This is a genomic window from Bradyrhizobium sp. i1.15.2 (assembly GCF_040548425.1).
GTDB lineage: Bacteria > Pseudomonadota > Alphaproteobacteria > Rhizobiales > Xanthobacteraceae > Bradyrhizobium > Bradyrhizobium canariense.
In genome coordinates, this window is the sequence record NZ_JBEPRQ010000017.1 from 57,672 (window position 1) to 114,363 (window position 56,692).

General features: G+C 64.1%; 51 protein-coding genes and 2 pseudogenes (2 of these 53 only partly in view). 16 read left to right on the forward strand and 37 right to left on the reverse strand.

The features are described 5' to 3' along the window. From ABIB80_RS26045 to ABIB80_RS26085, 9 genes are all read right to left on the reverse strand, one after another. On the reverse strand, positions 1-149 hold the 5' portion of the coding sequence (locus ABIB80_RS26045) for an isoprenyl transferase (protein WP_219682197.1). 610 nt of this gene lie to the left of the window's left edge; 149 of the gene's 759 nt are visible here — the first part of the coding sequence; the start codon lies at positions 147-149; the stop codon falls past the left edge of the window. Between the two features lie 92 nt (positions 150-241). Then, entirely contained in the window at positions 242-805 is a 564-nt protein-coding gene (gene frr / locus ABIB80_RS26050; protein WP_007603628.1) for a ribosome recycling factor, read from the reverse strand. Positions 806-872: 67 nt separating this feature from the next. Further along, a complete protein-coding gene (pyrH, locus tag ABIB80_RS26055) occupies positions 873-1,589 on the reverse strand; it encodes a UMP kinase (protein ID WP_007603627.1) in 717 nt (238 codons plus the stop codon). Positions 1,590-1,649: 60 nt separating this feature from the next. Continuing rightward, positions 1,650-2,573, reverse strand: a complete 924-nt coding sequence (tsf, locus tag ABIB80_RS26060; protein ID WP_007603626.1) for a translation elongation factor Ts — start codon at positions 2,571-2,573, stop codon at positions 1,650-1,652. 131 nt (positions 2,574-2,704) lie between these two features. Continuing rightward, positions 2,705-3,694, reverse strand: a complete 990-nt coding sequence (locus ABIB80_RS26065) for a 30S ribosomal protein S2 (RefSeq protein WP_007603625.1) — start codon at positions 3,692-3,694, stop codon at positions 2,705-2,707. A gap of 221 nt (positions 3,695-3,915) precedes the next feature. After that, positions 3,916-6,459 (reverse strand): caspase family protein, encoded by a 2,544-nt coding sequence (locus tag ABIB80_RS26070; RefSeq protein ID WP_354128695.1) that lies wholly within the window; start codon positions 6,457-6,459, stop codon positions 3,916-3,918. 189 nt (positions 6,460-6,648) lie between these two features. Next, positions 6,649-7,389 carry a carbonic anhydrase gene (locus tag ABIB80_RS26075; RefSeq protein WP_219682199.1) on the reverse strand — a complete coding sequence of 247 codons (741 nt, stop codon included), beginning with the start codon at positions 7,387-7,389 and terminating at the stop codon, positions 6,649-6,651. A 117-nt stretch (positions 7,390-7,506) separates the two neighbouring features. Then, on the reverse strand, positions 7,507-11,010 hold the full coding sequence (gene dnaE, locus ABIB80_RS26080; protein WP_354128696.1) for a DNA polymerase III subunit alpha: 3,504 nt from the start codon (positions 11,008-11,010) through the stop codon (positions 7,507-7,509). A gap of 454 nt (positions 11,011-11,464) precedes the next feature. Beyond that, positions 11,465-12,184 carry an outer membrane protein gene (locus ABIB80_RS26085; RefSeq protein ID WP_007603620.1) on the reverse strand — a complete coding sequence of 240 codons (720 nt, stop codon included), beginning with the start codon at positions 12,182-12,184 and terminating at the stop codon, positions 11,465-11,467. Between the two features lie 252 nt (positions 12,185-12,436). Here ABIB80_RS26085 and ABIB80_RS26090 point away from each other — a divergent pair, with 252 nt between their 5' ends. Both ABIB80_RS26090 and ABIB80_RS26095 read left to right on the forward strand, forming a co-directional pair. Next, complete coding sequence (locus tag ABIB80_RS26090) at positions 12,437-12,757, forward strand: DUF3551 domain-containing protein (protein ID WP_219682201.1); 321 nt, start codon at positions 12,437-12,439, stop codon at positions 12,755-12,757. A 1-nt stretch (position 12,758) separates the two neighbouring features. Further along, positions 12,759-13,007 (forward strand): DUF3551 domain-containing protein, encoded by a 249-nt coding sequence (locus ABIB80_RS26095; protein WP_219682202.1) that lies wholly within the window; start codon positions 12,759-12,761, stop codon positions 13,005-13,007. A 68-nt stretch (positions 13,008-13,075) separates the two neighbouring features. On the opposite strand, the gene map is transcribed toward ABIB80_RS26095, so the two are convergent. Continuing rightward, on the reverse strand, positions 13,076-13,825 hold the full coding sequence (map, locus tag ABIB80_RS26100; RefSeq protein ID WP_219682256.1) for a type I methionyl aminopeptidase: 750 nt from the start codon (positions 13,823-13,825) through the stop codon (positions 13,076-13,078). Positions 13,826-13,903: 78 nt separating this feature from the next. Then, positions 13,904-17,053, reverse strand: coding sequence for a GAF domain-containing protein (locus ABIB80_RS26105; protein WP_219682203.1), 3,150 nt, complete (start codon positions 17,051-17,053; stop codon positions 13,904-13,906). A 365-nt stretch (positions 17,054-17,418) separates the two neighbouring features. Between ABIB80_RS26105 and ABIB80_RS26110 the strand changes: the two genes are divergently transcribed. Further along, a complete protein-coding gene (locus tag ABIB80_RS26110; protein ID WP_246648830.1) occupies positions 17,419-17,802 on the forward strand; it encodes a hypothetical protein in 384 nt (127 codons plus the stop codon). A gap of 35 nt (positions 17,803-17,837) precedes the next feature. On the opposite strand, the gene ABIB80_RS26115 is transcribed toward ABIB80_RS26110, so the two are convergent. Both ABIB80_RS26115 and ABIB80_RS26120 read right to left on the reverse strand, forming a co-directional pair. Further along, complete coding sequence (locus ABIB80_RS26115) at positions 17,838-18,476, reverse strand: HD domain-containing protein (RefSeq protein WP_219682204.1); 639 nt, start codon at positions 18,474-18,476, stop codon at positions 17,838-17,840. Positions 18,477-18,566: 90 nt separating this feature from the next. Further along, on the reverse strand, positions 18,567-19,031 hold the full coding sequence (locus ABIB80_RS26120; RefSeq protein WP_007603613.1) for a carboxymuconolactone decarboxylase family protein: 465 nt from the start codon (positions 19,029-19,031) through the stop codon (positions 18,567-18,569). 125 nt (positions 19,032-19,156) lie between these two features. On the opposite strand from ABIB80_RS26120, the gene pdxR reads away from it, so the two are divergent. Beyond that, on the forward strand, positions 19,157-20,575 hold the full coding sequence (gene pdxR, locus ABIB80_RS26125; protein WP_219682257.1) for a MocR-like pyridoxine biosynthesis transcription factor PdxR: 1,419 nt from the start codon (positions 19,157-19,159) through the stop codon (positions 20,573-20,575). Between the two features lie 27 nt (positions 20,576-20,602). Here pdxR and ABIB80_RS26130 read toward each other — a convergent pair whose 3' ends face one another. Further along, entirely contained in the window at positions 20,603-21,376 is a 774-nt protein-coding gene (locus tag ABIB80_RS26130; RefSeq protein ID WP_219682205.1) for a helix-turn-helix transcriptional regulator, read from the reverse strand. Between the two features lie 107 nt (positions 21,377-21,483). Here ABIB80_RS26130 and ABIB80_RS26135 point away from each other — a divergent pair, with 107 nt between their 5' ends. Further along, positions 21,484-22,563, forward strand: a complete 1,080-nt coding sequence (locus ABIB80_RS26135; RefSeq protein WP_219682206.1) for a zinc-binding dehydrogenase — start codon at positions 21,484-21,486, stop codon at positions 22,561-22,563. Positions 22,564-22,641: 78 nt separating this feature from the next. Here the strand turns inward: ABIB80_RS26135 and ABIB80_RS26140 are convergent, their stop codons facing one another. From ABIB80_RS26140 to ABIB80_RS26175, 8 genes are all read right to left on the reverse strand, one after another. Then, positions 22,642-23,343, reverse strand: a complete 702-nt coding sequence (locus tag ABIB80_RS26140; RefSeq protein ID WP_007603608.1) for an ABC transporter ATP-binding protein — start codon at positions 23,341-23,343, stop codon at positions 22,642-22,644. Between the two features lie 7 nt (positions 23,344-23,350). Continuing rightward, entirely contained in the window at positions 23,351-24,631 is a 1,281-nt protein-coding gene (locus tag ABIB80_RS26145; protein ID WP_007603606.1) for a lipoprotein-releasing ABC transporter permease subunit, read from the reverse strand. 90 nt (positions 24,632-24,721) lie between these two features. Further along, positions 24,722-26,041: a proline--tRNA ligase gene (gene proS / locus ABIB80_RS26150; protein WP_007603605.1), complete on the reverse strand. Its 1,320-nt coding sequence runs from the start codon at positions 26,039-26,041 to the stop codon at positions 24,722-24,724. Positions 26,042-26,194: 153 nt separating this feature from the next. After that, complete coding sequence (locus tag ABIB80_RS26155) at positions 26,195-27,757, reverse strand: copper resistance CopC/CopD family protein (RefSeq protein ID WP_007603604.1); 1,563 nt, start codon at positions 27,755-27,757, stop codon at positions 26,195-26,197. Continuing rightward, positions 27,757-28,275, reverse strand: coding sequence for a YcnI family copper-binding membrane protein (locus ABIB80_RS26160; protein ID WP_007603602.1), 519 nt, complete (start codon positions 28,273-28,275; stop codon positions 27,757-27,759). Before ABIB80_RS26160 ends, ABIB80_RS26155 begins: the two co-directional genes overlap by 1 nt. A 32-nt stretch (positions 28,276-28,307) precedes the next feature. Then, positions 28,308-28,826, reverse strand: coding sequence for a copper chaperone PCu(A)C (locus ABIB80_RS26165; protein ID WP_035995788.1), 519 nt, complete (start codon positions 28,824-28,826; stop codon positions 28,308-28,310). A 140-nt stretch (positions 28,827-28,966) separates the two neighbouring features. Further along, positions 28,967-31,174, reverse strand: coding sequence for a TonB-dependent receptor family protein (locus ABIB80_RS26170; protein ID WP_007603599.1), 2,208 nt, complete (start codon positions 31,172-31,174; stop codon positions 28,967-28,969). An 84-nt stretch (positions 31,175-31,258) separates the two neighbouring features. Then, positions 31,259-31,633, reverse strand: a complete 375-nt coding sequence (locus ABIB80_RS26175; protein ID WP_245286061.1) for a DUF2946 family protein — start codon at positions 31,631-31,633, stop codon at positions 31,259-31,261. A 477-nt stretch (positions 31,634-32,110) separates the two neighbouring features. Here ABIB80_RS26175 and ABIB80_RS26180 point away from each other — a divergent pair, with 477 nt between their 5' ends. The 4 genes from ABIB80_RS26180 (at position 32,111) to ABIB80_RS26195 (ending at position 36,229) form a co-directional block, all read left to right on the forward strand. Further along, entirely contained in the window at positions 32,111-32,515 is a 405-nt protein-coding gene (locus ABIB80_RS26180) for a globin (RefSeq protein ID WP_007603597.1), read from the forward strand. Between the two features lie 141 nt (positions 32,516-32,656). Continuing rightward, the gene (locus ABIB80_RS26185; protein ID WP_007603596.1) at positions 32,657-33,679 is read left to right on the forward strand and encodes a sugar ABC transporter substrate-binding protein; all 1,023 of its coding nucleotides are present in this window, start codon (positions 32,657-32,659) and stop codon (positions 33,677-33,679) included. Positions 33,680-33,685: 6 nt separating this feature from the next. Then, entirely contained in the window at positions 33,686-35,188 is a 1,503-nt protein-coding gene (locus tag ABIB80_RS26190; protein ID WP_007603595.1) for a sugar ABC transporter ATP-binding protein, read from the forward strand. A gap of 12 nt (positions 35,189-35,200) precedes the next feature. Continuing rightward, a complete protein-coding gene (locus ABIB80_RS26195; RefSeq protein ID WP_007603594.1) occupies positions 35,201-36,229 on the forward strand; it encodes an ABC transporter permease in 1,029 nt (342 codons plus the stop codon). 339 nt (positions 36,230-36,568) lie between these two features. On the opposite strand, the gene ABIB80_RS26200 is transcribed toward ABIB80_RS26195, so the two are convergent. Next, positions 36,569-37,261, reverse strand: a complete 693-nt coding sequence (locus ABIB80_RS26200; RefSeq protein WP_007603592.1) for an L-2-amino-thiazoline-4-carboxylic acid hydrolase — start codon at positions 37,259-37,261, stop codon at positions 36,569-36,571. Between the two features lie 42 nt (positions 37,262-37,303). Next, on the reverse strand, positions 37,304-37,696 hold the full coding sequence (locus tag ABIB80_RS26205; protein WP_219682210.1) for a RidA family protein: 393 nt from the start codon (positions 37,694-37,696) through the stop codon (positions 37,304-37,306). A 128-nt stretch (positions 37,697-37,824) separates the two neighbouring features. Here ABIB80_RS26205 and ABIB80_RS26210 point away from each other — a divergent pair, with 128 nt between their 5' ends. From ABIB80_RS26210 to ABIB80_RS26225, 4 genes and pseudogenes are all read left to right on the forward strand, one after another. Continuing rightward, positions 37,825-38,451, forward strand: coding sequence for a LysR family transcriptional regulator (locus ABIB80_RS26210; protein ID WP_354128697.1), 627 nt, complete (start codon positions 37,825-37,827; stop codon positions 38,449-38,451). 69 nt (positions 38,452-38,520) lie between these two features. Beyond that, positions 38,521-39,510 carry an alpha/beta hydrolase family protein gene (locus ABIB80_RS26215; protein ID WP_354128698.1) on the forward strand — a complete coding sequence of 330 codons (990 nt, stop codon included), beginning with the start codon at positions 38,521-38,523 and terminating at the stop codon, positions 39,508-39,510. 342 nt (positions 39,511-39,852) lie between these two features. Then, entirely contained in the window at positions 39,853-41,112 is a 1,260-nt protein-coding gene (locus tag ABIB80_RS26220) for a lipoprotein-releasing ABC transporter permease subunit (protein ID WP_219682211.1), read from the forward strand. A gap of 95 nt (positions 41,113-41,207) precedes the next feature. Then, a pseudogene (locus tag ABIB80_RS26225) lies at positions 41,208-41,351 on the forward strand (LysR family transcriptional regulator); the annotation flags it as partial. A 118-nt stretch (positions 41,352-41,469) separates the two neighbouring features. On the opposite strand, the gene ABIB80_RS26230 reads toward ABIB80_RS26225, so the two are convergent. Then, positions 41,470-42,429, reverse strand: coding sequence for a LysR family transcriptional regulator (locus tag ABIB80_RS26230; protein ID WP_219682212.1), 960 nt, complete (start codon positions 42,427-42,429; stop codon positions 41,470-41,472). A 105-nt stretch (positions 42,430-42,534) separates the two neighbouring features. Between ABIB80_RS26230 and ABIB80_RS26235 the strand changes: the two are divergent. The 3 genes and pseudogenes from ABIB80_RS26235 to ABIB80_RS26245 all read left to right on the forward strand — a co-directional run. Beyond that, positions 42,535-43,473 (forward strand): annotated as a pseudogene (locus tag ABIB80_RS26235) (alpha/beta fold hydrolase); the annotation flags it as partial. A gap of 472 nt (positions 43,474-43,945) precedes the next feature. Then, positions 43,946-44,557, forward strand: a complete 612-nt coding sequence (locus tag ABIB80_RS26240) for a hydrolase (RefSeq protein ID WP_354128700.1) — start codon at positions 43,946-43,948, stop codon at positions 44,555-44,557. Positions 44,558-44,559: 2 nt separating this feature from the next. Next, on the forward strand, positions 44,560-45,183 hold the full coding sequence (locus ABIB80_RS26245; protein ID WP_007603583.1) for an alpha/beta hydrolase: 624 nt from the start codon (positions 44,560-44,562) through the stop codon (positions 45,181-45,183). A 97-nt stretch (positions 45,184-45,280) separates the two neighbouring features. Here the strand turns inward: ABIB80_RS26245 and ABIB80_RS26250 are convergent, their stop codons facing one another. The 12 genes from ABIB80_RS26250 to nuoN form a co-directional block, all read right to left on the reverse strand. Beyond that, positions 45,281-46,333 carry an ABC transporter ATP-binding protein gene (locus tag ABIB80_RS26250; protein ID WP_007603582.1) on the reverse strand — a complete coding sequence of 351 codons (1,053 nt, stop codon included), beginning with the start codon at positions 46,331-46,333 and terminating at the stop codon, positions 45,281-45,283. Beyond that, positions 46,326-47,306 carry an ABC transporter ATP-binding protein gene (locus tag ABIB80_RS26255; RefSeq protein WP_007603581.1) on the reverse strand — a complete coding sequence of 327 codons (981 nt, stop codon included), beginning with the start codon at positions 47,304-47,306 and terminating at the stop codon, positions 46,326-46,328. Before ABIB80_RS26255 ends, ABIB80_RS26250 begins: the two co-directional genes overlap by 8 nt. Further along, complete coding sequence (locus tag ABIB80_RS26260) at positions 47,303-48,124, reverse strand: ABC transporter permease (protein WP_354128701.1); 822 nt, start codon at positions 48,122-48,124, stop codon at positions 47,303-47,305. Before ABIB80_RS26260 ends, ABIB80_RS26255 begins: the two co-directional genes overlap by 4 nt. After that, a complete protein-coding gene (locus ABIB80_RS26265; RefSeq protein WP_354128702.1) occupies positions 48,121-49,044 on the reverse strand; it encodes an ABC transporter permease in 924 nt (307 codons plus the stop codon). Before ABIB80_RS26265 ends, ABIB80_RS26260 begins: the two co-directional genes overlap by 4 nt. 60 nt (positions 49,045-49,104) lie before the next feature. After that, positions 49,105-50,694: an ABC transporter substrate-binding protein gene (locus ABIB80_RS26270; protein WP_088941256.1), complete on the reverse strand. Its 1,590-nt coding sequence runs from the start codon at positions 50,692-50,694 to the stop codon at positions 49,105-49,107. 122 nt (positions 50,695-50,816) lie between these two features. Continuing rightward, positions 50,817-52,100 carry an S-methyl-5-thioribose kinase gene (gene mtnK, locus ABIB80_RS26275; RefSeq protein WP_007603577.1) on the reverse strand — a complete coding sequence of 428 codons (1,284 nt, stop codon included), beginning with the start codon at positions 52,098-52,100 and terminating at the stop codon, positions 50,817-50,819. Between the two features lie 31 nt (positions 52,101-52,131). Then, positions 52,132-52,479, reverse strand: a complete 348-nt coding sequence (locus ABIB80_RS26280) for a hypothetical protein (protein WP_007603574.1) — start codon at positions 52,477-52,479, stop codon at positions 52,132-52,134. 30 nt (positions 52,480-52,509) lie between these two features. Further along, positions 52,510-52,785 carry a DUF1467 family protein gene (locus ABIB80_RS26285; protein ID WP_007603573.1) on the reverse strand — a complete coding sequence of 92 codons (276 nt, stop codon included), beginning with the start codon at positions 52,783-52,785 and terminating at the stop codon, positions 52,510-52,512. A 9-nt stretch (positions 52,786-52,794) separates the two neighbouring features. Then, positions 52,795-53,199: a methylmalonyl-CoA epimerase gene (mce, locus tag ABIB80_RS26290; RefSeq protein WP_007603572.1), complete on the reverse strand. Its 405-nt coding sequence runs from the start codon at positions 53,197-53,199 to the stop codon at positions 52,795-52,797. A gap of 12 nt (positions 53,200-53,211) precedes the next feature. Beyond that, positions 53,212-54,882 carry a ribonuclease J gene (locus ABIB80_RS26295; protein ID WP_007603564.1) on the reverse strand — a complete coding sequence of 557 codons (1,671 nt, stop codon included), beginning with the start codon at positions 54,880-54,882 and terminating at the stop codon, positions 53,212-53,214. Further along, complete coding sequence (locus ABIB80_RS26300) at positions 54,882-55,688, reverse strand: biotin--[acetyl-CoA-carboxylase] ligase (RefSeq protein WP_007603563.1); 807 nt, start codon at positions 55,686-55,688, stop codon at positions 54,882-54,884. The genes ABIB80_RS26295 and ABIB80_RS26300 overlap by 1 nt, the downstream gene beginning before the upstream one ends. Before the next feature lies 1 nt (position 55,689). Then, positions 55,690-56,692: the 3' portion of an NADH-quinone oxidoreductase subunit NuoN gene (gene nuoN, locus ABIB80_RS26305; RefSeq protein ID WP_007603562.1), read on the reverse strand. Its footprint extends 434 nt past the window's final position; only the last 1,003 of its 1,437 coding nucleotides appear in the window; its start codon lies off the right edge, out of view; it ends in the stop codon at positions 55,690-55,692.

Below are 56,692 nucleotides of genomic sequence, written 5' to 3' on the forward strand. Positions count from 1 at the left end.
AGGGCCTCCACGCCGCGGCGATGGCCTTCCGCCCGTGGCAAGCCGCGCGCGGCCGCCCAACGTCCGTTGCCATCCATGATGATGGCGACATGCGCAGGCGCATCGGACCGATCGGGTCCTTCCGTTGCGGGCGCGGCGGCGTTGGACATGAGGCTGCCTTAAAGCATGATCCGGAAGAGTGCGACGCGGTTTTCCGAAAAGATCATGCGCGAACAATAACCTAAAGCGCGATCCATCGCGTTTAGACGGTGAGGATTTCTTTTTCCTTGGCGGCCAGCAACTGGTCGATCTCGGAGATCGTGCCGTCGGTCGCCTTCTGCACCTCGTCGGCGTGACGCTTCTGATCGTCCTCGGACATCTCGTGATTCTTCTCGAGCTTCTTGAGAACGTCGAGACCGTCGCGGCGGACATGGCGCGCGGCGACTTTGGCGGCTTCCGCATATTTGTGCGCGACCTTGACGAGCTCCTTGCGACGCTCCTCGTTGAGCTCGGGGATGCGCAGGCGCAGCACCTGGCCTTCGGTCGCCGGCGACAGGCCGAGATTGGAATCGACGATCGCCTTTTCCACCGCCTTGACCATCGACTTGTCCCAGACCTGCACCGAGATCAGGCGCGGCTCCGGCACGCTGACGGTGGCGAGCTGGTTCAGCGGCATGTGGCTGCCATAGGCGTCGACCTGCACCGGATCGAGCATCGAGGCGGAGGCGCGACCGGTGCGCAGGCCGCCAAGTTCGTGCTTGAGCGACTGGATCGCCCCCTGCATGCGGCGCTTCACTTCGTTGAGATCGAAATTATCCGTGGCCATCACGTTTCTCCTTCAAAATCCCGGCGACCTCTCCGCACCCCTTCTCTTAGGGTGCAACGACAAGCCGTCAGCCGGCGACAATGGTTCCGTGGCCGCCGCCACGCAGTACAGCGCCGATCGAACCCGGCTCCGCAATCGAGAACACGATGATAGGCAGCGACGTCTCGCGGGCAAGTGCGAAGGCGGTCGCATCCATCACCTTGTAGCCACCCTCGATCGCCTGCGAATGCGTCAGACGGTCGAATCGCGTCGCCGTCGGGTCCTTCTTCGGGTCGGCCGAGTAGACGCCGTCGACATTGGTCGCCTTCAGCACCGCCTGGGCGCCGATCTCGGCCGCACGCAGCACCGCGGTCGTGTCGGTGGTGAAGAACGGATTACCGGTTCCGCCACCCAGCAACACGATCCGGCCCTCGGCGAGGTATTTGTGTGCCGCGGTGCGGGTGAACAGTTCGGAAATCTCGGGCATGACAAAGGCCGACAGCGTGCGCGCAGGCGTGCCCTTGCGCTCGATCGTGGCCTCCAGCGCGAGGCAGTTCATCATCGTCGCGAGCATGCCCATGGTGTCGCCGGTCGGGCGCGACACGCCGCGCGAGGAGACCTCGACGCCGCGAAAGAGATTGCCGCCGCCGATCACGACGGCGACTTCGGTACCGAGATGGCGGGCTGCGATCAGATCGTCGGCGACCCGGTCAATGGTCGGCTGATCGATGCCAAAACCCTGCGATCCGGCGAGATATTCGCCGGACAGCTTGATCACGACGCGACGATAGACCGGATCAGTCATGAGCACTTTCCTTGTCCGGCCGCCGCTTCCGGCGGCACGCCGGGAGGAACGTTCCGGCGCTTACTTCTTGCCGCTGGCCGCCGCGACCTCGGCCGCGAAGTCGCTTTCCTGCTTCTCGATTCCCTCACCGAGAGCATAGCGCACAAAGCCCGCGATCTTCACCGCGCCGCCGACCTTGCCTTCGGCTTCCTTCACCGCCTGCGCCACCGACTTGCCGGTGTCGTGGATGAAGGCCTGCTCGAGCAGGCAGACTTCCTTGTAGTAGGTCTTCAGGCCGGACTCGACGATCTTCTCGATCACGTTCTCGGGCTTGCCCTGCTGGCGATATTTGTCGGCGAGCACGTCCTTCTCGCGCTTGACGACCGCCGGATCGAGACCGGACGGATCGAGCGCCAGCGGGTTGGCGGCCGCGACATGCATCGCGATCTGGCGGCCAAGCGTTGCGAGCTCGTCGGCCTTGCCCGGCGATTCCAGCGCCACGATCACGCCCATCTTGCCGGCGCCCTCGACGACCGCGCCGTGGACGTAGCTCGACACCACGCCCTGGCTGACTTCGAGCGAAGCGGCGCGCCGCAGCGTCATGTTCTCGCCGATGGTGGCGATCGCGTCATTGATCGCGGTTTCGATCGTGACGTCGCCGACCTTGGCGGCCTTGATCTTGTCGACATCGGCGCCGACGTTGAACGCGACCTGGGCGATCATCTTGACGAGGCCCTGAAACTGGCCGTTGCGCGCGACGAAATCGGTCTCGGAATTGACCTCGACCACGACGCCCTTGTTGCCCTTGGTGAGCGCGCCGATCAGACCCTCGGCGGCGACGCGGCCCGACTTCTTGGCGGCCTTCGACAGGCCTTTCTTGCGCAGCCAATCCTGCGCCGCTTCCATGTTGCCGTCGTTTTCGGTCAGCGCGGCCTTGCAGTCCATCATGCCTGCGCCGGTCGACTCGCGCAGGTCCTTGACCATCGCAGCTGTGATCGTTGCCATCGTTCAAAATCCTTTTTGCCTGCCGGTTTGCCGCGGCGCGGCCAGATCGCCTCGCCGCGGTCCATCTCAGGAATTCGCGTCAACTGAAATAGTGGCCGGAACTTGTCCGGCCAACCCATCGCTCTTTTTGACTATTCCGCTTCCGCGGTCAGGGCCTTGGCCTTGGCCACCCAGGCGTCCGCGCGGCTCGGCAAGCCGACTTCTTCGCCGATCTTGTGCGCGGTGTCGTGATCGAGCTCGGCCAGCTGCCAGAAGTGGAAGATGCCGAGGTCGTTGAACTTCTTCTCGATCGCGCCCGACACGCCCGGGAGCTTCTTGAGATCGTCGGAGGTGCCACGCGGGCCGGCGAGGCCCTGGAAGCCGCTCGTGGCGGGCAGCTCTTCTGCGACCGGCCGAACCGAAGCACCGACGTCGATGCCGGAATCGCCCTGGGCGCGCGAAATACCGTCAATCGCAGCGCGTGCGATCAGATCGCAATAGAGCGCGATCGCGCGGCCGGCGTCGTCATTTCCCGGCACCACATAGGTGATGCCCTTCGGATCCGAATTGGTGTCGACGATCGCCGCGACCGGGATGTTGAGCCGCTGGGCTTCCTGGATCGCGATGTCTTCCTTGTTGGTGTCGATCACGAAGATCAGGTCGGGCAGACCGCCCATGTCCTTGATGCCGCCGAGCGAGCGATCGAGCTTGTCGCGCTCGCGCTGAAGCGTCAGGCGCTCCTTCTTGGTGTAGGAGGAGGCATCGCCGCCGGCGAGGACGTCGTCGAGATGACGCAGGCGCTTGATCGAGCCCGAGATCGTCTTCCAGTTGGTCAGCGTGCCGCCGAGCCAGCGCGAATTGACGAAATACTGAGCGCAGCGCTTGGCCGCGTCGGCAACGCCGTCCTGCGCCTGGCGCTTGGTGCCGACGAACAGAATGCGGCCGCCCTTGGCGACGGTGTCGCTGACCGCCTGCAAGGCGTTATGCAGCAACGGCACGGTCTGCGCGAGGTCGACGATGTGGATGTTGTTGCGAGCGCCGAAAATGAACGGCGCCATTTTCGGATTCCAGCGGTGAGACTGGTGACCAAAGTGCACGCCGGCTTCGAGGAGCTGACGCATAGTGAAATCGGGTAGTGCCATCGTTCTAATTCTCCGGTTGGTTCCTCCGGAAGCGTGTGAGCAGAACGGAGCGTTGTCGCCCCGGCTGCCACCGGACGGCCTTGTGAGCCATGCTTCCGTGTGAGATGGCGCGGTGTATAGCGCGATTTCGACCAGAAGCAAGGAAATAAGGGCCTTTCGGGGCGGCTTTCGCCCGCGAAAGGCCCTCTTCCGTAAAGATCACGCTGCGCCCGCGGACCCCACTAGCATTTGGGCTGGTTCGGCGGGCACTTCTTTGCCGCCGGCGGCGGAGCCGGAGGACGCGGTGGGGGCGCTGCTGGGCGCGGCGGCGGCGGTGGCGCGACGGCCATCCGAGGCGGCGGAGGTGGCGCCGGCCGGGCGACCGGCGGCGGCGGCGCGGGACGCGCCATTGGCGGCGGCGCCGGCCGAGCGACCGCGGCGGGCGGAGCCACCCGTGGCGGTGGCGGCGGTGCAATACGCGGTGGAGGCGGAGGCGTCGGGCGCGCCACGGCCTGAGGCCGCGGTGGTGGTGGTGCCGGCGGCCGGGCAGCCTGGGCGGGAGCAGCGGTCGGCTGATGCTGCGGCCGGATCGGCTCCCGCACCGCCGAGGGCGGCGGCGTGACCGGTCGTCCAACTGGGCCAGGAGGCGGAGGCGTGCGGGCAGCCGGCGGCGAGCCAGCCGGCTCCCGGGTCGCGGACTTGCCATGGTCCCCAGGCCCGGTCCCGGGCGGGGCCTGGGCAACCGGCGGCTTCGGCAGTTGGCCGGGCACAGCGGCCGGGCTTGTCGCCGTGGGCGCAGTCGCCGGCGCGCCGGTCGGTGCACCGGGATGGGCTGGCGGCGTGGTGCCGGGAGCAGCAGCCGTCGGCGCGCCCGTAGGCGCTCCCGCAGGCACTCCCGCAGGCACTCCCGAATGGGTCGGCAGCGGCGCGCCGGGAGCAGTGGCCGTCGACTGCCCGGGTCTGCCGCCCGGCAGTGGCCCGGCTCCCGCTGACGGTACAGGTGGACCGCCATGGGTGCCGGGAACCGGCAGCGTGTTGGCTTGGGGCAGCTTGGCCGGTGGCGTGGCAGATGGACTGGCAGGCGGAGCGGCAGGTGGCGTACCGGTCGGCGCGGCATTGGCGGGCGTCGCCGGAGGCGTTCCTGGCCTCGCCGTCGGCCGCATCGTCGCGCTCGGCGGCATCGGCGCCTTGCCCTGCTGAATCAGGGCGGCACGCTGCAGGACCGCCTGCGGCATGGCTGGACCAGCCGGATTGGTGCGCCCGGCAATGGCCGGTGTGAGATTGCCCGGTCCCGCTCCGGTACCCGCACCCGCACCCGCACCCACCGGCGGTGCCGGCGGCTGGTTGATCACTGTGTTGATGACCGTCGTATTATGGATGTTCTGATAGATGATGTTGTTCGGCGGCGGTGCGACATAGACCGGCGGCCTGACGAACACGGGAATCGGCACGAACATCGGCTGCGGCAGCACGAACAGGCCGATCACCGGCATCGGCGGCGACAGCACGACGAAATCCGGCGGCGGCGGCGGCAGATAGTAGACCGGCGGCGGCGGTGGCGGCGCGAAGCCAAAATCCGGATCGCTGAAATACAGTACGGGACGGTCGACATAGACCACCTCCTCCGGCGGCGGTGGCGGCACGTCGTAGTCGATCATCGCGAAGCTCGGCGGCGGCTCGGGCGGCGCGGTGAGAATCGCCAGGCGCCGGCGCGCATCCGCCGCATGCGGACCGCGCGGATAGCGACGCAGATACGACCAATAGGCTTCCGGCGTGTCGGTACGATAGGTCCGCCGCCAGGTGATGGCCTCGCGGCGCGCCGCGACGATCACCAACACGCGCTTCGACAGCGGGTCGCCGGGATAGGCGGAGAGAAACTCTTCGTAAGCTGGAAGCGTGTCGCGCGTGAGCGCGGCGGCATAGGCATCCTGCACGCCGAGATCGCGGATCGGCTTGTTGCGGATCGCAGCGACTTGGTCGGGCGCGGCCTCCGGCGGCGGCGCGTCGGGCCCGCGCTCGAAGAACGAGAATTGCGCCGATATCTTCTGCTCGTTCCAGGGCACCTGCGCGCCCTTGCTGGCCTCGTTGACGCGCAGGCGAACGCGGTCGAACACTTCGGGCAGCGGCAGGCCGCCGGTGCGGATCATCTCCGCCAGCGACTGCGCATAGATGCCGTACGGTCCGGGCTCCTCGGGCGCCACCGTGCCGGGCGCGGCGTCGAACGCGATCAGCATGTTGGCGTCGGGCTCGACCAGCGCAAGTCCGCTCGCGATCTGCTGGCCGCCCTCCACGAAGGGCTGCGCCCGCGCGGCGTCGAGCACGATGATGTTGGCCTTGAGCGGAACGGAGGCGAGCTGGCGGAGATAGTCGCCGATGCGCAAGCCTTCGGTCGGAATGTCGGTGTCGCGGGTGATGTTGGAGTCGACCGGGATGAAATAGTTCTCACCCGCAAGCTGCACGCCATAGCCGGCGAGATACACCATCGCGACGGTGCCCGGTCCGGAGGCCTGCGCCTTCTGGATGAAATCGCGAAAGCTCTTGCGCAGCGTGTCGCCGTCGAGATCGCGGGCGCCGACGACGTCGAAGCCCGCCGCCTGCAGCGTCTGCGCGATCAGGCCGGCATCGTTTGCCGTCGTCGCCAGCGGCGACTTGGCATAAGCGCCGTTGCCGACCACGAGCGCGATACGCTTTTCCTGCTGCTGCGCACGCGCCGGCTCCGGCGCGCCTGCGGCAAGGACCGCGATCGGCAGGAGAAGGCAAATGAAGGCTCTGAGCGTCCCACGCATGGCTTGCTTGCCCGTTTTGTTGTTGAGGTGCCGCCCCGCATCAGACGCGTGGCCAGCTGAATGGCACTTGAACGAAAGGCTTCCAAATAGCGAAGACTTGGATTGAGGCGGAGGGATGGCCACCCGCGCCGGCGTCAGCTCCGCGTAAGTGACGCGGCGACGCACCGGCGCGAGGCGAAGTCAGCCGGTTCAGCCCTGCGCGATCAGGTCGACCGTTCCCGTCGTGAGCCGATAGATGCCGCCGACGACCTTCAGCTTGCCCTGCTCCACGGCCGCGTTGAGGATCGGCGCTGCCGATTTCAGCTTCGCGATGTTGTCGATGACGTTCTGCCGGATCGCCTTGTCGAGGACGTCCCCGCCCTGCTGCATCGCAGCCTTGGCGGCGGGCGTGATCGCATCGACCAGCGAGGGAATATGGCCCGGCGGCGGCTTGTTGTCCTTGATCGCCTTCAGCGTCGCATCGATCGCGCCGCAAGCGTCATGGCCGAGCACGAGGATCAGCGGCGTATTCAGTACGGCCACCGCGTATTCCATGCTGGCGATGGTTTCGGTGCCGGCAAAATTTCCGGCGACGCGGCAAACGAACAGATCGCCACGGCCGGTGTCGAAGGCATATTCCGGCGCGATGCGCGAATCGGCACAGCTCAGCACGGCGGCAAACGGGTTCTGTCCGCCGACCAACGCCTCGCGCTCGTGCTTGAAATCGTGCCGCCGCGACACCCCGTCGACATAGCGCGCATTGCCTTCCGTCAGGCGCTTCAACGACGCATCGGGTGACAGCACGTTCTGCGGCTTGGGCGGCGCCTTGGTCTCCTTGGCGAAAGCATTGCCGGCGAGGGCAAGGCCGAACGCGGCGGCGCCAAACAGCATTGCGGACCGCCGCGACGGCCCAGCGTTTCCCTGCAGAGCTTCAGAGCATTTGTCGCACATGTCGCGTTTCCTCCCGGCGAGGTGGACGATGGCATCGCCGCGATCATAGCCGCAATGACGTGACGAAACCACAACATCCGCAGGGAGCACGCACGACCTTCAGCGCTGGCCACTCGATCAGAGCTGCTGCACGTCCACCACGCCCGCGACCGCCTTGATGGCGCCGGCGATCTGCGGCGAGACCTTGAAGCGGCCGGGCAGCTTCATCTCGACCTCGGTCTCGAGGTCGAGCATCATGACCAGCGAGACCTCGCCGTCGCCGTTGGAGCGGCGCGCTGTGCCGGGACTGCCGACCTTCGGCGCGGCGTCGTTCGAACCGGCCATGTCGGGACCGGCGAGACGCTTGGCGATCGATTCCAGGGGCTTGGTATCGCGCACGAAGATGCGCAGGCCCTTCTGCGTCTTGGCCGCCGCCTCGTCCAGCGGTTCGGCGTGGAGCACGCGCGCGCGGACGTCCTCGCCCTGAAGCTCGGCGCCGAGCTGGAGCAGCACCGCGGCGCCCGGCTCCAGCACGTCGCGATATTGCGCAAGGCCTTCGGAGAACAGCACCGCCTCAAAGTGACCCGTGGGATCAGAGAGCCCCATAATGCCCATCTTGTTGCCGGTCTTGGTGCGCCGCTCCATGCGCGACACCACGGTGGCAGCGACCTTGCCGGCGGTGGCACCGGTCTTCACCGCGCGGGAGAACTCGGCCCAGGACTGCACACGCAGCCGCTTCAGCACGGTGGCGTAATCGTCGAGCGGATGCCCCGACAGGAAGAAGCCGATCGCATCATATTCGCGGCGCAGCCGCTCGGCCGGCAACCAGGGCTCGATCTGCGGCAGCATGATGGTCGGCGCGTCGGCCGAGCTGCCGAACATGTCGTTCTGGCCGATGGTTGCAGCTTCGTTCGCCCGCTGGCATGCGGCGAGAATCGAGTCGGCGCCGGCGAAGACCCGCGCCCGGTTCGGCTCCAGGGTGTCGAAGGCGCCCGCAGCAGCGAGGCTTTCGATGATGCGCTTGTTGATCGCGCGCGGCGACACTCGCGCGGCGAAGTCGGCGAGCGAGGTGAACAAGCCGTTTTTGGTCCGCTCCGCGATGATCTGCTCGACGGCCGCAATACCGACGCCCTTCAGCGCCGCGAGCGCGTAGTAGATGGTCTTGTCGCCGACCTCGAAAGTCGCGCCGGAGCGATTGACGTTGGGCGGCTCGACCTTGATGCCGAGGCGCTGCGCCTCGGCGCGGAATTCGGACAGCTTGTCGGTATTGTTGAGATCGAGCGTCATCGACGCCGCGATGAACTCCACCGGGTAATGCGCCTTCATGTAGGCGGTGTGGTAGGACACCAGCGCATAGGCCGCCGCGTGGCTCTTGTTGAAGCCGTAGTCGGCGAATTTCGCCAGCAGCTCGAAGATGGTATCGGCCTGCCCCTTCGGCACGCCGTTCTTCACTGCGCCTGCAACGAAGATCTCGCGCTGCTTCTCCATCTCGGCGCGGATCTTCTTGCCCATGGCGCGGCGCAGCAGGTCGGCGTCGCCGAGCGAATAGCCCGACATCACCTGCGCGATCTGCATCACCTGTTCCTGGTAGATGATGACGCCGAAGGTCTCCTTGAGAATCGGCTCCAGCACGGGGTGGAGATATTCCGGCTCCTCGTCGCCGTGCTTGCGCGCGCAATAGGTCGGGATGTTCGCCATCGGACCCGGTCGATAGAGCGCGACCAGCGCGATGATGTCCTCGAAACGGTCGGGGCGCATGTCGACCAGCGCGCGCCGCATGCCCTGGCTTTCAACCTGGAACACGCCGACCACCTCGCCGCGCGCCAGCATCTGGTAGCTTTCGGCATCGTCGATCGGCAGCGTCGCGAGATCGACATGGATGTCGCGCGGCTTGAGCAGTTTGCACGCCACGTCGAGCACGGTCAGCGTCTTCAGACCGAGAAAGTCGAACTTCACGAGGCCCGCGGGCTCGACCCATTTCATGTTGAACTGGGTCACCGGCATGTCGGATTTGGGATCGCGATACATCGGCACGAGTTCGCTCAGCGGCCGATCGCCGATCACGATGCCGGCCGCATGCGTCGAGGCGTGACGGGTCAGGCCTTCGAGGCGCTGCGCGATGTCGAAGGCGCGCGCCACCACCGGGTCCTCGTCGCGGAACGCCTGGAGCTTCGGCTCGCTCTCGATCGCGGCGGCCAGCGTCACCGGCGCGGCCGGATTCTGCGGCACGAGCTTGGTGAGCTTGTCGACCTGGCCATAGGGCATCTGCAGCACGCGGCCGACGTCGCGCAGCACGCCGCGCGCCTGCAGCGTACCGAAGGTGATGATCTGCGCGACCTGGTCGCGACCGTAGCGCTCCTGGACGTATCTGATCACCTCGCCGCGGCGGTCCTGGCAGAAGTCGATGTCGAAATCCGGCATCGAGACGCGTTCCGGATTGAGGAAGCGCTCGAACAGCAGGCCGAACTTGATCGGGTCGAGGTCGGTGATGGTCAGCGCCCACGCAACCAGCGAGCCCGCGCCGGAGCCACGGCCTGGCCCGACCGGAATGCCCTGGCCCTTTGCCCATTTGATGAAGTCGGAGACGATCAGGAAGTAGCCCGCGTACTTCATGCGCATGATGACGTCGAGCTCGAACGCAAGCCGCGCGTTGTAGTCTTCTTCCGTCGTGCCCTGCGACAGCCCGTGCACGCGCAGGCGGTTGGCGAGCCCCTCCTCCGCCTGCCGCTTCAATTCGGCCGCCTCGACGGAGGCGGCATCGGAGCTTGCGGCAGCGCCGACCGTGAAGAACGGCAGGATCGGCTTGCGCGTCATCGGCCGGAACGAGCAGCGCTCGGCGATCTCGACCGTCGAGGCCAGCGCCTCCGGAATGTCGGCGAACAGCACCGCCATCTCGGCGCGGGTCTTGAAGCGGTGATCGGGCGTGAGCTGCTCGCGCTCAGTCTCCGCGATCAGCCGGCCGCCGGCGATGCAGAGCAGCGCGTCATGGGCTTCGTAATCGTCGGTCGCGGCGAAATACGGCTCGTTGGTCGCGACCAGCGGCAGGCCCTTGGTATAGGCGATGTCGATCAGGCTGCTTTCGACCCGCCGCTCCTTCTCGATGTTGTGGCGCTGCAATTCGACGTAGAGGCGGTCCCCGAACAGGCTGGCCAGACGCTCGCAGCGCGCCGCCGCGAGCTCGCTATAACCGCCGGCAAGCGCCAGCGAGATCGGCCCGTCCGGACCGCCCGTCAGCGCGATCAGGCCTTCGGTCTCGCCTTCGAGCCAGTCGAACTTGATGTGGGGAGCATGAGTGTCGGGCGTCTCCATGAACGCGCGCGAGTTCAGCCGCATCAGGCTGCGATAGCCGCGCTCCTGCGCGGCCAGCAGCACCACGCGCGAGGGCAGCAGCACGTTACGCGCAGTGGGATCCTGGTCGCCGAACTCGATCGCGATCTCGCAGCCCACGATCGGCTGGATACCAGAGCCCGCCATCTTGTCGGAGAACTCCAGCGCACCGAACATGTTGTCGGTGTCGGTCAGCGCCAGCGCCGGCTGATGGTCTTTCTTGGCAAGCTCCGCGAGCTTGGCGATCTTGATCGAGCCCTTGAGCAGCGAATAGGCCGAGTGAACGTGAAGGTGGACAAATCCGGCGCTCGGCATGGTCGCGTGACGGCCTCTTGCAGATGAGATGGAGCGGTCACCGGCACGGGAGGCATCCTGCACTCGCCCGGCCGACTCGCCTCATAATGGTGGGGCGTCACGCTGCCAGAGTCCACGCCAGAGCGGCCAATCGGCCGCGTCGTCCTGCTTTTCCCCAACCTGGCCAGCGCCTAGAGCTGCGGGAGCACCTGGGCCCAGATCGCGATCATCCCGACAAACAGCGCGATCGAGGCTAGCGCGGCGGCTTCTTCGACGAAAATCCTGAACATGGCTTACTCCATGGTGAGAACGTATGAAGAACATTGTTCTCATTTCGTTCTCAGGAGTCAAGCCATCTCGACCGTCTCGAAACGGAATGGTTAACCCGCTGAAGTCCAACAACAAAAAAGCCCCGGCCGATGGCCGGGGCTTTCGCCGACCGCTCGAAGTCGAGCGATCGATATCAGGCATCTACTCAGTAGCGGCCGAGGCTCGGGCCGCCGAACTTATAGTTCAGGCGGACGAGGCCCATGTCGACGTCCTGACGGATGCGATCGGTCGAGGGCACCAGCGCGAAGGTGACGTTCTTGTCCTGCAGGAAGATGTGGTTGTACTCGACGCCAACCGACCAGTTCGGGGCGAAACCGTACTCGAGGCCGGCACCGATCGTGCCACCCCAACGGGTCTGATCGTTCGAGGACAGCAGCGCGCCGCCAAGGGTCGAGACTTCATACTTGCTGCCGGCGACAGCCGCACCGCCCTTGGCGTAAACGAGGACGTTGTTCCAGGCGTAGCCGATCTGACCGGTGATCAGACCGAACGAGTCGATCTTGGAGCGGTTGCGCGTCGCAAACAGCGCGCTGACGTTGTCGCCGGAGAAGTCAGCCCAGTTGCCCTGACCTTCGATGCCGAACACCCACTGGCCCGACTGCATGCGGTAGCCGATCTGGCCGCCGACCGTGCCGCCGGTCGCATCGTGCGAACCCTCGCGGCCACCGCCGACGAGATCCCAGGTCGAATGGGCGGAACCGCCGCCGCCGTTGATACCGATGTAGAAGCCGCTCCAGTCGTAGATCGCGGCAACCATCGCCGGCGCCTTGGTGTAAGGCCGCGCAGCGAGGTCAGCAGCCAGCGCCGGTGCGGTCGCGCCGAGCGCGACAAGGCTCACAGCAGCAAGCAACAGATTCTTGTTCATTTGATTCCCGTTCCAGTTTCGTCGTTAGGCCCCCGGGCCGTGGCGTCGTCATACCAGCGCGCGACGGAATTGCTGTAACCTCGACGCCACAGTCCGCGCCAAAGGATCGCGCTTCATTAATGAAGATTTACCAGCGCGCGCTGGAAGCCCTTTGAAACAAGTGTTTTCACGAGTTCCATTGTCGATTACACGACATCTGCGGCACACGCGCGTGACAACGTCGCGCGCACGTTCGCGTGATTGGAGAATTGAATGCGCAGACGAATTGCCCTCCCCATTGTCGCCATATTTTCGCTCGCCCTCGCCACATTTGGGCTCACGCTCAGCGCAAGCGTGCCTGCGCGCGCGTTCGGGACCCACCATGCCTTCTGCCTGACCGGCGATGAATGGCCGGGGCTGAGCAATTGCACGTTCGACAGTTACGCGCAGTGCCAGGCGAGTTCGTCGGGCCGCGCCCTCACCTGCATCGCGAACCCTTATTTCGCAGGTCAGAGCGATGACCCCTATGCGTATCAGAACAGGCCGCGCGCGCAGGTGCCGGGTTATTCACCCGGTTACTACGTGCCGCGCTGAGATGCGTCGCACTCGCCTCGCGCTCCTCGCGATCGGCCTGCTCCTCGCGGGCGCGCCTGCGCGCGCGCAGACCTATGATCCGAGCTATCCGGTCTGCATGCAGATCTACGGCCCCGTTGGCTATTTCGATTGCCGCTACACCTCGCTCGAGCAGTGCAGATTTTTAGCAGTCGGTCGGTCGGCGACGTGCGTAGCGAACCCGTATTTCGCGCAGAAGAAGCCCCCTCGCCACTCGCGGCGCATCAATTAAATCGGGACTCTGATATGCGGCCCGCCTTTTGGATGCGGCCCGAGATCCGGTGGCTTGAGGACGCCTCCTTAACCAGCCATCGTCACGATCAACGGTCCGCTTCGCGTGGCGATCACCGTGTGCTCGTATTGAACGGTCGGCGCCTCGGGGCTGCTGTAGAGCGTCCAAGGATCATCGCCATCCTGTGCCCATTCGGCGCCGAGAGACAGGAACGGCTCGACGGTGAACACGAGGCCTTCGCTCATGATGCGGCGTTCGGAGCGGTCGGGCCATGTTGCGATCTCCGTCGGCTCTTCGTGGAGCGACAGGCCGACACCGTGACTGGCAAGGTTCCTGACCAGGCTGTAACCGTTCTTCCGCGCAAATGTCCCGATGGCCTGACCGATTCCGGCGATCGGCTTGCCGGCTCCAACCTGCTGCAGGCCCGTCCACATTGCGCGCCGGCCATCCCTGCAAAGACGTTCGACCACTCGCGTTGCGGGTGGAACGGCGAACGATGCTCCCGTATCCGCAAAGAAGCCGTTCTTCTCGGCTGACACGTCGATGTTCACGAGGTCCCCACGCGCGATCCGCCGATCGCCCGGGATGCCATGAGCGATCTCCTCGTTCACGCTGATGCAGGTTGCGCCCGGAAAGTCGTAGGCCAGCTCCGGAGCCGAACGTGCGCCGGCAGCCTCCAGCAGTACACGCCCGATCCGATCGATTTCGGAGGTGGTCATGCCCGGCTCGAGCGCCTTCCCCATTGCCTCCAGGATATTGGCGACGATGCGCCCGATTTCTTTCAGGCGCGCGAGGTCGTTGTCATCCGAGATTGTCATTTCATGCTCTTCCGAAAGCCGGGACATAGCCCTTGTGACGGCGGCTTGCAAACGGGAGAGACCGTTTCCAAAGCGCGTTCAGATATCGTCAAGCAAGCTGCGGACTTTGGCAGCCAGGTCTTCGATAGCGAAGGGCTTCGGAAGCAGATGCTTGCCGGCATCGAGCACGCCATTGTGAACGATTGCATCGCGCGTGTAGCCGGTGGTGAACAGCACTTTCAGCGCCGGGAATCGTCTCGACAGCTCGGCCGCCAGCTCGGCGCCGGTCATGTCGGGCATGACGACATCCGTGAACAGCAGATCCGGAACGAAACCATTTTCGATCGTCCTGATCGCCTCTTTGGCGCTGGCTGCCTCGATGACGGTATAGCCAAGTTCGCGCAGGCTTTCGGACGACATGCTGCGGACGCGCTCGTCGTCTTCCACGACGAGAATGGTTTCGTTCTGATGGCTCGCACCGGCGGGTGTCTCTTCCTGCGACAGATCTGAGCCCGCCTCCTCGCCGGCGAAGCGTGGAAGGTAGATCTTCACGGTCGTGCCAACATCGACTTCCGAGTCAATTTTGACATGGCCGCCCGACTGCCGCACGAAACCGTAAACCTGACTGAGGCCGAGGCCGGTGCCCTTGCCCACGACCTTGGTCGTGAAAAACGGATCGAACACCTTACCGAGCACATCGGCCGGAATTCCCGTGCCGTTGTCCGTCACCGCGACGAGAACGTACTGCCCGGGTGCGAGTGCGTACTCGCGAGCATATTTTCGGTCTATCGAGGCGTTGCTGGTTTCTATCGTCAGCCTGCCGCCCTTCGGCATGGCATCGCGCGCATTGACCGCGAGATTGATCACGGCGCTTTCGAGCTGGGCCGGGTCTGCCTTGACCCGCCAGAGGCCCGCCGTCAGCACCGTATCGAGGCGGATTAGCTCGCCAAGCGACCGCTCGAGCAGCTCGCTCATCCCGCCGACCATCTTGTTGATGTCCACGACTTCAGGCGCGAGCGGCTGCTGGCGCGAGAACGCGAGCAGTCGCTGCGTCAACGTAGCTGCGCGATTTGCACCGTCGATGGCGCCCTCGATGAAGCGGTCTATGCTGACCTCTCCCCTGCTGAGCCGCCGCTTGGCAAGGTTCAAGCTGCCGAGAATCACGGCCAGCATATTGTTGAAGTCGTGAGCAATACCTCCGGTCAATTGACCGACGGCTTCCATCTTCTGGGATTGCCGCAATTGCTCTTCAGCTTTCATGCGCTCGGCGATTTCGTCGGCAACACGTTGCTCCAATCCCGCATTGAGCGCCTCGAGCCGGGTCAAGAGCTGGGCGTTGTCGATAGCGGTGGCGGCATGGCCCGCAATACCAAGCAATGCGGATTCATGCTCGGCCTGGAATTTACCCGTCTCTGCGTGACCGAAGAAAAGTCCGCCGAAGACTTCGCCGGTGCGCGAGATCACAGGGACCGCCAGATAGGATCGGACCGGAAGATGGCCCTCGGGCATGCCTTTCCGCGGCGCGTTCTTGCCATAGCGGGGGTCCTGCAGAATGTCGTCGGACCTCACCACGCCGGAGCCCTCGAAAGTCGGGCCAAAGAGGGCGGTGTTGCGCGGCATCGGAAAGTTTTCAAACGCGGATGGCGAGGCACCGGACAGCGAATACAGCATATAGCTGCCGCCATCCGGCGCCAGAACGTTGTAGAAAAAGGCGCCGAATTGAGCACCCGTGAGTCCGACGCCGGCATCCGTGACGATCTGGACGATCTTGTCGAGGTCGCGTTCGCGAGAGACCGAGGCCCCGGTATCATTCAGTATTCTGAGATGACGCTCGGTTTTCTTTTGCGCGGTGATATCCAGAACCGTTCCAATGAACCGAACAGCCTGGCCGTCGGCAAAGATGGCTTGACCGGTCGCGGCGATCCAGCGTTCGACCCCATCCTCGATGCCAATGGTCCGGTATTCCATGTTGTAGTTTGGCGGAGAGTGCGGCGTCAGCGCTGCGGAGACGGCCTCGTGGGCGCGCTGCCGGTCCTCGGGATGAAGGCCCTTCAGGAACGAGCCTTCATAGCTGACTTCGGCGTCGGGCGATAAGCCGAATACCTCCTTGCAGCGGCTATCCCATCGAAGAACGTTGTTGACCGGGTCGTAGTCCCAGGTGCCGATACCAGCCGCCTTGTTTGCAAGCGTCAGTCGTTCGGCAGCCTCCCGCGCCGCCTGTTCCGATCGGACGCGCTCGATGTGGGCCCACGATCGCTCGGTCACTTCGGTGAGCAAGGCGAGTTCGCGCGGCGTCCACTGGTGCGGGCCGCGGTGATGAATCGCCATCAGGGCGGTCAGTCGCCCTTCTTTCACCAAGGGCATGCAAATCGTCGAACCGATCCCGATGTTCTGGAAAGTGGCGGCTTCGTCCGGCGCAATCTCCCTTAGATTGTCATTGATGATGAGCGGCCTGCCCGCACTCAACTCTCGCACCGCCTGCTTGCCAAAATCGGCCAGACTGTAGTGACCGATGATATGCATTGCGCCGGGCGCGGCCCAATCGCCGCGTATGGTGAAGCCGTCCTGGTCCGGATCCATGTCGGCGTAGGCGCAGTTCGAGACGCCGAGATGCTCGCCGACCATTTTGGTCGTGACCGCCATCACGCCGTCGGCATCGCGAGTCCTGGCCGTCTCCTTGTTGAGTGCGTCCAGGAAAAGCAGGCGGGCTTCGTTCTCCCGCACAGCCGTTTCCGCACGGCGGCGCTCGACGGCCGTGCGCGTGCGCTCGGCAACATCGCGAATAAGCTCCAGCTCTTCGGGGCTCCATTCGCGCGGCTTGGCATCGTTCAGATAGAGCAGCGCCACGACCCCGTCGGGCTCCGAGATCGGCATGTTGACGAGCGCGCGCGCAGAGATCGCCTCGAGAGCATTGGCACGATCGCCGACGCGAGGGTCTTTCTCCGCATCGGCACAGACGACGGTCTCGCCCCGCTTGAGGTCTTCGATGTAGCTGCCATAGTCGCGAAACTGCAGCACGCCTGCGAGGCTCAGGATGCCCGGTGCGTTCCAGTCGCGGACAATGGTGATGGTCTCGGCTGAGGTGTCGACCGTGCCGTAACCTGCCCTGCTGACGTTCAGGCTGCGGCCGAGCAGCTCCGCCGCGGCGTAGGCGAGATCGTCGGGATTGCTGATCTCTCGGATGTAGTCGCCGAGTGTGGCTAAGACGGAATTGCGATCGGCCGAGCGGACCCCGGTCGCTGTCGTCATTGGTGTTCCCCTGCCACTTCCCTAGCTCCACGAGGAGCCAGCCGTTTGATCGTCCCGCTGCTGTTCGCTTCGACCACAGGTAGCCCGCCTGACTTTCTGAGTGATGCAGCCGGGTCGCGCAAATTGTCTGCGCGATAACCGCATGATGGCATTTAGGTTCCCGTCGTCACCGTCCCTGGGAGGCTGCCGTTCTGCCTGCTCCCACTTGGTCGCCAGATTACCAATCCAGACGTGGCGGACGGACCCTGGAAACTGGAAAACGAAGCGCGCCCCTTCGTCCGCAAGATCGCGATGCTGAAGAAGGAGAACGGCGCTTCGTTCCGGCCTATGGAGAATGGCGTCTGTCTTGCGAAAGCAGAAAGCGCGTGCCGCTGACATTCGCGGGCGAGATCGACGAGACGGCCGTCGGCAAGAGCACCATCCTGGTGACGGCGGACGCCGCTCCGGACAAGACGGCCGGAGGGTCTGCATTGCGGGCCGGAAAATATGAGGTCTGGCGCGGCAGCATCGATCCCGAGATGGTCAAGGCGATACTGGCGTCCCGCTCCCTGCATGTCCGCGAAACCATGCTGCTACCCGACGACAAGGCGGACATCACGAAATTCGACATCGACCTGACGGGCCTGACGTCAGTGTGGCCGCAGCTTGCGACGTCATGCGCGGTGACGACGCCGGCTCCCAAGAGCCCGTGGCCGGCTATTCAGCAGCCGAACGCCAGCGTAACGCCCCCGGCCGCACCGTCGCCATGAGTCAACGTAGCGAAACTCGAACATCGCGCCGAAGGTCAGCTCTGCCAGGGAGTGTTGCGGATGCGAGTGCATGCGTTCGGCTTGTGAAATGTGGGGTCGTGATCTTCGATGTAATCGAAATTAACAGTCCCGAACGTGGTCTGCGGCTTCTTCAAGGCTGAGCAGGTTTGTATCTGAAGGAACTCGTTCTTGAAGTCACCGCGCGGAAATGCGGTGGTCACCTGGTCGCGCTGCTCCGGCGTGTACTCATCATAGCCAATCCCCACGACGTCGACCAAAACGCCCGCATTCGTGAGAGCGATTTCCGGCCGCATGTATTGTGGAATTCCAGGTGTCGTATGTAACGCGATCGCCTCCCAAACCAGATCGGCCTTTGGCTCGTCAATGCCGTGTCCCCTCAGAAATTCGCGGGCGGCATCGGCGCCATCAACTTCAAATCGGATGGTCTGTGTATGGTAATGGTCAACAAGCCCGAGATCGTGGAACAGCGCCGCGATGTAGAGCAGCTCGGAATCGAATTTTAGATTTTTCCGATGTCCCTTGATCGCGCCGAACACAAAGACGCGGACCGAGTGGTTGAACAACATGTCGTTTTCGTACTGGCGCACCAGCTCGGCGGCCTCCCGTGCGATCTTACTGTCGGGAATCTTCACGCCGGAAATTGCGATGGTCATATCAAGCTCCTGCCTTGAATCGCCGATTTCTCAGGACATGCCGTCGCAGTCGAAGGCATGTCTGTACCCTCTTGCCGTCTGGCACCGCGGTCAGGCTGCCATCTCCTCCTTCGCGGCCTGTGGCGTATTTCGGAAGCTGATTGCCATGCGATTGTACGCGTTCATCAGGCCGATCGCGATGGTGAGATCGACGAGCTCGCGCTCCTGGAAGACGGCGCGGGCAGCCTCGTAAGCTTGATCCGGGATGCCGGTTTCAGCCACAAGGGTCACCGTTTCAGCCCATGCGAGGGCGGCACGCTCCCGCTCGTCGAAGAGATGACCGCCTTCCGCCCAGGTCTGCACCAGCGCGATCTTTTCGATCTTCTGTCCGCTCTTCAGCAGATCGCGCGTGTGCATGTCGAGGCAGTAGGCGCAGCCGTTGATCTGCGAAATGCGCAGATAGACCAGAGTGACGAGCGTGGCAGGAAGATTGCTCTGCATGACATAGCCGTAGACGCCGCCGAGCGCTTTCATCCCTGCGGGTGCAATGCGGTCGTAATCGAGACGCTTGGCCATTTTCATACTCCATGATCGGTTCTGTTCGGCGGCGGTCGCCGGATACGTTCCTTGTCTGATAAATGTCCTCGCACTGGTCTACAAAAAAGTACCAAGAATGGACAAAAATCGTGTACCACGGAGGCATGGTCAAACCGCTGCGGCTGGAGCTCGATCGATCTGCGAAGACGCCATTGGCGGAACAAATCCGCAGAGGTATCGGAGCTGCCATCGAGAGCGGCGTGCTCGCGCCGGGAGCTCGTCTGCCGTCCTGGCAGGATTTGGCGGCTCAGCTGGGTGTCGCGCGCGGCACCGTGCGTTCGGCTTACGAAAAACTCTCATCCGCGCAACTGATTGTCGCGTCGCGCGCAACCGGAACGCACGTCGCGGATCGGCCCGCCTTTACCCCTCGGCAGGAAGCAGCTCCCCACCCCGGCTCGTTCATGGAGATGTACCAGGAGCTCACTGCGGGACCGGCCGTTTTCCAGATGGGTGTGCCCGCTCACGAGACCTTTCCCGCCAAGCTGTTCGCGAGGATGCGCACGCGGGCGGTGCGCGCGGAGACGAGCGCACCGGCTATCTACCGGGATCCCCGCGGCGAGCTGGAATTGAGGCGCGACATCGCTGCGTATCTGGCGCTGGCGAGGGGGATCGAATGTGCACCGTCGCAGATCATCATCACCGGCGGCTTCAGCAGCGGGCTCGGACTGGCACTCCGGGTTCTCTGCCTCGAGCAGAAAAAGGTCTGGATGGAGGACCCGGGCTTCCCCTTCACACGGCACGGGCTTGAGCTTGCAAGGTTGTCGATCACGCCGATTCCGGTTGACGCGGACGGCATCGACGTCGGTTACGGCCTGAAACACGCACCTGATGCTGCATTGGTCGTCGTGACCCCGGGACAGCAGGCACCGCTTGGCTCCACATTGTCGCTGGCCAGACGTTCACGCCTTCTCGACTGGGCCGCCCATGAGCGGGTGTGGGTGATCGAGGACGACTATCTGAGCGAGCTTCAGCTGAGGGGCCGGGCCACACCGGCGCTCGCCTCTCTCGATCGTTTCGGGCGCGTCATTCACATCGGGTCTTTCAGCAAGACCCTGACTCCTGCCTTGCGGCTGGGCTTCGTCGTTGCACCCGCCTCACTGGCTTCCCGTTTTGCCGAGGTTGCGGCATGCCTCGCTCCGGCGCCCGGGCCCTCCGTACAGATCGCAACCGCCGAATTCATTCGCGACGGCCACTATCTACGGCATCTTCGACGCACGAAGCGGGCCTATGCCGCGCAAGGCGATGCGCTGCTGAAATATTTGAAAGCAGGCTCCAAGGGCGTTGCCAAGGACGTTGCGATCGCCGGATTGGCCGCGGTCCTGAGACTGCCGGACGGAACCTCCGACGTCGCGATCGCGCGGGAAGCGGCATCGTTTGGATTGGCGCCCACGCCGCTGTCGCTATGGCATGCGTCTGCGGCCTCGGCGCGATCCGGCCTGTTGCTGGGCGTCGCCACATCGCCCCACAAGAGGATCGAGGCATCCTGCGATCGGCTGCTTCAGATCATTGACCGTCATACGTGACGAACTCGGGCCCTGTGCTTCCGCAATCTAAACCGGCGTGTAGATCACGAGCTTTAGCGCCGGATCGTCATTGGCCTGAAAGCTGGTGTGCTCGAACCGGAGCACGCCCTTGGTTGGATGGTTCATGGTCTTGAGGCCCGCGGCGGTGCTGCGGATCTCGTGCGCTTCCCACCATTTGACGAATTCCGGACTGCCCTGGCGCAGCCGCGTCAGCAATTCCGCAAAGGCGGGATCGCCGGCCCAGACGTCGTGAGTGGCGCGAAACATCGCGACCATGCTCTTGGCGACATCGGCCCAGCCGGCACCGTAGAATTTTCGCGCCTGCTTGTTCGTCATCACCAGCAGCAGCGTGTTGCGGTCCTGCTCGGGCAATTGTCCGAACCCGAAGATCTCCTCGGCCGCCGCGTTCCAGGCCAGCACGTCCCAGCGCCGCCCCGTGACATAGGCCGGCTGCGCCAGGCTCTCGATCATCCGTCGAACGGGCGGCGGCACGACCTCGCGCGTGAACGCGCGCCTATCGCCGTCGCGCGCAAGTGCCTTGAGATGGGCATGCTCGGTCTTGCTGAGGCGTAACGCGCGCGCCAGCGCGTCGACGGTGGTGACCGACGGGCTGACGGTGCGGCCCTGTTCGAGCCGGATGTACCAGTCGACGCCGATGCCGGCGAGCTGCGCGACCTCCTCGCGGCGCAGGCCCGCGGTGCGGCGTCGCCGGCCCGCGGGAAGTCCGACCATCTTCGGCGACAGCTTCTCGCGGCGGGACCTGAGGAAGTCGCCGAATTCGACGCGGCGTGGGTCGGCCATGGTGACGTGCCTCGATGGAGGGCCTGGGGAATACTAGGATAATACCAGGCCTTCCCGACCCTGGAAAGGCGGCGCATATGGGCTTCACTCCACTTTGAGGTGAGATCATGAAGGCTGCCGTATTGAAATCGTTTGGATCGCCGCTTGCGATTGAGGAAGCCGCGGACCCTGTGCTCGGCACGGGCGAGGTCATCGTGGACGTCGTCGCAACGCGGGTGCTGTCCTACATGAACGAGGTCTTCAGCGGGGCGCGCAACTATGCGCTCGACCTGCCGATCATCCCGGGGCCTGGCGGCATCGGCCGGGTCCGCGCCATCGGCCCGGACGCGACGAAGCTCAGCGTTGGCGACTGGGTGTTCTGCGACCCGACGGTGCGCTCACGCGACGACGCCGCAGCGCCCGACATTGCCCTGCAAGGACTCACCGCCCCCGGTGCCGGCGCCATGCGCCTGCAACAGCATTTCCGCCACGGCTCGTTCGCCGAGCAGATGCGGGTGCCGACGGAGAACGTGAAACGGCTCGGCCAAATCACGTCCGACGAAGCCACGCGATGGTGCGCGCTGGGGACGCTGCTGGTGCCCTATGGCGGTTTCCTTGCCGCCAATCTTCAGGCGGGCGAGACCGTGCTGGTGAGCGGGGCCACCGGCAATTTCGGCAGCGCGGCCGTCTCGGTCGCGCTTGCGATGGGCGCGGCCTGCGTGGTCGCGCCCGGCCGCAACGACAAGATCTTGGCCGACCTCGTCCGCCGCTTCGGCGACCGCGTCAAGCCGGTCAGGCTCTCCGGCAATGAGGACGACGACCGCGAGCGCATGAAGCGCGCGGCACGAGGGCCGATCGACTGCGTGCTCGACATCATGCCGCCCTCGGTGAGCACGAATGTGGTGCGCGCGGCGATCATGACGGTGCGTCCTTACGGCCGTGTCGTGCTGATGGGCGGTGTCGGCATGGCCGGCGGCGCCGGCCTCGAGCTGCCCTACCCCTGGATCATGCGCAATTGCATCAGCATCCACGGCGTCTGGATGTACCCGCCGGATGCGTCAGGCCGCCTGATCGCGCTGGTGCGCGCGGGACTGCTGAGGCTGGAGGAGTACGAGGCCACCGCCTTCGACCTCGACCACGCCAATGAGGCGGTAGCCCATGCCGCCGCCAATGGCGGACCGTTCAAACTGACGGTGATCCGGCCTTGAACGCCCCGGGGAGCGCCATTTTTTTAGTCAGTCCGGCCAAGCACTTGGCTACTGTGCATGGGGTTGTTTTCGCGGTTTTTACTCGAGCTCGACCACCTGGCCGTTCGACAGCGACACGCGGCGGTCCATGCGGCCGGCGAGCTCCATGTTGTGGGTCGCGATCAGCATGGAGACCTTGGTCGCCTTGACGAGCTGCATCAGGGCCTGGAAGACGTGGTCCGCGGTGTGCGGATCGAGATTGCCGGTCGGCTCGTCCGCGAACAGCACCCGCGGAGCATTGGCCACGGCGCGCGCGATCGCAACGCGCTGCTGCTCACCGCCCGACAGCTCAGACGGACGGTGCGTGATGCGCTCGCCGAGGCCGAGATAGCCCAGGATTTCCTTGGCGCGCTTGACGCTCTCGGACTTCTTGAGGCCGCGGATCATCTGCGGCATCATCACATTTTCGAGCGCCGAGAACTCCGGCAGCAGCCGGTGCGACTGGTAGACGAAGCCGATGTCGGTACGGCGAAGCTGGGTGCGCTCGATGTCGGGCAGTTGCGAGGTCGGCGCGCCATTGACGTAGACCTCGCCGGAATCAGGCGCTTCCAACAGTCCCGCAATGTGCAGCAGCGTCGACTTGCCCGAGCCGGACGGCGCCACCAGCGCGACGGACTGGCCCGCCCACAGCGCGAGCTTGGCGCCGTCGAGGATCGTCAGCGGCACCTCGCCCTGCAAGTACTGTCGCTTTATCTCGTGGAGATAAATGACCGGTACATCTTCCGCCCCCTGGCTCTCCATCAGCCCCTCACTCGTACCGCAGCGCTTCGACGGGATCGAGGCGCGCGGCGCGCCAAGACGGATACAGCGTCGCCAGGAACGATAGCGTCAGCGCCATGATGACGACGGCCGAGGTCTCGCCGATGTCGATCTCGGCGGGCAGCTTCGACAGGAAATACAGCTCTGGCGAAAATAGCTCGGTGCTGGTCAGCCAGGACAGGAATTGCCTGATCGATTCGATGTTCAGGCAGATCACCAGCCCGACGATGAAGCCGACCATCGTACCGACCACGCCGATCGAGGCGCCCGTGATCAGGAAGATGCGCATGATCGAGCCTTGCGAAGCCCCCATCGTGCGCAGGATCGCGATGTCGCTGCCCTTGTCCTTCACCAGCATGATCAGGCCGGAGACGATGTTGAGCGCCGCGACTAGCACGATCATGGTGAGGATCAGGAACATCACGTTGCGCTCGACCTGGAGCGCGTTGAAGAAGGTCGAGTTGCGCTGGCGCCAGTCCACCAGGAACACCGGCCGGCCCGCCGCCTCCGTCACGGCCTGGCGGAACGCGACGATCTGATCCGGATTGGTGGTGAAGACCTCGATCGAGGTGACGTCGTTGCTGCGGTTGAAATAGGCCTGCGCCTCCGCGAGCGGCATGAACACGAAGCCGAGATCATACTCGGACATTCCGATCTCGAACACCGCCGCGATCTTGTACGGTTTTATGCGCGGTGTCGTGCCCATCGGGGTGACCGCGCCCTTCGGCGCCACCAGCGTGATGCTGTCGCCGGCGTGCAGCGACAGCTGGTCGGCGAGGCGCCGGCCGATCGCGACCCCCTGCCCGTCGTCAAAGCCCTCGAGCGAACCCTGCTTGATGTTCTTGGCAATCGAGGTGAGGTTGTTGAGGTCGTCGGAGCGGATGCCGCGCACCAGCACGCCGGAGGCGTTCCACGGCGATGACGCCAGCGCCTGGCCATCCACCACGGGCGCTGCGAGCCGGATGCCCTGGACCTGGCTGAGGCGGTCGGCGACGTCCTTCCAGTCGGTCAGCGGCGACTCCAGCGGCTGGACCAGGATGTGGCCGTTGAGCCCGAGGATCTTGTCGAGCAGCTCCTTGCGGAAGCCGTTCATGACGGCCATGACGATGATCAGCGTCGCCACGCCCAGCATGATGCCGAGGAAGGAGAACCCGGCGATGACCGAGATGAATCCCTCCTTGCGGCGCGCCCGTAAGTAGCGCGCCGACAGCATCCACTCGAATGGCGCAAAAGGCGCGGTTTGAACGGTTTCGGTCATGGTCTCATCCATCGCTCGATAGTCCCATGATTCGGGGTCAAATGTGGCCGGATTGGCGGCCGCAATCTGGGGCGATGAACAATATTCAGCCGACCAGCCTTATCAGCCCACAAGTCTTGCGACCACGTCCGCAGGCGACATGGTCTCGCGGGCGCCGTCACTTCGCCGCTTGAGCTCGACCTTGCCGTCGGCGAGCCCTTTCGGCCCGATCATGATCTGCCAGGGAATGCCGATCAGGTCGGCGGCGGCGAATTTGGCTCCGGCGCGCTGGTCGGTGTCGTCGTAGAGCACGTCGACGCCCTTGGCGGACAGCTCCGCATAGAGCTTCTCGCAGGCCGCATCGACCGCCGCATCGCCCTGCTTGAGGTTGAGAATCGACACGCGGAACGGGGCAACGGCCTCCGGCCATTTGATGCCGGCATCGTCATGGCAGGCCTCGATGATGGCGCCGAGCAGGCGCGAGACGCCGACGCCGTAGGAGCCGCCATGGATCGGCACGTCGACCCCGTCGGGGCCCGCCACCAGCGCCTTCATCGCGTCGGAATATTTCGTGCCGAAATAGAAGATCTGCCCAACCTCGATCCCGCGGGTGTTCACCCGCTTGTCCGCGGGCACTTCCTGCTCGAAGCGCGCCGCGTCGTGAACGTCTTCCGTCGCCGCATAGACCGAGGTCCATTGCTTGATGATCGGCGTCAAATCGCTCTCGTAGTCGACGTCCTCGCCCGGCACCGGCAGGTCCAGCACGTCGCGATTGATGAACACGCCGGATTCGCCGGTCTCGGCGAGCACGATGAACTCGTGGCTGAGATCGCCGCCGATCGGGCCGGTCTCGGCGCGCATCGGGATCGCCTTCAGCCCCATCCGCGCGAAGGTGCGCAAATACGCCACGAACATCTTGTTGTAGGCGACGCGCGCCGCGGCCTCGTTGAGGTCGAACGAATAGGCATCCTTCATCAGGAACTCGCGGCCGCGCATCACGCCAAAGCGGGGACGCTGCTCGTCGCGGAATTTCCACTGAATATGATAGAGATTCAGCGGCAGGCTCTTGTAGGACTTCACATAGGCGCGGAAGATCTCGGTGATCATTTCCTCGTTGGTCGGCCCGTATAGCAGCTCACGCTTGTGCCGGTCGGCGATGCGCAGCATCTCGGGGCCATAGGCATCGTAGCGGCCGCTCTCGCGCCAGAGATCGGCAAGCTGAAGCGTCGGCATCAACAGTTCCAGCGCGCCGGAGCGGTCCTGCTCCTCGCGCACGATCTGCTCGATCTTCTTGAGCACGCGGAAGCCGAGCGGCAGCCAAGCGTAGATGCCGGCGGCCTCCTGCCGGATCATGCCGGCACGCAGCATCAGCCGATGCGAGACGATCTCCGCCTCTTTCGGATTTTCCTTCAGGATGGGCAGAAAGAACCGCGACAACCGCATGGCAATACTCGAGGAATCAGTGATGGCTTGCAGTGAAACCGGATTGGGAGCCAAAACACAAGACCGGGAATGAGGAAAACCCGCTAACACAGCGGAATTCCTGTCATTTTTCCGTCGACTTCAGGTTCGACGTGATGCGCCGAAGAGCCCGATTCAGGGCGCCGCCACCTCGAGCTCGTCCTCCAGCGTGATCTTCTCGAAATCGCTCAAGAGCGCGTCGATCCGCACATGCCAGCGGCCGGCAAAGGGCAGCTCGACCTTGCGCACGTGCCAGTAGCGGTCCGGCCCGCGCGAGGCGTCCCGCTCCATCGGCTCGATGCCGCGTTCGGGCAGGCTCAGCGTCAGCGTCACCTCCTTGGCCTCAAGCACCGCCCCCTCGCCGGTCATGAGCTGCAGCACGAAATCGTCGATACCCGCCTTACCCGGCGAGACCAGGACCTGGAACATCGCCCTGTCGGTGTGGATGTGGATCGCCAGCGGCGTCTCTGGAATGATCGTCCGCGGCGGCGGCGTGAAGCGCCAGCCGGCCACGACGGCGAAGATGCCGAGCGCGATGGCGCATTCGAGCACGATCGAGCGCTTCAGGCTCTGCGCGGCCTTGTGATCCCCCGCCAGAGCCGGAGTCAGGCGAAAGCGGTTGAGCGCGGCAAGCGCCAGCAGCACGAGCACCAGCGCCAGCTTGATCGAGAGGATGAGTCCATACCGAGTCTCGACCAATGCGGACGGCTTCTCAAGCTGGACGATGGCGAGCGCGAGGCCGGTCAATGCCAGAACGCCAACGGCCAGCGCGGCGATGCGGGAGAAGCGGTTCACGACAGGCAATGCCGCGGCCGATGTCTTTGACAACAGGGCGACCAGCGGCGCGAGGGCCCCAATCCAAAAGGCCACACCGAGACCATGGAGAAAGATTGTCGGGCGGGTCAACAGTTCGGGCGGTGCCGTAGCGGCGTGCCCGGTCATGGCCAGCGACAAGCCGACGCCGACGAAGGCAATGATCGCCAGAGCGCGCGCGCACCACGCGTGGCCTAGCGCCAGCAGCGCGAACAGCATTGCAGCGATGGCCACGAGCAAGGCTGGGCCCGCGCTGGTCCCGGATGCGACTTTCCAGGGAGCCATCGTCGCGAGAGCGGACAGCGGTAGGCCGAGGAGATCCAGCCCCAACACGCCAATGGACACCACCGCGCTCGTGAGGCCGATGGCGAGCGCCACGCGCGGAACGGTCATGCCGGTCATCGACCACGCAACCCAGCGAGCAAAGAACACGCCGCCGACGCCGACGAACAGGCCAAGATTGAGACCGACCCGCGCCAGCCAGATCAGCACGTTCAATCCGCCATCGGCGTTTGCGGGAGGTTGCGTCCCCGTCGGCGTGCCGATCGAGAAGATCGCCGATCCCGCGACGGGATGGCCGTCCTGCGAAATGACGCGATAGCTGACGACGGCCGTGCCCTGCGGCAGGTCCGCCGGCATCACGACCGAGATGGTCTCGCCCGATGCGTTGACGCGCACATCATCCCGCGCCCTGCCCGCGCCGTCGATCAGCCGGATCGCGCCCGGCGTCACTGTCTCATTGAAGCGCAACTCCACCGCCTTTGGCGCGCTCGCGAGCATGCTGCCGCTCGCCGGCTCGACCGCGACCAGCGCCGCGTGCGCCGAGACGCCGGTTGCGAAGCCGACGACGAGGAGCAGCGTCGCGAGCGCGGCGAGCAGGCGCATCAGGGTTTTGGCAGGAGTTTTACGCCCGGCGCCGGTGACTTGCCCTCGTGCGAATGCCCGGCCCCCTCCGCGGGGATCTCGATCCAGCGGCTGACGCCGGTCTCGCATTCCTGGATTACGGGAAAGTACAGGATTGTGTTCGGTTTGAGCGTGTCGGTCAGGGCCGTGTGCATGACGAACTCGTCATAGTTCTTGTCCGGCAGCTTGCCGCCGGACCAAGTCACCTCCTTGACGCCGGAGGAGAGCCTGTTGCCGTGATAATCGTATTCGCCGGCGTATTTGCCCTCGACCACGTCAACACTCCAGCCCGCCTTCGGCATCGGTTTCACCGCGATCACGCCTTCCGGGATCTGCACCCGGATTTTCACCGTGGGCGAGCCCGCGCAGCCGTGCGGGACGGCGAAGACGGCCTTGTAGGAAGCACCGACCGTGGCCTGCTTGCCTTCGAGGAAGACGTGCGCGGTCGCTGGCGTTGCCGCAAAGACGCTCAGAAAGATCAGCCAGGTTCGCTTCGACATATTGGGTCTCCCGAAGGTCCAGATCATGCTCGTCACATCTTCATTCCCGAATGATCCGGCATTTTCTTCATCATGTGCCCGCCCTCGCCCGGCGCCTGGGCGCCGACGCCCTGTACGTCGAGGGAGACGGCGACCTTGCCGGCCTTCTCGAACTGAAGCGTCACCGGCACCTTGTCGCCCTGCTTGAAGGGGCCCTTCAGCTCCTGCAGCATCAGGTGGTAGCCGCCGGGGGCGAACTTCACCGTCTTGCCGGGATCGATCACGAGACCCTTGTCGAGCAGACGCATCTTCATCACGCCATTGTCCATCGCCATCTCGTGGACCTCAGCCTTCCCCGCGATCTCGGCGGAGACGCCGACCAGCTTGTCGGCCACTGTGCCCTTGTTCTCGATGGTGAGATAGCCGCCGGCGACCTTAGCGCCGCCCGGTGTCGCCCGGCTCCACGCCTGCGAGATGACGAGATCGCCCGCCTTGACGTCGTCGGCCCGCGCGACGGCACAGCCGGTCAGCAACAGTGAAATTGCAAGGAGAGTTCGTCCGATAGTCTTCATGTTGATTGCCTCTTTCACGATTGATCGGGCCGAGAATGGCCCTGCATTCTTCCGCGACACCCTTCCGCTGCCTTCAGCATCGGCATTCGGAACGCCGGCCTGCCGCGGAGCCGAACATAGACCCAAGTGCCATTTGCCCGTCACCATCGATACCTCATTCCAGCGTACACTGCTCTTCCCGTACCCGGCTCAAACAATGCTGACGTCGCCGTCGCTCGATCGATGATGCTCGCGCTGGCTATGTAGGTCTTGTTGGTGAGATTGCGCCCCTCGATGTAGGCAGACATCGGGCCGCCATTGTCGAACCCGGCTTTCAATCCCAACAAGGCGTAAGGCTCTGTCGTCAGCGTGTTCATGCTGTCCACAAAGTAGGCCTGTGGCACCCATTCGACGTTGGGTCCAACATAGAAACCGGTAGGGTGCTTGTAGAGAAGCTCCGCGCGCAAATAGTGACTTGGGGCTCCCGGCAATCGATTGTTTCCGAAAGTGGGATCTTTGTCGAAGCGGAAGTCGTTGAAGGAATAAGCGACATTCAGCCAGATTTTGTCCGGCGCCGGGCCGTTGACGAAGATGTCACGAAAGATTGCTGCGCCCGCGCCGGCCTCGATGCCTTGATGGATGGTGTGGTCGGCATTGGTCACATTGCAGTTGCCAAAAGCACTATAGAGGCATTGCAGTTCGTCGCGAATGTTGGCCCGGTACGCCGTCAGTTCCCAGGCGTAATCAGGCCGCTTCATGCGAGACCCGATTTCGTACGTGGTCGCAATCTGCGGGCGGATGCTGGTGAACGGAATCGTCGGAATGCCAGGACCAATCGCGCTTTCGCCGAAGCTCGGCACCTCGGCGCTCCGCGAGACATTGGCGAAGGCCTGCCAGGCGGGATCGATTTGCCACAACAGACCGCCTTTCGGCGACCAGACATTAAAGCGCGTTGCCCCCGATTGATCCCCGTCGCTGAGGAAACGATCCTGCCGATTGCGGGTCGCGTACAGAAATTGCGTGCCGCCGATCACCGCAAGATTTGGAATGACGTAGAAGCTGTCTTCGACATAGGCGGAGGTATTCTCCGACCGATCGATCGAGGAAGAAAGCAGTGCACCCTTCTGCCCGCCAATGTTGGCGAACTGCTGGTTGTCGATGCTGCCGTTCAGCACATAGACGCCCGCGACCAACCTGTTGCGGAAGCCGCCAATGGTGCGGTCATCCGTGATCTTCGCGAATCCTCCATAGTCCTTGTAACGGTAGTCCAGCCACTGGAAAATCGGATGCATCAAATGGCGATCGACACCAAAGGCGCCGAATTCGACTTTGGTGTCATCGAAACGAACGGTGGTTTTGTTGGCGAGCCTGACAGTATCGATATTGCGCTGCTGATCCATCGCAACATTCGCGGGTGCAGCAGCTTCCGGATCGGTCAAAGCGGATGTCTTGGTCACGGTACCCGGGATTCGCTGCCGGACTTCGTTGGCATTGAGGTAGAACCGGGTCTCGACATCCGGTGAGAACTGATACCCAATATTGCCGCTCAAACGGTTGCTCGAGCCAAAACTGTGATCGCGAAAACCGTCCGCGGCCTGCGCGGAAGCGGTCACGAAACCGTCCCACCGCCCGTTGACGCCTCCTGCGTTCGCCTGAAGGCGTTTGTAGCCGAATCCTCCGACATCGAAGGACACACCATTCGGAAACGAGTCGCGGCCGGTCGGAGTCACGAAGTTGATCGCGCCTCCGAGCGAATTGGCGCCAAACTGAAGCGCGTTGCCGCCCTTGAAGACTTCGACATATTTGTAGGCGCTCGGATCGATCTCCTGGAAATCGCCATAACCATCCGCGGTGTTGATCGGAATGCCGTCCATATAGAGCTGCACGCCGCGCAGATGAAAATTGCGCGACAGGCCGGACCCGCGAATCGAAAGGCGGGTGTCGTCGCCCCATTTGGGCTGGGCGTACACGCCGGGCACGTAATCCAGAACATCCTTGATCGTGTTGGACGGCGTCGAGTTCCTGTACGCATCGGCCGAGACAAGCGCCACGCCGCCCGGAGTCTGGTTAATCTCCGCCAGCGCTTGTTGCGCAGTCAGAACCGTCAGGGCACCCGGAGCCCCTGCACTCTGTTCGCTCGCGGTTTGCTGCGGCGATGGGGTCGTTCGCAGGCTTCGCGTGACGCGGGCCGATCGCGCAGAATTGCGTGGCGATCGGACGGCCGACGCACGCTTCTGCTGAGGCGCCTCAACTGTGATAGGCGGCAGCACTGCGCTGCTGCTTTGGGCAAAGGCTCCGTTCGATGATGCAAGCAGCGCGGCCTGAATGGCAACGACGCTCACACCACGGCGGGCATGACAACGTAACATGGGGCATTCCTGACGCCGGGCTTTCTCTCCGGCCTTTCGACAGCATTAATCGCCTACGGCGGACCGCGGCGATCACGAGAGTCGTCAGGAAAATTGAGGCGGTGCGCGCGCCTGCGCGTTTGTGCCTTTATGGGCCGCCCCGGCGGATGCCTCCGCCGCGTGCCACACCACGCGTTCGGCATGGCGGAAGGGAACGGAGAGCGCGGCATGCGGCGGCGAATCGAGCGACGCGCCCACCTGCGCCAGGCAACAGAGGGCACACGCACCGGCATGTGCGACCGGCGTACCCGCTGGGTCGTTCAGGCCGCCCTGCTCGCTCGCGCTGTGGCAGATGACGGCGGCGGACAACGGATCGGCCACGGCTTGGCCGGCCGCCAGACAGGCGGCAATCGGCGCCAGCACCTGCATCACCAGGGCGAGCAGGACCAGAGGTAGGAATTTTTGCAGCCGTGCGCGCATCCGCCGAACCATTCGTTCGTCTACTAACTAAACACCGCGCTATGGCCGAGTCGAGCCCGGTTCCGCCGCCTTCTTAATCCAGCGCAAACTTCCCGGAAAACCGTGGTCCGACCGCCCACAGGAGGGAACCTCCGGCATTTGAGGCAGTCGAGCCGATGGCCCATCCACAGATTTCTTATGTTTGTCATATGCTTACCCGGCCGGCAGCCCGATCATTTCGTCAATTGCTCGAATTTTGAACATTCGTTGCCGAAAATGATGACAAGTGAGAAAAGTTGATCTAGCATCCCCTTGCTCAGGCTGGCCGCGAGGTCGAAGTCTGGTGGTCCAAGTCTCGGGAGGAGCCCCTGACGCGCAAAATGCAGCGTCGCCCCGCCAATCAAGATCAAATCTTAGAATCGGGGATAATAGGGTCGACACAATTTTCGAGCGGGGCTAGGGCCCCGCTCTTTTTTTGTCTGAATGGCCACAGCGCCGATGAACCTGTCTCCCAATCCGATCGAACAGAGCTTTGAACTTGCAGCCTCGCGCTGCATCGACCTCACGCCACTCGTCTATCGACGGCTGTTCGAACAGCATCCCGAAACGCGGGCGATGTTCCGCAAACAAGGCAGCGAACTCGTGATGGGCTCGATGCTGGCACTCACGATCGAGGCGATTCTCGACTTCGCCGGTGATCGCCGTGGGCAATTCCGGCTGATCGCATGCGAGGTCGTGTCGCACGATGGCTACGGCACGCCGCGCGAGCTGTTCACTGCCTTCTTCGCCGTCGTCAGGGACACGCTGCGCGATCTTCTCGGCGATGAATGGTCGTCGGACATCGCGCAGGCCTGGGACCGACTGCTCATCGAGATCGACGCGTTCGCCGGCGCCCCGGCCTGACGATTTGCGCTGCACCAACGCGTCTCGCGGCGATCCCGCCGTTGATTGCGGATTGAGTGGCGCCAACTCTTGTGAGACACTTTCGGACATCGGTCGCGCAATCAATGACGCGTCGAAAATAGAATTGTATGGGAGCGAGCGATGTCCGGGACGAAAGATTTCTCGACGACGAGGCGCGATCTTCTTCAGGCGGCAGCAATCGCCGGCGCCGCGACTGCCATCCTCGGCAGCATGGGCATAAACCCCGCCCTTGCAGCCGAAGTCGGACGCAGCGAGAAGCCGCTGAAAGCGGCGTTCTCCAACGCAGGCCTCCAGGCGACCTGGTGCGCGCAGGGCAAGCAGGCGGCGGAATTCTGGGGCAAGCTGTTCAATGTCGAAGTCACCTGGTTCGACGGCCAGCTCGATGCCGTGAAGCAGCGCGCGGCGATCGACAACATGGCGTCGCAGAAATGGGACTTCGTCGCGATCCAGGCTTTTGGCATCGGCACCCTCACCCAGCCGGTGCAGAAGATGATCGACGCCGGCACGCCCGTGATCGACATGGACACGCTGATTGCGCCGCTGGACCAGATCAATGTCCACTCCTTCCTCGCCCCTGACAACGAGTTCATGGGCGCCTCGGTGACGCAGGCGCTCTGCAACGCCATGGGCGGCAAGGGCAAGATCATCATGACGCAAGGAGCCCTCGGCCACACCGGCGCGCAGGGCCGCGCCAAGGGCTTCAACAACGTCGTGAAGCAATTCCCCGGCATTGAGGTGCTGGACACGCAGCCGGCCGACTGGGATGTGTCGAAGACCGCACGTCTTTGGGAAACCTACCTGACGAAGTACCCGCAGATCGACGCGGCGTTCTTCCACAATGACGACATGGCGCTCGCCGCCGCCAACATCATGAAGGCGCGGGGCCGCACCAACATCCTGATTGGCGGCGTCGATGCGATGCCACCGGCGATCCAGGCGGTCAGCGAAGGCCGCATGTTTGCCACCGTCCGCAATCCGTCCTGCCGAATCCATGGCGGCGCGATCATCGCGGGCGTTTCCGCCGTAGTCGGCGGCGAAAAGAGCGGACAGGGCATTCCGAAGAACGTCGTTACCGACGGACCGGTCGTCACCAAGGCCAACGCCGCCGGGATGCAGTGGATGCAGGATCATTTCCTGATCTGAGTCTCCATGCGAGAGGATCGTTCGCCCATCCTGGAACTGCAGGGCATCACGAAGAGCTTCGGCGGCGTCGAGGCGCTTCGTGGTGTTGACTTCGCGCTCTCACCCGGCGAGATCCACGGTCTCGTCGGCGAGAACGGCGCGGGAAAAAGCACGCTGATGAAGATCATCGCCGGCGTGCACACAGAATTCTCCGGCCGCTTCCTGATCGACGGACAGGAGACGCATTTCCGCTCGGCCCGCGACGCGCACAGCGCCGGCATCGCCATGGTGCACCAGGAGCTGTCGGTCGCGCCCGACCTCACGGTCGCGGAGAACGTGTTTCTGGGCAACCAGCCGACCAACCGGCTCGGCCTGGTGCAATGGCGGCGGATGGCGCGCGAGGCCGGCGAGCAGCTCGCCCGCTTCGGCATCGATGTCGATCCGATGAGCAGGCTGGGTGACTTACCGATCGGGCTCCAGCAGCTGATCGAGATCGCCCGCGTGCTGTTCTCCGGCGCACGCATCGTCATCCTGGACGAGCCGACGTCCGCCCTCTCCCCGCCCGAGGTCGAGCGACTGTTCGCGACGCTGCGGCGCCTGCGCGAGGAAGGCACGGCGATCGTCTTCATCTCGCATTTCATCGAGGACATCTTGCGCGTGTCCGACACGGTGACTGTGTTCCGCAACGGGCGGAAGGTCGCGGAGACCGCAAGTGCGGCGACCAGCAAGGGCGCGCTGATCGAGGCCATGATCGGTCGCGGCGGCGAAGCGCTCGAGCACAGCTACAGCGACGATCTGATGCTGCCGCAGCCGAGCGACAGCTCGGTGGTCCTGAAGGTCAACCAATTGTCGCTGGCCCGCAGCCTGAAGGACATCTCCTTCGAGGCGCGCGCCGGCGAAGTGCTCGGCATCTACGGCTTCATGGGCTGTGGCCAGCAGGAATTATCCCGCATCCTGTTCGGCAAGCTGAAGCCGGACGGCGGCACGCTCGCGGTCGAGGGCAAGCCCAAGACTTTCGCGAGCACGGCAGCGGCGCGGCGCGCCGGCGTGGCGCTGGTGCCCGAGAGCCGGCGGGCGATGCTGTTTCACCAGGAGCCGGTCTACAAGAACATCTCGATCAGCATCCTCGATCGCATCTCGGCGTTGCTGCTGAAGCCGGCGCAGGAGCGCGACATCGCAAAGCGCCAGGTCGAGCAGCTCCAGATCAGACCGCCGGTGGTCGGCCTCGATCTCGGCATGCTCTCCGGCGGCAATCAGCAGAAAGTCGCGCTGGCGAAATGGCTGACCTATCCGCCCAAACTCCTGGTGCTGTGCGAGCCCACCCGCGGCATGGATGTCGGCGCCAAGAACGACGTCATCAACATCGTCCGCGATCTCCGCGCCAAAGGGCTTGCGATCATCGTGCTGTCGACCGAGCCGGAAACGGTGCTGTCACTGGCTGACCGCATCCTCGTGCTCAAGCGCGGCGCATTGGTGCGGGAGTTCACGAACGAGCCGGTCAGCAAGGACCGCCTGCTGGAAGCGGCGTGACGGAGAAGCACGATGGCGAGCAGTGACACGGCTTTGGCGGCGGGGCAGCGGGCGCGGGGGCTTGCGCCCTTCCTGCGCTCGCAGATGCGCAACATCGCCCCGTTCCTGACGCTGATTTTTCTGTCCGGCTTCTTTGCACTGGCCAGCCCCTCCTTCGCGACGCTGGACAATCTCGGCAACATCCTGACGCAGGTGTCGGTCACGGGAATCATCGCCGTCGGCCTCACCTTCGTGATCCTCTGCGCGGAGATCGACCTCTCGATCGCCAGCATCGCCAACGTCACGGGCATCGCGGTCGCCTACTTCACGCTCCAGGAATCCTACGTCAACATTCCCAACATTCCCCTGCCCGGAGCAGCGGCGATCCTGCTGGCTATTTTGCTCTGCGCGTTGCTCGGCCTCGTCAATGCGCTCGGGCTGACCGTGATCGGCATCCCCTCCTTCATCATGACGTTGGCGATGATGCAGATCGCGGCCGGCATCTCGGCGCTGCTGGTGCGCGGCCAGATCGCCTACAAGGTGCCCGGCGTGATTACCACGCTCGGCTCCGGCTCGATCGGCGGCATCCCATGGATCGTCATCGTCGCCGCGATCATGCTGCTTGGCGGCCATCTGGTGCTGACCTACACGCGCTTCGGCCGCTACGTCTACATGGTCGGCGGCAACCGCGAGGCGGCCGAATATTCCGGCCTCAACGTCAAGCTCATCCTCGGCGCGGTGATGGTCATTTCGGCAGTGTGCTCCGGGATCGGCGGCATGCTCGGTGTCGCCCATTTCGGCAGCGCGCAGCAGAACGAGTTCGATACCTATCTGCTCGACTCCATCGCCGCCGTCGTGGTCGGCGGCACCAGCCTGTTCGGCGGCCGCGGCGGCATCGGCAACACCATCGTCGGGCTGTTCGTGCTCGGCGTTCTCAACAACGGCCTCGACCACGTCAACATCGACAGCTTCCTGAAGATCCTGATCCGCGGCCTGATCCTGCTGGCGGCGCTTGTCATCAATGTCTATGCGCAGCGGCTGAGGGAAAAGGCGGTGGAATAGCCGCCCCTCAAAACCAAAAGCGCGAAAACAACCCCATGCACAGTAGAGACTGTGAGGGACTTCAACGACTTACAAAAACCCGAAATTGTGTAGCAGCGACCGTGGCGGCGTTTGACTCGTCGGGCAAAACAGGAGCATGATGTCATCGTGGCGGTGTGCGCAGGTCGGCTCCGGACAGCGCCCCAACCTCCGTCATTGCGAGCGCAGCGAAGCAATCCAGACTGCCGCCGCGGAAAGATTCTGGATTGCTTCGCTGCGCTTGCAATGACGACGTGACCGCAGGGGCAATCCAGCCTCACCTTCGATCGCGGAGCATGAGACCGCGGCCTAGCTCTCGGCCTAGTCATCCGACCCAAGCCGCGAGAACCGGAAATTGCAGTGGCTCGCACCGCCCGCTAGCGTCTGTGTCCTCTCCAGGCGGATGCCTCGCGCTGCGTAGGCGACGAAATCGAGCCCGCAAATATTCGGCAGGGCGTCCTTGTCTCCATGGCGCGCCGCGAGCTTGCAGAAGCCGCAAGCCTTGTAGTTGATGCCGAATTCAAAACTGTCACCCGTATCAGGCTCGACGAAATCATAGACGAAATCTTCCGGAAATTCGGTCTGATGGCTTTCGGTCGTGCTTCTCGCCGCCTGCTCGCGTAGCAGGGCCTGGTTCTCCGGCGACATGAATTGACGCCCCGAGGCGAGACGTTGCGCTTCCGATACGGTGAGCAATTGCGCCTTGTAGGTTTCTCGCTCGATCTCGCCGATCACAGCCACCGGCACGCCGTGGCGCCGCAGCACCCGGCTGATGGCCATGAAGCCCATCAACCGCATGAAGAAATCGCTCATGCGGCTCGCAGCGCCGCCGACATAGGGCATTTGGGTGAGCACGATTTCGAATTCGTCCATCACCTCCCGCCTGATGCCGTCGATGTCCGAAAGCTGCGCGCGCTCGCGCAACATCGCTTCGGCCAGGTCGAGCCGATCGCGCATGGCGGCCTCCATGGCACCGCGATGCGCTTCGTAAAACGGATGGATGATCTCAGCCATGGGACACCTGATATGATTGGCTCATTGCAAAGTCGGCCGGTTTCACTCGGCGGCGATCGCCTCGATCTCCAGCAGCCATTTGCTGTCGACGGTCTCGACAATCACGACCGTCAGCGCGGGCTGGTGTTCGCCCAGCATCGCGCGACGAATGGAGCGGTTGGTCACGAGTTGAGCGCGGTCGGTCAGGAACGTGGTGACCTTGACCAGATGCGCGACGCCAAGGCCCGCGGCGGCGAGCACCTCGATCAAATTGCGCCAGGCCTGCTCGCACTGCGCCTCAAAACCGTCAGGGACGGTGCCGTCGGATCTCTGGGGCACCTGGCCGCTGATGAACAACAGGCGGCGATGCTGCGTCAGTTCAAGTCCCATGCAGTAGCCGCCGGCGGGAGCATGGACCGTTGCGGGATTGTGGCTGACGATGTGAGCTGGGGACATAGGATTTCTCCGGATTGCAGGTCGATCGTATCCGGCGCCGTCACCGCTTCGCAAAGCATCATCGCTGCGGCTCAGCGCAAGAAAATCTATTGCAAGGCCACAGCTCATCGGTGTCAAAATGGAGACCGATGACCTACATCCTTCCCCCACTCAACGCGCTCCGCGCGTTCGAAGCCGCCGCCCGGCATCTCAGCTTCAAGCTGGCCGCGCACGAGCTACACGTGACGCCCGCCGCCGTGGGGCAGCAGGTGAAGGCGCTGGAGGCGCGCCTCGGCGTGCAGCTGTTCGAGCGGCTGCACAAGCAGCTCATCCTCACCGTCGCCGGTCAGGCCTATCTGCCCGGGGTCTCCGAAGGCTTTCGCCACATTGCGGATGCGACCTCACAATTGAGGCCGGCAGGTGCGGTGCTGCTGCAATTGGGCATCCATGGCAGCTTCGACCTCCGCCGCCTCGATCTCGCGGCGTTTCGCAGCACGCATGCGGAGATCGGCTTACGGGTGCTGCATCCGGCCGGCCTGCACGAATTGGTCGAAGGCAAGGTCGACCTGCTGATCGCTCGCGGCCTCGGCCACCATCCGGGCTATCGCTGCGACCGGGTCGATGAGGGATCGGGTCTGGGTGATTGGCTCGTTGCGCCTGAAGGCACCGCGGATTGTCCCGAGATCGTCAGCTTCCGCGCGTGGCTGCGGGCGCTGCCGGCCCGGAACGCGCTCGGAAATCGTCGCCCTCGACTGGTCGGCGGCGTCGTGAGCTGAAAATGACCCAAAGGCGACATAATCGCTTGATTCAAGTTGTCTTCTTGTGAGGTGAAGCTACCGGGGCAAATGATGGGTCGCGCCAAGCTCGTTCTCGCTATTTGTTTCTTCTTCTTTGGGCTGACCGCGGCAAACGCTGCGGGGGTCAGAAATTTCGACATTCCCGCTGCCGCGGCCGGGCCGGCGATCAGGCTGCTGGTCTGGACACCATGCGCCGAGCCTCCAAAAGAGATGGACGCACGTGGTGCCATTTTCTTCGCCGTACCCGGGTGCTCGGTGACTGGCGAAAAGCTTCCTCTTATCGTGATATCGCATGGCAGGAGAGGATGGTTCGGTGGTCACCACGACACGGCCGCGGCGCTGGCCGATGCTGGTTTTGTCGTCGCTGCGCTCAATCATCCCGGTGACACCTGGCGCGATGCCAGCCGTACCGACAGCCTTTCCGTGCTCGTCGAACGCCCCGCGGATATCAAGCGACTGATCGACTACATGCTCGAAAGCTGGCCCGATGCATCGCGCATCGACGCCCGGCACATTGGCCTCTACGGCTTCTCGTTTGGCGGCTATACGGGTCTCGCCGTCATCGGCGGCAATCCAGAATTACGAAAGGGCTTGTCCAATTGCGCGACATCGAGCCTGTTGGCTTGCAAGCAGCTTGAAAGCGGCGAGGTGCCGGGCCAACCGATCACACCTGACCCCCGCGTCATAGCCGCAGTAATTGCCGATCCTTATCCGGCTTTTGTTTTCTCCGAGGAGAACCTGAAGAAAATAGCGATACCGGTGCAACTATGGAGTTCCGATCCGGCGCAAAATGCTGACGGACTCTCCGGATGCTGTGCTTCAACGATCAAACAACGGCTCCCGGCGCCGGATTATCACTTCGTGGCCAACGCCAAACACTTCTCTTTTCTTGCCACTTGCATCCCGAAGGAGACGCAGGCCAACCCTACCGCTTGCACCGATGCGCCGAATTTCGACCGTGTCGATTTTCATCGGAGTTTCCACACCGACGTCGTGGCGTTTTACCGCAAGCACTTCGCTGACGGTGCTGGCCAATAGCGATACCGCTCTAACTGTTCCATTTATGGCCTGCACCGACAGCACTGAGCCTCGGGGAAACGATGTCTCAAGGCGGGGAGCGCGCGGAAATTACGCCGACGAGAGGCATTCGGCTAGTCCGCGACGTGGTGTTGGCTCGACTGAGGTGACGGCGCTCGAAACTTTGCGGTGCTGCCGCTTGATGGCGAAGCTAACTGCTACCGTGCGGTCCGGGAATTGGCTCGAAGTCGGGATCAGGCCGCCTGGATGACGGCCCAAACCAGACAACTTAAGCGTGCGCGACTAGCCAAGCGCGTCGCAATGGGACAGAATGACGGTCATTACCGGGCATAAGCTGAGATCATGACAGAGCCGCCGACCGCACCGTTTGCGCCCTTCGAATGGATGCTCTCAGCTCGCTATTTGCGGGCGCGCCGCAAGGACGGCTTTATCTCGGTCATCGCCGGATTTTCGTTTCTCGGCATTATGCTTGGCGTTGCCACGCTAATCATTGTCATGGCCGTCATGAACGGCTTCCGCAAAGAGCTTCTAGACAAGATCCTCGGTCTCAACGGTCACATTCTAGTCCAGCCGCTGGAAACACCTCTAACCGACTGGAAGGATATGGCCGAGCGTCTCAGCCTGGTGCCAGGTATCCGCTTGGCCGCGCCTGTCGTCGACGGCACCGCGCTAGCGTCGTCTTCCGGCGCATCTGGAGTTCTGGTGCGTGGCATTCGCGCCGACGATCTTAAGAAGCTCACCTCTATCGCCGACAACATCAAGCAAGGATCGATCGAAGGCTTTGACGAGAACCAGGGGGTTGCCATCGGGCAGCGCCTCGCCGATCAGCTCTCGCTCCATGCCGGTGACGCCATCACGCTCGTTGCGCAACACGGCGCGGTCACCCCGATGGGGGTTATGCCGCGGATCAAGAAGTGTGAAGTCAGAGCCATATTCGAGATTGGTATGTCTGAATATGATGCGAGCATGGTCTTCATGCCAATCGCAGAGGCTCAGTCGTACTTCAACCGCGACAAGGACGTGACTGCGGTCGAGATCTTTACAGCCGATCCCGCTCGCATCGATCAGTTTCGCAAGGCTGTGACGGAAGCAGCCGGGCGGCCAGTCTTCCTAGTGGACTGGCGGCAGCGGAACTCGACCTTCTTCAATGCGCTTCAGGTCGAGCGCAATGTGATGTTTCTGATTCTGACCATGATTGTGCTGGTAGCTGCGTTGAATATCGTATCTGGGCTCATCATGTTGGTGAAGGATAAGGGCAGCGATATAGCGATCCTCAGGACCATGGGTGCTTCACGAGGCTCGATCATGCGGATATTCCTGATTACGGGTGCTTCGATCGGCGTCGTGGGAACGTCGGTCGGGTTGGTCGTTGGGCTTCTCGTCTGTCTTAATATCGATTCGATCCGACAGTTTCTATCCTGGCTGACCAGCGCCGACTTGTTCCCGAGAGAACTCTATTTTCTCTCGAAGCTGCCAGCGGAGATTGATTTCGGGGAGACCAGCGCGGTCTTGATCATGGCGCTAACCCTGTCGCTTCTCGCAACGCTCTACCCATCGTGGCACGCCGCCCGGCTCGATCCCGTGGAAGCGCTTAGGCGGTGAGATCGACAATTGTTGTGGTCCCATGATGCCGAACCTAATTCCATCATGGCGTCGATCGCGCGTCTGGGAAGCGCGGATTGGCCCCCCTAAAGATATCAGGTCTGGGTGATTGGCTGATTGCGCCTGAGGGTACCGCGGATTGTCCCGAGATCGTCAGCTTCCGCGAATGGCTGCGTGCCCTGCCCGTCGGGAAGGCGCTCGCAAATCCCCGCCCTCGTCTGGTCGGCGTCAGACGATAGGCTCAACCGACAATCGATAGCCTCGCCGCGATGCCATTTCACATGTCGTTGGCGGATATCGATAGCACCAGACATCATAGGTTCTGGAGAGCCGAAACCGTCGACCGCCTCTGTCGCGTCAGGTCGAAACCGATTCCGTTCCACGCCTCGCGTGCCAACCAGATTTTCCCTCAACACGACTGCCGCCCATGCACTCCACAAGATAGTCCACGAATACTCGGACGCGAGCAGGCATGTTCGGCCCGCCGACGAAGACGGCGTGGAAGATCTCCTTGTCACCAGGATTGAACGGTTCGAGAAGCGGGACCAGGCGCCCCTCCGCGATCGCGTCCCCGAGACTGAAATTGCCGACACGGGCGATGCCGACGCCGTCGAGCGCCAGCTGGCCCAGTGTCTCGCCACTGTTCGCCTCGATGGCGCCTCGCACCTTCAGGGCGAAGTCGACTCCGTCCCGGCGGAACGGCCAAACCGGCTCGGCCCGGCGAAAACTGAAATTCAGGCAATTGTGGTTGTAGAGCTCTTCCGGCGTTTCGGGCACGCCCCAGCGCGCCAGGTAGTCCGGCGAGGCGACGATGGTTCGGCCGTTCTCGCTGAGGCGCCGCGCCGTGAGCGCGCTGTCAGTCAGCGGACCGCCGCGAACCGCCACATCCGCCTGCCCCGCAGCGACGTCAACGATCCCGTCGCCAAGATTGATGTCGACCACGATGTTCGGATAGCGGCGCACGAACTCGCCAAGCAGAGGCACGATGCAAAGACGCCCGTGGGAGACCGCAGCGCTGACCCGGATGCGGCCGCGCGGCGAACCCTGGTCGGAGATCGCCTGCTCGGCTTCGTCGAGATCGGCGAGAATGCGGCGGGCCGCGCTGAGATAGGCGCGGCCTTCCGCGGTCGGCGTCAACGCGCGCGTCGTCCGCAACAGCAAGCGTACGCCGAGCCGCTGCTCGACCCGGTCCAGAGTGCGGCTCACGGCCGACGGCGTCAGTCCAAACGCGCGACCCGCAGCCGAGAAGCTGCCGCCGTCGATGACCGCGCAGAACACTTCCAGTTCCCGGGCACGGTCCGCGGTATCTGCTGCCACCTTTGCGCTCCAGTCAAAAATGCTTGGCCTGGGTAGTAGCTAATCCCAACGATCTTCCTCGTCTAGCTTTGCGTCTACGAAAAAGGCCAACACAGGAGATCGCCCATGAACGTCCCCGACCAGCTTCGCCGGTTTGCCCTCACCGGAGCCGCGCTCGCCATCCTGGCCGGCACCGCCGCCGCGTCAGCGGCCGACGGGCCCACGGATTTCCCGAATACCTTCCACACCGAAGAGGTCGCGACCAATGGCACCACCCTCCACGTCCGGGTCGGCGGGTCTGGACCGACGGTCGTGCTGCTGCATGGCTATGGCGAGACCGGAGACATGTGGGCGCCGCTCGCGACGAACCTTGCTCGCAATCACACGGTGATCGTGCCCGATCTGCGGGGCATGGGCCTTTCCGCCCGCGCCGAGGCCGGTTTCGAGAAGGTCAATCAGGCGGAAGACATCGTCGGCGTGATGAACACGCTGCAAGCGCCGCGCGCTGACATCGTGGCGCACGACATCGGCAACATGGTCGCGTTCGCTCTGGCCTCACGGCACGCCGGGCGGGTGACGAACCTGGTGCTGATGGATGCGCCGGTGCCGGGCGTCGGGCCGTGGGAAGATATCCTGAAGAACCCGTTGCTGTGGCACTTCCGGTTCGGCGGGCCGGATATGGAGCGCCTGGTGGCCGGCCGCGAGCGGATCTATCTCGACCGGTTCTGGAACGACTTCTCGGCCAATCCGGCCAATTTCCCGGAGGCGTCCCGAGCCCACTACGCGCAGCTTTACGCCGCGCCGGGGCGCATGCACGCCGGCTTCCGCCAGTTCGCCGCCTTCGATCAGGACGCGATCGACAACCGCGCCTGGCTCTCGGCGCACGGCAAGCTGCTCATGCCGGTTCTCGCGGTCGGTGGCGCCGCATCCTTCGGGCCGGCAATGGCGGCGGTGATGCAGGCCGGCGCGATCGACGTGCAGGAGCGGGTCATCGCAGGCTCCGGTCACTGGCTGATGGAGGAGCAACCCGCGGCTACGTCGGCCGCGATCGAGGCCTTCCTCAACGAACGGCCCGTCGCCGCGGAGAATGGGCACCTGGGTCAGACCGCTCTGACGCTGGAGCAGACGCAGGCAATGCCGCAGTCCGGCGCAGGCGCCGGCACCTCCGGAGTGCCTGCTATCCGTACCGTGCTGCTCTCGGGCGACCCCGCCAAGGCCGGCCCGTATGTGCTCGAAATTCACGTGCCGCCGAACACCGCGATCGCACCGCACACCCACCGCGACGACCGCTTCGCCACGGTGATCTCCGGCACCTGGTACTTCGGTTACGGCAGCAAGGTTTCCGACGCGCCGGTCAAGCCATTGACGGCAGGCGGCCTCTACACCGAGCCCGGCGGCGTTGCGCACTTCGCCTTCACACGAGCCGAGGGTGCGGTCGTCCGTCTGACCGGGATCGGCCCCAGCGACACGGCTTTCATCCCCCCGCCCGCATCCCACTGACCTGCTCCAGAGCACTTCAGATCCAAAGGAAATTCCGATGACGTCCTTCTCCACCATCCGCGATCCCAAGACTGACCAGCTTTTGACCCCGCATAATGCGGCTTTGGTGATCATCGACTACCAACCGGTTCAGGTCAGCTCGATCCAATCGATGCCCAAGCGGACCCTCGTCGCCAACATCACCGCGGTGGCCAGGACCGCGAAGCTATTCGCCCTGCCGACGGTGATCGCTACCGTGAATGTCGCCACCGGTCGCAACCAACCCACCATCCACCAGATATCGGATGTTTTTCCGGATGTCGTGCCAATCGACCGGACCTCGATCAACGCGTGGGAGGACGCGGACTTCGCCGCCGCAGTCCGCAACACCGGCCGCAAGAAGCTGATCATGACGGCGCTCTGGACCGAGGTGTGCCTCGTGCACCCGGCGCTGGACGCGCTACAGGAGGGTTTCGAAGTCTATCCGGTGGTCGACGCGGTGGGTGGCACCTCCCGCGAGGCGCACGACGCCGGCCTGCTGCGCCTGGTCCAAGCCGGTGCCCAGCCCACCAGCTGGGTGCAGCTGATCTGCGAACTGCAGCGGGACTGGAACCGCGCGGCAACAGTGACCGGCTTTTCGGAGATCCTGTTCGCGGTCGAAGGCCACTGATCATGATCATGGAGACCGTCGACGCTGCGATGATCGAGCGGACCAACGCATCGCAGAAGCCGCCAGTCATCTTCATCCATGGCCTGTGGTCGAAGCCCAGCTCGTGGGACCGATGGGCCGAAATGTTCGAGGCCGCCGGCTATGCTCCGTTGGCGCCCGGGTGGCCGGCGGAGCTGGGCGGCGCCGCGGCACCGGAAACCATCGGCGAGGTCGCGGCGCATTTCGCCCGCATCGCGGGGGCGCTGGACCGCCGCCCGGCGCTGATCGGCCATTCGTTTGGCGGGCTGATCGCGCAGACCCTGGCCGGGCGCGGGCTTTCGGCCGCGACGGTGGCGATCGAACCGGCTCCGTTTCGCGGGGTGCTGGAGCTGCCCGTCTGGACCGAGGCTCCCGTCGACGCCGAGGCCGCCGGGCGTGGACCGCTGCTGACGATCTCCGGCGAGCGCGACCACACCCCGCCATCGGTCACCCGCGCCGCCTACGAACGGCAGAAGCGCAATAAGCACCCTGTTACCGAGTTCGTCCAACTTCCGCGACGCGACCGCTCGCTGCCCATAAACAGCGGCTGGCGGGAGGTGGCGCAGACGGCGCTGACATTCGTGAGACGCTTTCTATGCCTTCTATAGCGTTCAGTCGCTCGTGTTTGAGGGCAGCTCAACTGCAGCTTCTGGCCACGCAGCGGATGGCTCACCAACTTTTCCGCTTCGGTCGCCGCACTCCTTCCTAAAAATGTTCGCCCTCGGTCGACACCAACGCCGCCTGCCCCGCAATCTCATCCGCTCGCCAGCATCGCACCGCGTGCCCATCGGTCCGCGTTTCCAGCGCCGGCCCGGGCTCGCGCCGACACACCGCCTCGGCATACCGGCAGCGCGGGCTGAACGCGCATCCGTTCGGCGGATTGAGCGGATTGGGAAGATCGCCGCCTGTCGTCGCCAGCGGTGCGTGGCGCAGTGGATCGGGGATGGCGGCGATCAGGGCTTGGGTGTAGGGGTGCGCCGGCCGTTCGAAAATCTCGCGCCAGTGGCCGTTCTCGACGATGCGGCCGAGATACATCACGGCGACCTTGTCGCTCATGTGCTCGACGACGCCGAGGTCGTGGCTGATCATGATGTAGGAGAGACCGAGCGTTTCCTTCAATTCCAGCAGCAGATTGATGATCTGGGCGCGGATCGAGACATCGAGCGCCGAGACGGGCTCGTCGCAGATGACGATTTTGGGATTGAGGATCAGGGCGCGGGCGATGCCGATGCGCTGGCGCTGGCCGCCTGAGAATTCATGCGGGTAGCGGTCGGCCTGCTCCGGCCGCAGGCCTACATGCCGCAGCATCTTCGCGACGCGGTCCTCGATCTCGCTCTTGGCCGTGACGCCATGCACACGCAGGGGATCTTCCAGCGTGCGGCGAACGGTCTGGCGTGGATTGAGCGAGGCGTAGGGATCCTGAAACACGATCTGCACGATGCGGGCCAGCGCCTTGCGATCGCCGGATGGCCTGTTCGTCACGTCCTGTCCGTCCAGCACGATGCGGCCGCGCGTCGGCGTCACGAGACCAAGGATCGACAATGCGACTGTTGACTTGCCGGAGCCGGACTCGCCGACGAGGCCGAGGCATTCGCCGCGCTTCAGGGTGAGATCGACGCCGTCGACGGCACGGAGCAGCCGACGGCCTCGCCCCAGCAGGCCGCCGCCGAGCGGAAAATGGACCGCGAGATCCCTGACGCTGAGAATGACATCGTCGTCCGGCCGCGTCTCACCCAACCTGTCTTGCGGCTCATGCATGGTGATGACACCTGACCAGACCGCCGGCCTCCAGCAAATCCGCACCCGGCGCGGTGGTCCGGCAAATATCGGTCGCCTGTGCGCAGCGCGGATTGAACCGGCAGCCGTCGGGGAAATTGGTGATGGCCGGGACGACGCCCGCGATCTCCGTCAGCCGGGTGCGGCCAAGCGCGGCGCGACTGCCGAGCCGCGGCAGCGAGGCAACCAGGCCCCGCGTATAGGGGTGCGAGGGTGCCCGGAAAATATCGGCCGAGCCGCGCTCCTCGACGATGCGGCCGGCATACATCACAGCCACGCGGCGACAGACATTGGCAACCAGCCCCAGATCGTGGCTGATCATCAGGATTGCGGTTCCCCGCTCGGCGCACAGATTCCGCATCAGCTCAATGATTTCGGCTTGCACGGTGACGTCGAGTGCGGTTGTCGGCTCGTCGGCGATCAGGAGATCCGGACCGCAGGCGAGCGCGATGGCGATCATCACGCGCTGACGCATGCCGCCGGACAGCTGGTGCGGGTAATCGTTCACGCGCCGCTCCGGCGCGGGAACGCGGACGCTCGCAAGCGCCTCGACCGCGAGTCTGTCGGCTTCCCGCCAGCTCTTGCCCTTGTGCAGCACGAACATCTCGGCGATCTGTCGGCCCACCGGCGAGACCGGGTTCAGCGCCGTCATCGGCTCCTGGAAGATCATGGCGATGCGATTGCCGCGCAGATCCCGTTGCCGGCCGGCTGAAAGGTGCTGGATCTCGCGCCCCTCGAACCGGATGACGCCGCCGCCGATCGACAAAGGCTGCCGCAACAGACCAATCAAGGCGAGCGCGGTGATGCTCTTGCCGCAGCCGGATTCGCCGACGAGGCCGAAGGTCTCGCCGCGATCGATGCGGAATGAAATACCCTCGGCCGCCGCAACGCGCTGCGTTCCATCGTCGAGATCGATACGCAGATCCTCGACTTCGATCAGCGGCGCGCCGGTCATGTGCGCCGGCTCCGCGATTGTGGATCGAGAATGTCGCGCAGGCCGTCGCCGAGCAGATTGAGGCCGAGCACCGTCAGGAAGATGGCAAGGCCGGGAAACACCGAGAGCCACGGCGCCGTCGTGATCTGATCGCGGGCATCCGACAACATGCTGCCCCAGCTCGGGAACGGCGGGCGGACGCCGAGGCCGAGGAACGACAATGCGGCTTCCGACAAGACCGCGCTGCCCATGCCGAGCGTGCCGATGACGACGATCGGCCCCAACATGTTCGGCAGCAGCTGGGTGATCATGATGCGCAGATCGCCGTAGCCGAGCACGGTCGCGGCCTGCACATAGCCCTGGCTCCTCAGCGACAGCGCCGAGGCCCGCGCGATCCGGCACGTGAAGGACCAGTTGGTCAAGCCGAGTGCGATCAGAAGGCTGGTCAGGCCGGGGCCAAGCACCGCCATGATGGCCAGCGCGAAGATCAGCGAGGGAATCGCGAGCATGAGATTGGTCAGGCCGTTGACGACATCGTCCCACCAGCCGCCCCAATAGCCGGCGCTCAGGCCCAGCGCCACGCCGATGACGCTGTTGATGAGCTGCGAGACGATGCCGACCGTCAGCGAAACGCGCGCGCCATAGACGACGCGGGAATAGATGTCGCGGCCCTGGTCGTCGGTGCCGAACCACCAGGTCCAGCTCGGAGGCTCTTCCGCGTTGAGCAGATTGGCGTCCAGGACGGGATCGGTATGCGCCAGCCAGGGCGCGAGCAGGCCGGCCAGGATCGCAAGCGCGAACAGCGCGCCACCGATGATGAGATTGGCGCGGAGCTTCATGCGTATCTGATCCTGGGATCGATCACGCCATAGAGCACGTCGATCAGCAGATTGATGGCGAGAAAGGACAGCACCACGACGAGAATGGAGCCCTGCACGGCCGGAATGTCGCGCTGCAGGACACTGTCGACCAGCAGCGAGCCGATGCCCGGCCAGGAATACAATTTCTCGACCACGACCGCCTGCCCCATCAGCCCGCCGAACTGCAGGCCGACGGTGGTGAGAATGATGACAAGCGCGTTGCGCATCACATGCCACTTCACGACCCGGGTCTCGCTCATGCCCTTGGAGCGCGCGGTGCGAACGAAATCCGCGGTCATGATCTCGAGCACGGCGGCGCGTGTCGTCCGGGCGAACAGCGCCATCGGCGAGACGCCGAGCGTCACGGCAGGCAGGATCAGATATTTCAGAGCGCCATCGCCATAGCCGAAACTCGGCAGCCAGCCGAGCTTCAACGCAAACAAATACATCAGCACCAGTCCGAGCCAAAATTTGGCGATCGAAAGTCCTGACACCGCCACGACCATGGCCAGCGTGTCGACGATGCCCCCCGGCTTCAGCGCGGCGATGAAACCCAGGGGTACCCCTATCACGACAGAAAACACCATGGCGGTGAAGATGAGCTGGAGCGTCGGCCATATCCGTTTGGCGATCATGAACGTCACAGGCTCGCGCGTGCGGAACGACGTTCCGAAATCACCGGTCGCAAGCTTGGCGATGTAGGTGCCGAAGCGGATATAGACGGGATCGTCGAGGCCGAGCTGCTTCTTCATGCGCAGCTCGACCTGCGGATCGGCATCGTCGCTCATGGACGAGACGATGCTGCCGGGAACGACGCTGAACAGCACGAACACCAGAGCCACCACCGCGAGCACGGTCGGAATGGTCTGCAGCAGGCGGCGGAACAGGAAGGAGAGCATCGGCAGTTTTCCTCTCTCCCTCCGTCGTTCATCTCGACGGAGGGAGCGCGAGAGCGTGTGTCACTTCGCGGGCGAGCTCTCGTCGACCCAGAGGTCTTCGACGTTCTGATGGGTGAGTTCCGTCGCGTTCAGCTGAATTCCCTTGAGCCACGGCTGCACCGCCATGACCGCCTTGTTGTAGTTGAAGAACCAGACCGGCGCCTCCTCGTAGAGGAGCGCGTTGGCCTTTTGCAGCAGCTGGGTACGCTTTGCAGCGTCATCGGACTGTCCGGCCTCGTCGATCAGCTTGTCGAACTCGGGATTCTTGAAGTTCATGTAGTTGCAGGCTGATTGCGGCGTCGCCGAGTGGAAGCATTTGAGGGCGGCCTGGGGATCTGGTCCGGTCGCCTGCGAGTAGATGAAGGCCTGGTAGTCGCCGCTGCGAACCACCTCCGCCAGCACCGCGGTCTCGACCTGCTTGACCTTGGCCTTGATGCCCACCCGGTCCAGCATCGGGATCACGGCCGAGACGATCGGCAGACCCCAGCTCTCGTTCTGGCTGGTGGTCCATTCGAATTCGAAGCCCGTGGGATAGCCGGCGTCAGCGAGCAGCTGCTTGGCCTTGGCGGGATCGAAGGCATAGGGCTTCATGGCCTTGTCGTAGGCGGGAGAGGTCAGCGGCAGCCAGCTGGTGGCCCGGTAGGCCTTGCCCTTGACCAGCTTGTTGATGATCAGGTCAGTGTCGATCGCGTAGTTGATCGCCTGCCGGACCCGCTTGTCGGCGAACGGCTTGAACGCGGGATTCATCCCCATGTAGCGGGTGAAGACCTCGGCGACTTCGACGACGGTGCCCTTGAGGTCGGCGTCGTTCTGATAGGCGACATATTGCGCCGGTCCCAGCACCGAGGTGTCGATCTCCTTGTTGCGGAAGGCGACATCGCGTGCCGCGGCCTCGCCCATGACCGACACGATGATCTTGTCGGCGTAGGGCTTGCCGGCCTTGTAGAACCGGTCCCACCGCTCCAGAACGATGCGCGATCCCGGCACGTGCTCGACGAACTTGAACGGCCCAAGACCGATCGGCTTCTGGAGAAAGCTGTCCTTGGCGGCTTCGTCGGCGGGATAGATCGACGTGATCGCGTTCCAGAAGTAGAAACCCGGATCGACTTTCTCGGTCAGCTTCATCTCGATTGTAAAGTCGTCGATTTTCTTCAGGCCGGAGATCTCCTTGGCCTGCCCCTTCTCGACCGCCGCCGCGCCCTCGATCACGCGGACATAACGCGCGCCGGGATAAGCCTTGGTGCCGTCCATGATGCGGTTGTAGGTCCAGATGACGTCGTCGGCCGTCATCTTGCGGCCGTTGTGGAAATAGGCGTCGTCGCGCAGCTTGAAGGTGTGAACGAGACCGCCGCCCGAGATCACATCTTCCTTGGCAAGCTCCAGAACCGGCTTGCCTTCCGCGGAATTCCAGATGTAGAGCGACCGGTGCAACGCCTTGGCGTAGATCTCGTCCTGGGCGCGCTGCGTGGTAAGAATGTCCAGGCTGGTGAAACTCGAGCCATAAGGCGCGGTCATGCGGATGGTTCCGCCCTTGCGCGGCGTCTGGGCCTCCGCCGAGGCGACGAGCGCCAGTCCCAAACCCGCGACGATCGCCACTATCCTGAACATCATGGTCCCTCCGACAACGCAAGCCGTGCTCTGGTCCGAGAGTTGATCATCCGCGGCACGTCGAGCGCAAGCGCCTTGAAGGGGTTGACGTATGCGCGGGTCGCGCCGATTTGCGAGGACGCCCGCTAGAACTCCGGCTGCCAGTCGCGCAATTTTCGCGCTGCGGCGGTGACGTCCGCGATGGTCGGAAACGCCCCCGTCTCCAGCATCATCGTCCTTGCCAGCCGCACGGCGCGTGCTTCGCTGATCGCGCGCCGGCGCGGATCCTCGATCAGCTCGAAATCGATATTGTGGGCGAGACCGAAGATGCGGCGGATGGTTTTTGCCGCGGCGAAGCCGACCGTGTCCGCAAACAGCCGCTGCATGTAGGCCTGCCGCTCGGCCTCCAGTCGTGCCGCGCCTGTCTCGCCGGCGAAGAGCGAGGCGGGATAGGCATCGCCTGCGGCGCCGGCGCGCCAGAGCTCGAGGAACTTGCGCGCGAACGCGTTCCAGACGTTCTCGACCGTCTCCAGCACCCAGGCCTCGAACGCACGCCGCTCGCCCGGCGAGCGCTCGTGACCGGCGGAGGCAAAATAAGCCATCAGGAGGTTCGCCAGCACCGCGCCGACGTCGAAACCCATCGGGCCGTAGAATGCGAATTCGGGGTCGATCACCCGCGTCTCGCCGTCCGTGACCATGATCGAGCCGGTGTGCAGGTCGCCGTGGAGCAGCGCCTCGGGGCTGGCCATGAACTTCAGCTTCAGCCGGGAGATCGCGACATGCAGGTCCATGTCCTCGCGGAGCTCTGCGGCGAGCGCATCGAGATAGGGCGCGGTCCAGCGGTTCTGCTCGGCGATGCGGTAGGGATCGGTGAAGATCAGATCCTCAGTGATCTTGCACAGTGCATGGTTGCCGGCGAAGGCTGCGATGGCTTGCTTCTTTTCGGCCGCCGACAGCGCGAGGTCGGAGGTGAAGAACAAGGTCCGCGCCATGAAGGTGGTGATGTCATCGACAAAGCGCGGGTACTGAGTCCCCGCAACCATCCCCTTGCGCATGATGATGTGGGGCTCGAGCAGCTCCATCACTGTCAGCGCCAAGGCCTCGTTGTGATGCAGCAGCGCCGGCACGAGGCCGGGCGCGAGCTCGGCCTGCCGCGACAAAGCGAGATATTCGTAATGAGCCCGGGACAGCGGCAGTGGCCAGCTTTCGCCGACGAGGCGGACATAGGGCAGCGCCTGCTTGACGGCGACGCCGCCGCGGCCGCCCTTGACGATGAAGACGAGATTGAGATTGCCGTCGCCGACTTCGGTGATCGACCAGGAGGCCGGCTCGCCACCGAGGGTCCCTGCGAGGTCCGGAACGCCTGCGAGATAATCCCGCAAGTCAGCCTCATGCAGAATCCGATAATCCCCTGCCCCGTCTCCGGTCATGACGATCCCATCCCATCTAGGGGCCGGATCGTTACTCCCGCTCCAGGAAGCTCGAGCCGATCTCGGCCTTTCTTTTGATCGGATCGTAATCACAATAGACGCTGTCCGCCACCAGCGTGTAGCTGGCGCTGACGGTGTATTTGTCTGTTTTGACCGAGTTCAGGCCGATCACCGCGGTGCTCTTGCCGCCGTTCCATTTGAACGGCGTCGAGCTCTTGGCCTGCTCGCAGGCGATCACGGCCTCGTTGAAAACGTAGCCCTCGACAAACGCCTTCAGGGTGCGCACCTGCACGGCCATCTTCCACTCGAAATAGCCGATGGCACCGAGGCCGGCGACGATCAGCACCAGAAGCGCGACGACGATCCTCTGAAAAGTCATTGGTCCCCCAACAAAGCCAACCACGAAATCCTAAAACGGCATGCCCATCAATTTCGACAGGCGTTCGATCGAGAGATAACCGGCGTGATAGGCGACCATGGCGATCCCGTAGATGATCGCCGAGATGATAGTGGTCCAGATCAGCTTGCTCCTCATCCGCGTCAGGATCGGCGCGCCGGGGTCGCTGCCCGGCACTCCGACGCCGTCCTCGTGCTGGCTGCGCACGCCGAACGGCAGCGTCAGGAACAGCGCGATCCACCAGATGACGAAGTAGATCGCGATTGCCGTTGAGATCTGGATGGCCATGGCTTCGGCCTATGCCTGCTCGATTTCGACCAGCGCGCCGGAAAAGTCCTTCGGGTGCAGGAACAGCACCGGCTTGCCATGGGCGCCGATCTTCGGCACGCCGTCGCCGAGCACCCTTGCGCCCTCCTTCACCAGCGTGTCGCGCGAGGCGATGATGTCGACCACCTCATAGCAGACGTGGTGGATGCCGCCGTCGGCGTTGCGGTCGAGGAACTTTGCGATCGGCGAGGCCTCGCCAAGCGGCTCGATGAACTCGATCTTGGTGTTGGGCAACGTCGCGAACACGGTGGTGACGCCATGCTCGGGCAGCGCGACGGCCTCCGAAATCTGGGCCCCGAATGCGGCGCCATAGATTTTGGCGGCCTTGACGGCGTCCTTGGTCGCGATCGCGACATGATTGAGCCGGCCCAGCATGTTTCTCTCCCGTTACACTGTCAGCACATGTACCAGACAGGGGGGCTTCTTACCCCAATGTTCGTTGATCACCGAACGGACAGCGCGTCGCACAGATTCAGCCAGCGCATCCGCGTCGCGACGGCGCGCCTTCGGCAGACCTTCGATGGTGGAGACCACGGCGTCGAAGACGATGTCGTCGAAGGGCTCGCCCGCTTTGTTCTTCTCGGGGATGCCGATCAGATCGACCTCGGGATCGTCGACGAGTTCACCTTGCTGCGTCATGGCAATGGCGACGAAGGCGCAGCCGGAGAAGGCCATGCGGCGCCGCTCCACCACGGCGCGGGACTTGGAGTCCTCCAGAATCGTGCCGTCCTTGTAGAGACGGCCCGCAGGCACCTGCCCAATGATGCCGGGATCGCCGGGGCCGAGCTTGACGAGGTCGCCGTTGCGGCAGACCAGCACGCGCGGCACGCCGGCGGCACGCGCGAGCTTGGCGTGCTCGTTCAGGTGCAGGGCCTCGCCGTGGACCGGGATCAGGAGCTGCGGCCTGGTCCAGGCGATCATGTCGCGCAATTCGTCGCGGCGGGGATGGCCGGAGACATGGACCAGCTGGTCGCGGTCGGTGATGACCTCCACGCCCTGCAAGACCAGGCCATTGATGATCGCGCCGACCGCCTTCTCGTTGCCGGGAATGGTGCGCGAGGAGAAGATCACGCTGTCGCCGCGGTTGAGCGTGATCTCGGGATGGTCGTCATTGGCGATCCGCGCCAGCGCGGCACGGGGCTCGCCCTGGCTGCCGGTGCAAAGCGCCAGCACCTTGTCCTGCGGCAGATGACCGTAGACCTCGGCGGAGCGGAAACTCTGCACGCCGTCGAGATAGCCGGTCTCGCGGGCGACCTGCACCACGCGTTCCATGGCGCGGCCGACCACGACGACCTCACGGTCGGCGGCCTTCGCAGCGATGGCGACGGCCTTCAGACGCGCGACGTTGGAGGCAAAGGTCGTGACTGCGACGCGGCCCTTGGCGGCCTTGACGAGCTCGGTGATGGACCTGGCAACCTCGGCTTCCGAGGGTGAGCGGCCGTCGCGCACGGCGTTCGTGGAATCGCCGATCAGGGCGAGCAGGCCCGCATCGCCGAGCTCCCGCAGCCGCTTTTCGTCGGTCGGGCGGCCGATGATCGGGGTCGGATCGATCTTCCAGTCGCCGGTGTGCAGCACCGTCCCGACGTCGGTGTGAATCGCCAACGCATGCGACTCCGGAATCGAATGCGCGACCGGAATGAACTCGACGTTGAACGGGCCGATATCGACGCGCCCGCCCGACGGCACCACCGTCACCGGGATCTTCGGCGCATTGCGCTCGGCGGCACACTTGGCCTCGAACAGCGCGGCGCTGAACTGCGTCGCGTAGATCGGGCATTTCAGCTTCGGCCACAGGTCGATGATGGCGCCGAAATGGTCCTCATGGGCGTGGGTCAGCACCAGCCCCATCAGGTTCTTGCGTTCCTTCTCCAGGAAGCTGACGTCGGGCATGATCAGGTCGATGCCCGGCAGATGCTCCTCGTCGCCGAAGGAGACGCCGAGATCGATCGCCAGCCAGGCCCGCTGCTGGCGGTTGCCGAGGCCGTAGATCGACAAATTCATGCCGATCTCGCCGACGCCGCCGAGCGGTGCAAATACCAGTTCTTCAGGCTTCGCCATCACGCAGCTCCCACGGAGGCGGCCGTGCCGAAGAACACCTCGCCCGCGGCCACCGGCACGCGCCGGCCCTCCGCAGTGCGGACGATCAGGCAGCCGGTGTCGTCGATCGTGTCAAAAATGCCTTCCAGCGTCATCACTCCCGTGTGGATCGCGACCCGCTCGCCGAGGCCGGCGGCGCGCTCCAGCCACAATTTGCGAATTTCGGCAAAGCCGCGGCCATTGTCCCAGATACCGCGGAACTCCACCCAGGCATCGGAGAGCGCCGAGAACAGCTCTTCAGCGCTGATCTGGACGCCGAGCGCGGCCAGTGACACCGCCGGTGTGGGCGTGCCCTCGGGCGCGGCGACGACATTGGTGCCGATGCCGACGACGATGGCAAGGCGGTCGCCGATGGCTTCGGCCTCCAGGCCGATGCCGACCAGCTTCTTGCCGCTGGCCAGCACGTCGTTCGGCCATTTCAGGGTGTAGCGGGGACGGCCCTCGCCAAGGCGCAGTGCCGCCTCCAGGCTGACCTTCTCCAGGGCGGCCTCCTCGGCCAGCCCGGCCGCAAAGCCGATCGTCGCGGCGACGGAAGGGGCGACGTCGAGGACTTCGAGGACGCTGGCGGCAAGGTTGCCCTTTGGCGCGATCCAGGCGCGCTGGCGGCGGCCACGGCCGGCGGTCTGCTCCGACGTCACGAACCACATCGGGCCACGTTCGCCGCGCCTCGCGTGCTCGATCGCCTCGGTATTGGTCGAGCCGGTCCGTTCGAAAGCTGCGAGCTTGTAGCCCGCCGACGCCGCACGAGGACCGAGCGCGAATGCCATCCTAGAACAGCGACTTGGCCGCGGCGGAGGCGACGCTCACCACCGGGCCCGCGAACAGGGCGAAGAGGATGTTGAACAGACCCGCAACCGCCAGCACCGTCTTGACTTCGACGCGCACCGGATCGACCTGCCCGGCCGGCTCGTCGAAATACATCGTCTTGACGATGCTGAGATAGTAGTAGGCGCCGACCACGCTGGTCAGCACGCCGATAACGGCGAGCGTGAACAAATTCGCCTTGATGGCGGCGACGAAGACGTACCATTTGGCGAAGAAGCCGGCCAGCGGCGGGATGCCGGCGAGCGAGAACAGCAGCATCGCGAACATGAAGGCGAGCAGCGGATTGGTCCGCGAGAGACCCGCGAAATCGCTGATCTGCTCGACCGGCTGGCCGTTGCGCTTCATCGCCAGGATGATGGCGAAGGAGCCCAGCGTCATCGCGACATAGATCACGATGTACATCAGCACGCCCTGCGCGCCCTCGACCGTGCCTGCGGCGAGGCCGACCAGGGCAAAGCCCATATGGCCGATCGAGGAATAGGCCATCAGGCGCTTGATGTTGCTCTGCCCGATCGCGGCGAACGAACCCAGCGCCATCGAGGCGATCGACACGAACACCAGGATCTGCTGCCACTGCGAGACGATCCCCGGGAATGCGGTCAGCGTGACGCGCGTGAAGACCGCGAGCGCGGCCACTTTCGGGGCCGAGGCGAAGAAGGCGGTGACCGGGGTCGGTGCGCCCTCGTAGACGTCGGGTGTCCACATGTGGAACGGCACGGCCGAGACCTTGAAGCAAAGGCCGGCGAGCAGGAAGACCAGGCCGAACACCAGGCCGACATTCGAGATCGTCGCGGCCGCCGCGATGCCGGTGAAGGCGACGGTGCCGGTGAAGCCGTAAATCAGCGAGGAGCCGTAGAGCAGCATGCCCGACGAAAGCGCGCCGAGCACGAAATACTTCAGGCCGGCTTCGGTCGACTTGGCGTTGTCACGGTTCGAGGCCGCCACA

What these genes read in the sequence shown, in the direction of transcription:
- ABIB80_RS26095 (WP_219682202.1), top strand. Translation starts at nt 12,759, where the DNA reads ATGCGTCGCACTCGCCTCGCGCTCCTCGCGATCGGCCTGCTCCTCGCG.
- ABIB80_RS26165 (WP_035995788.1), bottom strand. Translation starts at nt 28,826, where the DNA reads ATGAAGACTATCGGACGAACTCTCCTTGCAATTTCACTGTTGCTGACC.
- ABIB80_RS26075 (WP_219682199.1), bottom strand. Translation starts at nt 7,389, where the DNA reads ATGTGCGACAAATGCTCTGAAGCTCTGCAGGGAAACGCTGGGCCGTCG.
- ABIB80_RS26155 (WP_007603604.1), bottom strand. Translation starts at nt 27,757, where the DNA reads ATGCGCCTGCTCGCCGCGCTCGCGACGCTGCTCCTCGTCGTCGGCTTC.
- ABIB80_RS26210 (WP_354128697.1), top strand. Translation starts at nt 37,825, where the DNA reads ATGACCTACATCCTTCCCCCACTCAACGCGCTCCGCGCGTTCGAAGCC.
- ABIB80_RS26270 (WP_088941256.1), bottom strand. Translation starts at nt 50,694, where the DNA reads ATGATGTTCAGGATAGTGGCGATCGTCGCGGGTTTGGGACTGGCGCTC.
- ABIB80_RS26130 (WP_219682205.1), bottom strand. Translation starts at nt 21,376, where the DNA reads ATGGCCGACCCACGCCGCGTCGAATTCGGCGACTTCCTCAGGTCCCGC.
- ABIB80_RS26245 (WP_007603583.1), top strand. Translation starts at nt 44,560, where the DNA reads ATGATCATGGAGACCGTCGACGCTGCGATGATCGAGCGGACCAACGCA.
- ABIB80_RS26070 (WP_354128695.1), bottom strand. Translation starts at nt 6,459, where the DNA reads ATGCGTGGGACGCTCAGAGCCTTCATTTGCCTTCTCCTGCCGATCGCG.
- ABIB80_RS26255 (WP_007603581.1), bottom strand. Translation starts at nt 47,306, where the DNA reads ATGACCGGCGCGCCGCTGATCGAAGTCGAGGATCTGCGTATCGATCTC.
- ABIB80_RS26205 (WP_219682210.1), bottom strand. Translation starts at nt 37,696, where the DNA reads ATGTCCCCAGCTCACATCGTCAGCCACAATCCCGCAACGGTCCATGCT.
- ABIB80_RS26065 (WP_007603625.1), bottom strand. Translation starts at nt 3,694, where the DNA reads ATGGCACTACCCGATTTCACTATGCGTCAGCTCCTCGAAGCCGGCGTG.
- ABIB80_RS26280 (WP_007603574.1), bottom strand. Translation starts at nt 52,479, where the DNA reads ATGACTTTTCAGAGGATCGTCGTCGCGCTTCTGGTGCTGATCGTCGCC.
- ABIB80_RS26160 (WP_007603602.1), bottom strand. Translation starts at nt 28,275, where the DNA reads ATGTCGAAGCGAACCTGGCTGATCTTTCTGAGCGTCTTTGCGGCAACG.
- ABIB80_RS26145 (WP_007603606.1), bottom strand. Translation starts at nt 24,631, where the DNA reads ATGGATGAGACCATGACCGAAACCGTTCAAACCGCGCCTTTTGCGCCA.
- map (WP_219682256.1), bottom strand. Translation starts at nt 13,825, where the DNA reads ATGACAATCTCGGATGACAACGACCTCGCGCGCCTGAAAGAAATCGGG.
- ABIB80_RS26105 (WP_219682203.1), bottom strand. Translation starts at nt 17,053, where the DNA reads ATGACGACAGCGACCGGGGTCCGCTCGGCCGATCGCAATTCCGTCTTA.
- mtnK (WP_007603577.1), bottom strand. Translation starts at nt 52,100, where the DNA reads ATGACCGGAGACGGGGCAGGGGATTATCGGATTCTGCATGAGGCTGAC.
- ABIB80_RS26240 (WP_354128700.1), top strand. Translation starts at nt 43,946, where the DNA reads ATGACGTCCTTCTCCACCATCCGCGATCCCAAGACTGACCAGCTTTTG.
- ABIB80_RS26285 (WP_007603573.1), bottom strand. Translation starts at nt 52,785, where the DNA reads ATGGCCATCCAGATCTCAACGGCAATCGCGATCTACTTCGTCATCTGG.
- ABIB80_RS26140 (WP_007603608.1), bottom strand. Translation starts at nt 23,343, where the DNA reads ATGGAGAGCCAGGGGGCGGAAGATGTACCGGTCATTTATCTCCACGAG.
- ABIB80_RS26135 (WP_219682206.1), top strand. Translation starts at nt 21,484, where the DNA reads ATGAAGGCTGCCGTATTGAAATCGTTTGGATCGCCGCTTGCGATTGAG.
- ABIB80_RS26265 (WP_354128702.1), bottom strand. Translation starts at nt 49,044, where the DNA reads ATGCTCTCCTTCCTGTTCCGCCGCCTGCTGCAGACCATTCCGACCGTG.
- mce (WP_007603572.1), bottom strand. Translation starts at nt 53,199, where the DNA reads ATGCTGGGCCGGCTCAATCATGTCGCGATCGCGACCAAGGACGCCGTC.
- ABIB80_RS26195 (WP_007603594.1), top strand. Translation starts at nt 35,201, where the DNA reads ATGGCGAGCAGTGACACGGCTTTGGCGGCGGGGCAGCGGGCGCGGGGG.
- pdxR (WP_219682257.1), top strand. Translation starts at nt 19,157, where the DNA reads ATGGTCAAACCGCTGCGGCTGGAGCTCGATCGATCTGCGAAGACGCCA.
- ABIB80_RS26090 (WP_219682201.1), top strand. Translation starts at nt 12,437, where the DNA reads ATGCGCAGACGAATTGCCCTCCCCATTGTCGCCATATTTTCGCTCGCC.
- ABIB80_RS26220 (WP_219682211.1), top strand. Translation starts at nt 39,853, where the DNA reads ATGACAGAGCCGCCGACCGCACCGTTTGCGCCCTTCGAATGGATGCTC.
- ABIB80_RS26170 (WP_007603599.1), bottom strand. Translation starts at nt 31,174, where the DNA reads ATGTTACGTTGTCATGCCCGCCGTGGTGTGAGCGTCGTTGCCATTCAG.
- pyrH (WP_007603627.1), bottom strand. Translation starts at nt 1,589, where the DNA reads ATGACTGATCCGGTCTATCGTCGCGTCGTGATCAAGCTGTCCGGCGAA.
- dnaE (WP_354128696.1), bottom strand. Translation starts at nt 11,010, where the DNA reads ATGCCGAGCGCCGGATTTGTCCACCTTCACGTTCACTCGGCCTATTCG.
- ABIB80_RS26190 (WP_007603595.1), top strand. Translation starts at nt 33,686, where the DNA reads ATGCGAGAGGATCGTTCGCCCATCCTGGAACTGCAGGGCATCACGAAG.
- ABIB80_RS26200 (WP_007603592.1), bottom strand. Translation starts at nt 37,261, where the DNA reads ATGGCTGAGATCATCCATCCGTTTTACGAAGCGCATCGCGGTGCCATG.
- ABIB80_RS26085 (WP_007603620.1), bottom strand. Translation starts at nt 12,184, where the DNA reads ATGAACAAGAATCTGTTGCTTGCTGCTGTGAGCCTTGTCGCGCTCGGC.
- ABIB80_RS26260 (WP_354128701.1), bottom strand. Translation starts at nt 48,124, where the DNA reads ATGAAGCTCCGCGCCAATCTCATCATCGGTGGCGCGCTGTTCGCGCTT.
- ABIB80_RS26175 (WP_245286061.1), bottom strand. Translation starts at nt 31,633, where the DNA reads ATGCGCGCACGGCTGCAAAAATTCCTACCTCTGGTCCTGCTCGCCCTG.
- ABIB80_RS26300 (WP_007603563.1), bottom strand. Translation starts at nt 55,688, where the DNA reads ATGGCATTCGCGCTCGGTCCTCGTGCGGCGTCGGCGGGCTACAAGCTC.
- ABIB80_RS26215 (WP_354128698.1), top strand. Translation starts at nt 38,521, where the DNA reads ATGATGGGTCGCGCCAAGCTCGTTCTCGCTATTTGTTTCTTCTTCTTT.
- ABIB80_RS26120 (WP_007603613.1), bottom strand. Translation starts at nt 19,031, where the DNA reads ATGGCCAAGCGTCTCGATTACGACCGCATTGCACCCGCAGGGATGAAA.
- ABIB80_RS26250 (WP_007603582.1), bottom strand. Translation starts at nt 46,333, where the DNA reads ATGCATGAGCCGCAAGACAGGTTGGGTGAGACGCGGCCGGACGACGAT.
- frr (WP_007603628.1), bottom strand. Translation starts at nt 805, where the DNA reads ATGGCCACGGATAATTTCGATCTCAACGAAGTGAAGCGCCGCATGCAG.
- proS (WP_007603605.1), bottom strand. Translation starts at nt 26,041, where the DNA reads ATGCGGTTGTCGCGGTTCTTTCTGCCCATCCTGAAGGAAAATCCGAAA.
- ABIB80_RS26115 (WP_219682204.1), bottom strand. Translation starts at nt 18,476, where the DNA reads ATGACCATCGCAATTTCCGGCGTGAAGATTCCCGACAGTAAGATCGCA.
- tsf (WP_007603626.1), bottom strand. Translation starts at nt 2,573, where the DNA reads ATGGCAACGATCACAGCTGCGATGGTCAAGGACCTGCGCGAGTCGACC.
- ABIB80_RS26185 (WP_007603596.1), top strand. Translation starts at nt 32,657, where the DNA reads ATGTCCGGGACGAAAGATTTCTCGACGACGAGGCGCGATCTTCTTCAG.
- ABIB80_RS26295 (WP_007603564.1), bottom strand. Translation starts at nt 54,882, where the DNA reads ATGGCGAAGCCTGAAGAACTGGTATTTGCACCGCTCGGCGGCGTCGGC.
- ABIB80_RS26180 (WP_007603597.1), top strand. Translation starts at nt 32,111, where the DNA reads ATGAACCTGTCTCCCAATCCGATCGAACAGAGCTTTGAACTTGCAGCC.